This is a genomic window from Jejubacter calystegiae (assembly GCF_005671395.1).
Taxonomy (GTDB): Bacteria; Pseudomonadota; Gammaproteobacteria; order Enterobacterales; family Enterobacteriaceae; genus Jejubacter; species Jejubacter calystegiae.
In genome coordinates, this window is record NZ_CP040428.1 from 57,672 (window position 1) to 115,342 (window position 57,671).

Consider the following 57,671-nt stretch of genomic DNA (forward strand, 5'->3'; position numbering starts at 1 on the left):
TAGCCGCCAGGGTTTCGGTCAGAGAACCGATCTGGTTGAACTTGATCAGGATGGAGTTAGCGATGCCTTTATCGATACCTTCTTTCAGGATCTTAGTGTTGGTCACGAACAGGTCGTCGCCAACCAGCTGGATTTTGTCGCCCAGAACTTTGGTCTGGTAAGCGAAACCGTCCCAGTCAGACTCGTCCAGACCATCTTCGATGGAGACGATCGGGTACTGTTTGGTCAGTTCTTCCAGGAAGTGAGTGAACTCTTCAGAGGAGAACGCTTTGTTGCCTTCGCCAGCCAGAACGTATTTGCCGTCTTTGTAGAATTCAGACGCTGCGCAGTCCATCGCCAGGGTGATGTCTTTACCCAGCTCGTAGCCAGCAGCTTTAACCGCTTCAGCGATAACAGCCAGAGCTTCAGCGTTGGAGCCCAGGTTCGGCGCGTAGCCGCCTTCGTCGCCCACTGCGGTGTTCATACCTTTGCCTTTCAGTACTTTGGCCAGGTGATGGAACACTTCGGAACCCATACGGATAGCTTCTTTAACCGTTTTAGCGCCAACCGGCTGGATCATGAACTCCTGGATGTCGACGTTGTTGTCAGCGTGCTCACCGCCGTTGATGATGTTCATCATCGGTACCGGCATGGAGTATTTGCCCGGAGTGCCGTTCAGCTCAGCAATGTGCTCATACAGCGGCATGCCTTTAGAAGCAGCAGCGGCTTTAGCGTTAGCCAGAGAAACGGCCAGGATCGCGTTCGCACCGAACTGAGATTTGTTATCAGTGCCGTCCAGATCGATCATGATTTTGTCGATGCCAGCCTGGTCTTTAGCGTCTTTGCCAAGCACAGCCTGAGCGATCGGACCGTTAACTGCGGCAACGGCTTTGGTTACGCCTTTGCCCAGGAAACGGGATTTGTCGCCATCGCGCAGTTCCAGCGCTTCGCGGGAACCGGTAGAAGCACCCGACGGGGCAGCAGCCATACCAACGAAACCGCCTTCCAGATGAACTTCGGCTTCAACAGTCGGGTTACCGCGAGAGTCGATGATTTCGCGGCCGATGACTTTAACGATTTTGGACATTAGGTTTTCCTCAAGTCACTGGTTAAACTAAAAAAATCCGGACCAGCAGCGCGTATCCTCATCCTGCTCGGAATGCGATGGAGCCGCGCTGCCATTAATTATCGTTACTTCTCCTGGCGCTTCTGGTACTCGCCCGCGGCTTTCACAAAGCCGCTAAACAGCGGGTGCCCGTCACGCGGGGTGGAAGTAAATTCCGGGTGGAACTGACAGGCGACAAACCACGGATGGTCCGCAACCTCGACGATCTCGACTAACTGATCGTCCCCGGAACGGCCTGCCACACGCAGACCGGCTGCTTCAATCTGTTTCAACAGCATGTTGTTGACTTCGTAACGGTGACGATGACGCTCAACGATGGTTGACTCACCGTACAGCTGGCGAACCAGACTGTCGTCGGAGAGCTGGCACTGCTGTGCGCCAAGGCGCATGGTGCCACCCAGATCGCTCTTCTCGGAGCGGACTTCCACGTTACCGTTCTCATCACGCCACTCAGTGATCAGCGCCACGACCGGGTACTTACAGTCTGGCACAAATTCAGTGGAGTTGGCGTTTTCCATACCCGCCACGTTACGGGCGAAATCAATCAACGCTACCTGCATACCTAAGCAAATGCCGAGATACGGAATTTTGTTCTCACGCGCATAGCGGGCGGTGGCAATCTTGCCTTCCACGCCGCGGTAGCCGAAGCCGCCTGGAATCAGAATCGCGTCCAGACCCTTCAGGATCTCCACGCCGCGAGTCTCAACATCCTGCGAATCAATCAGCTTGATGTTCACCGTCAGACGATTCTTCAGGCCACCGTGCTTAAGCGCCTCGATAACCGACTTATAGGCATCAGGCAGCTCGATGTACTTACCCACCATCCCGATGGTGATTTCACCCGACGGATTGGCTTCTTCGTACAGAACCTGCTCCCATTCGGCAAGATCGGCTTCCGGGCACTCGATGCTGAATCGTTTACAAATATAATCGTCCAGGCCCTGGGATTTCAACATGCCAGGGATTTTATAAATGGAATCGACGTCTTTCAGAGAGATAACCGCCTTCTCCGGCACGTTACAGAACAGCGCGATTTTGGCGCGTTCGTTGGCAGGAATAGCGCGGTCGGAACGGCAGATCAGCATATCCGGCTGGATACCGATGGAGAGCAGCTCTTTAACCGAGTGCTGAGTCGGCTTGGTTTTCACCTCGCCTGCGGCGGCCATATAAGGCACCAGGGTCAGGTGCATATAGAGCGTGTGCTCGCGGCCCACTTCTACCGCCATCTGGCGAATCGCTTCCAGGAACGGCAGGGATTCGATATCACCCACGGTACCGCCGATCTCAACCAGCACCACATCGTGGCCTTCGCCGCCTTCGATAATGCGCTCTTTGATTGCGTTGGTGATATGGGGGATAACCTGAACGGTGGCGCCCAGATAGTCGCCGCGACGCTCTTTACGCAGAACGTCGGAATAGATTCGACCCGTGGTGAAGTTGTTGCGGCGGCTCATTCGGGTACGGATGAAGCGCTCATAGTGCCCCAGGTCCAGATCGGTTTCAGCGCCGTCTTCGGTTACGAACACTTCCCCGTGTTGAATCGGGCTCATGGTGCCTGGATCGATATTGATATAGGGATCCAGTTTCATGATGGTCACGTTAAGGCCACGGGCTTCGAGAATGGCTGCGAGGGAGGCTGCGGCAATGCCTTTACCCAGAGAGGATACGACCCCGCCGGTCACAAAAATATAGTTCGTTGTCATGCTGAACCTGAGAAGTTAGGTTTAAAGACGATGGAATAACCAGGACGGGAAAGCAGTATACCCGATTCATATGGGTCCCACAAACATTCCTTCTCCAGGCTCCAGCCATTCATCTGGCCGCCGCAGGGCATAGAAAATAGCGACCGGGCAGGAAATGTTTTTGATGCAAATCAATAGCTTGTTAATTAAAATTTTCGCCAGGCGGGCTCCTGGCGAAAAAAGTCGTTAAATATCATATTCCTGACGTTTAACTTGCTGCCAGGCCGCTTCCATTTGGGTAAGCGTCGCTTCGTGCATCTCCAGCCCCTGCGCCGCAATTATCTGCTCCACCTGGCGGAAGCGGCGTTCAAATTTGCGATTAGCCTGGGCCAGCGCCATCTCCGCTTTGGCGCCAAGATGGCGGGAAAGATTCACCGTCGCGAACAGCAGATCGCCGATCTCCTCTTCCAGCTTCGCCTGATCCACCACCGCCTGCTGCGCCTCGTGCATCACTTCGTCCAGCTCTTCATGCACCTTATCGACCACCGGGCCCAGGGTTTCCCAGTCAAAGCCCACGGCGGCGACCCGCTTCTGAATTTTATGGGCGCGCATCAGCGCTGGCAGGGTTTCCGGCACATCGTCCAGCGCCGAATGCTGCGCCTTCTGCGCCCGCTCTTCTCGCTTGGTCTGCTCCCAGTTGTGGGCGATGGCTGCGCTATCGTTCAGCGCTTTGTCGCCAAAGATATGGGGGTGACGGCGCTCCAGTTTGTCGCTGATGGCGGCGCAGATATCCTCAAAGTCGAAGAGCCCCTGCTCACTGGCCATTCGGGCATAGAACACCACCTGAAACAGCAGGTCCCCCAGTTCACCGCGCAGGGAATCAAAATCCTCGCGCTGGATGGCATCCAGTACCTCGTAAGTCTCCTCCAGGGTGTAGGGGGCAATGGTCGAGAAGGTCTGGACTTTGTCCCACGGGCAGCCGGTTTCCGGGTCGCGCAGGCGCTGCATAATGTTGAGTAGTCGGTCGATTTGCGTCATCGGGTGTCCTTGTAAGAAATATATCCCCTCACCCCGGCCCTCTCCCAAAGGGAGAGGGGGGAAAGAATACGGAGCCCCTTCCCCAGGAGAGGGGAGGTCTTATGTTATCCGCCGTGCAGGCGTCGGGCGTCGATGACGTCCGGTAGCTGGTTAAGCCGGGCCAGTACCCGTCCTAACACCTGCAGGTTATAGATTTCGATATTCATATCGATGGTCGCCAGCTGCTGTTTGGTATCGCTGCGGCTGGTCACTCCCAGCACGTTCACCTTCTCGTTAGCCAGAATGGTGGTGATATCGCGCAGTAGCCCGCTGCGATCGTTGGCGGTGACCCGAACCACCAGCGAATAGCCCGCAGAGTAGCTTTCGCCCCAGACCGCATCGACGATACGCTCCGGCGCGTGGGCGCGCAGCTCGGTCAACTGGTCGCAGTCAGCGCGGTGGATAGAAATACCGCGCCCCTGGGTAATAAAGCCGACGATCTCATCACCCGGAATCGGCTGGCAGCAGCGGGCAATGTGGTGCATCAGATTGCCGACCCCTTCCACCACTACCCGACCGTCATCCCGACGCCGGTTCTGGCCCTGAGGCGCATAACTCTTCTGCTGCAGCTGACGCAGAGCTTCGGCGTCCTGCTCCTCGGCGCTCGGCTGATTAAACTGCGCCTGCAGAAAGTTCACCATCTGGTTAAGCCGAATGTCGCCGCCGCCGATGGCCGCCAGCAGCTCGTCGGGCTCGTTAAAGTTGTAGCGCGGCAGCAGTAGTTTTTCCGCCTCGCGCAGCCCAATGCCCAAATGGGTCAGTTCGTCATCCAGTATCTGACGTCCGGCCAGGATATTCTTGTCGCGATCCTGCTTACGGAACCAGGCGTGGATTTTGGAACGACCGCGGCTGGTCGTCACATAACCCAGGTTCGGGTTCAGCCAGTCGCGGCTCGGGTTAGGCTGCTTCTGGGTGATAATCTCAACCTGATCGCCCATCTGCAGCTGGTAGGTAAAGGGAACGATACGCCCGCCAATTTTGGCACCAATGCAGCGGTGCCCCACATCGCTGTGAATGTGATAGGCGAAATCGAGCGGCGTAGAGCCTGCGGGCAGATCCACCACATCGCCTTTCGGGGTAAAAACGTAGACCCGATCGTCAAAGACCTGGCTGCGCACCTCATCCAGCATTTCGCCGGAATCGGACATCTCTTCCTGCCAGGCGATTAGCTTACGCAGCCACGCAATGCGATCCTCATGGCCGGAGCGCCCGGCGCTGGCGGCGCCCTCTTTATATTTCCAGTGGGCCGCCACCCCCAGCTCCGACTCTTCATGCATCTGTTTGGTGCGGATCTGGATCTCCACCGTTTTGCCTTCCGGCCCCAGCACCACGGTATGAATCGACTGATAGCCGTTCGGTTTCGGGTTGGCGACATAGTCGTCAAACTCGTCCGGCAGGTGGCGCCACAGGGTGTGGACGATGCCCAGCGCGGCATAGCAGTCCTGCAGACGATCGGCCACTATACGCACCGCCCGCACGTCGAACAGTTCGTCGAAGGAGAGCCGCTTTTTCTGCATCTTACGCCAGATGCTGTAGATATGTTTGGGGCGACCATATACCTCGGCCTTAACCCCCTCCTGCTTGATCGTTTCCCGCAGTCGGGCCACGAACTCATTGATATAGCGTTCGCGGTCGATGCGCCGCTCGTGCAGCAGCTTCGCGATGCTTTTGTACTCCGCCGGGTGCAGATAGCGGAAACAGTAATCCTCCAGTTCCCATTTAAGCTGGCCGATGCCCAGTCGGTTGGCCAACGGCGCATAGATGTTGGTGCACTCTTTGGCCGCCAGCACCCGTTCATCTTCCGGCGCATCCTTCACTTCCCGCAGGTGGGCGATACGCTCCGCCAGTTTGATAACCACGCAGCGGAAGTCATCCACCATCGCCAGCAGCATACGGCGCACGTTATCCACCTGTTCAGACGAAATAGCGTCGTCGGTGTGGGTGGCCTTAAGCTGGCGAATGGCGTCCATATCACGTACGCCGTGAATCAGATGCACCACCTGCTGGCCCATGCTCTCCAGCAGAACCTCTTCCGTGACCGCCCCGCTGTCGGCCAGCGGGAACAGCAGCGCCGCTCGCAGGGTGTCGATATCCATGCTCAGCATCGAGAGGATCTCGACCATCTCCACGCCGCGCCACAGCAGCAGCTCCGCCTGAGGGTGTCCCTGGGTCTGCTGTTCACAATAATGCCAGGTTTCGGCCAGGTGCTCACAAGACTGCGGGCTGATTCCCAGACTCGCTACCCATTGATCCGGGGCGAACTCGCCAGCTTTATTGAGATGTGCACTTCTTACCGCAACCATTATCCTCTCCTTTTGCGCCCGAAGGGCTGCCGCTATTACGCGGCCTTGCATAACGCAGACGCTTAACGTCGTTCAAATAGCGCCATTGACTCCAGGTGCCCCGTATGGGGAAACATATCCAGCATCGCCAGCCTGGTGAGACGGTAACCGGTCTCGCACAGCGCCGCGCTGTCGCGCATCAGGGTGCTGGGGTTACAGGAAACATAGACCACCCGCTCGGGGGCCAGGCGCCCGATCTGCGCAATAACGCCAGCCGCGCCCGCCCGCGCCGGATCGAGCAGAATTTTATCCACGCCGTCGGCAGCCCAGGGCTGCCGGGTAACATCCTGCTCCAGGTTTTCATGCCAGAATGTTACGTTGTTTAAACGATTATAAGCCGCGTTCTCCCGGCCCTTTTCCACCAGCGCCGGTACGCCTTCCACACCCACAACCTGACCGGCCCGCCGCGCCATTGGCAGGGTAAAGTTGCCCATACCGCAAAACAGATCGAGCGCCCGATCGTTGCCGGAAAGTGTGAGCCATTCGATGGCTCGCGCCACCATCTGCTGGTTTACGCCGTCGTTTACCTGGATAAAGTCGCGTGGACTGAACATTAAGCGTAGACCGTCCGACTGATACCAGGGAGCCTCACCGCACAGCTGTTCCAGGATATCATTCTGACCTGCCAGAAACAGCGCAAGATTTTCTGAATGCGAAAAGCATTCCAGATTTTTTCTGTCGGTTGCACTGAACGGCGCCAGATGGCGTAACACCAACAGAGGCCCGCTATCCGCCAGTACCAGTTCGGCATGGCCCAGCTTGTTCGCCCCCTGCAGTGCGGACAAGCAGGCGCGCAGCGGTTCGAGCAGCGCCTCAAGTTGGGGCGCCAGAACGGGGCAGTGCCGGATATCCACCAGTTTGTCCGAAGCGGCCTGACGAAAGCCCATCTGTAGCCCCTTCGCCGTGTATTTCAGGCTAAGACGCGCCCGACGACGGTAGCCCCAGGGGTCTCCGCTGATAATTTCATCGACGTCGCGCTTCATCATGCGCCCCAGGGCGCTGGCCTTACTGCGCTGCTGTAGTGCGATGCTGGCATGTTGTTGCTGGCAGCCGCCACAGGTGCCGAAATGCGGGCAGCGCGGCGCCGCCCGGTCGGGGCTCGAGTTCATTCGCCGTTTAACCAGGCCGTGGCTATAATTGCGCTTCTCCTCACGGAGCTCGGCCTCTACGCGCTCTCCCGGCAGGGCGCCGCTGATAAACAGCGTCTTCCCCTGGTGACGGGCCACGCCCTGGCCGAAAGAATCCAGATCGTTAACATCCACGGTTATGATCTTACGCGTCGTCACGCGTCGCTTTGCAGAGTAGAATTGCGCCATTACGAGTGTGTATTACCTGTTACTATTTTTCTTAATTGTCCCATATCGGAACCTCATGACCAACTACAGCCTGCGGGCACGTATGATGATACTGATTCTGGCGCCTACCGTGCTTATCGGGCTGCTGCTCAGTATCTTTTTCGTGGTTCACCGCTATAACGATCTGCAGCGCCAGCTGGAAGGTGCCGGCGCCAGTATTATCGAACCCCTTGCGGTTTCCAGCGAATATGGCATGAGCTTCCACAACCGGGAGTCCATCCGTCAGTTGGTTAGCGTACTGCATCGCCGCCATTCCGATATCGTGCGCGGTATTTCGGTCTACGATGAAAATAACCGGCTGTTCGTCACCTCTAATTATCAGCTCGACCACTCGCTGCTGAGGTTACCGGAAGGTGCTCCCCAGCCCAGACGGCTGACGGTCACCCGACACGGCGACGATATTATTCTGCGCACGCCCATTATTTCCGAACGCTATTCGCCAGACGAGTCGGAGATTACCGAAGCCAAACCGGCCAATAATACCCTGGGCTATGTAGCGCTGGAGCTGGACCTGCGTTCGGTACGGCTACAGCAATATAAGGAAATTCTAACATCAACCCTGCTGGTATTGCTCTGTATGGGCATCGCCATGATCTTCGCCTGGCGACTGATGCGCGACGTCACCGGCCCCATCCGTAATATGGTGAACACCGTTGACCGCATCCGCCGCGGCCAGCTCGACAGCCGGGTAGAAGGCTTTATGCTGGGCGAACTGGATATGCTGAAAAACGGTATCAATGCGATGGCGATGTCGCTCACCGCCTACCATGAAGAGATGCAGCATAACGTCGATCAGGCCACCTCCGATCTGCGGGAAACCCTGGAGCAGATGGAAATTCAGAACGTCGAACTGGATCTGGCGAAGAAGCGCGCCCAGGAAGCTGCCCGTATTAAGTCAGAGTTCCTGGCCAATATGTCCCACGAGCTGCGCACCCCGCTTAACGGCGTTATCGGCTTTACCCGCCTGACGCTGAAAACCGACCTGACCGGCACCCAGCGCGATCATCTGAATACGATTGAACGTTCGGCCAATAACCTGCTGAACATTATTAATGACGTGCTCGACTTTTCTAAACTGGAAGCCGGTAAGCTGATTCTTGAAAGTATCCCCTTCCTGTTACGTAGCGCGCTGGATGAAACCGTGACGCTGCTGGCGCATTCCGCCCACGATAAGGGGCTGGAGCTCACGCTGGATATTGAGAATAACGTCCCTGATAACGTGATTGGCGACCCGCTGCGCCTGCAGCAGATTCTGACTAATCTGGTGGGTAACGCCATTAAGTTCACCGAAAGCGGCAATATCGATCTGGTGGTGGAACAGCGCGCCATCGGGAATAACAAGCTGCAGATCGAAGTACAGATCCGCGATACCGGTATCGGTATTCCGGAAAAGGATCAGTCCCGACTGTTCCAGGCCTTCCGTCAGGCGGATGCCAGTATCTCCCGGCGCCATGGCGGTACCGGACTGGGGCTGGCCATTACCCAGAAGCTGGTGCGCGAAATGGGCGGTGATATTTCGTTCCACAGCCAGCCGGGACGCGGCTCGACCTTCTGGTGCCATATCAACCTGGATCTTAATCCCAATGCGATACCGGATAACAGCACGCTCAGCGTACTGGCAGGCAAACACCTCGCCTATATTGAGCCCAATACCGCCGCCGCCCAGGGGACTCTGGATATGCTGGCCAGCACGCCGCTGCAGGTGACCTGGGGCACCTCGCTCGAAGAGCTGACGGAACAGCAGTATGACTTTATGCTGATTGGCGTTCCGGTCACCGATCGTACGCCACTTTCGATGGAAGATTCGTGGCTTGCCAGCGCCGCCCGGATGTCGCCCTGCCTGATCCTCGCCCTGCCCTGTCACGCGCTGGTTAATGCCGAACAGCTAAAACAGGGCGGCGCTTCGGCCTGTATGATTAAACCCATCACCCAGACCCGGCTGATGCCGCTGCTGCTGGAGCATCACAGCGATTTGATTCCGCCCGCTACCGTCGCCCGCGACGATGTACGACTGCCAATGACGGTGATGGCCGTGGACGATAATCCGGCCAACCTTAAGCTTATCGGCGCCCTGCTGGAAGACCGGGTGCGCCATGTGGTGCTGTGTGAAAGCGGTACCGCTGCCATTGAACAGGCGCGTCTGATGGGCTTCGATCTGGTGCTGATGGATATCCAGATGCCGGAAATGGACGGTATCCGCGCCTGCGAGCTGATTCGCCAGATCCCTCAGCACAATAAAACGCCGGTGATTGCCGTCACCGCCCACGCCATGGCGGGGCAGAAAGAGAAGCTTCTGAGCGCCGGTATGAATGATTACCTGGCGAAGCCCATCGATGAAGAGAAGCTGTGCGCTCTGCTACAGCGCTACCAGCCCGGCACCCGACTGCCTCAAACGCCGCAGCACGATGAGGTTCCCCAAAGCGATCCCAATGCAACTCTGGACTGGTCGCTGGCGCTGCGTCAGGCCGCTAATAAGCCGGATTTGGCGCGTGAAATGCTGGGTATGCTGTTATCGTTCCTGCCGGAGGTGCGCAATACCGTGGAGGCCCAGTTGGCGGGGGAAGAGCCTGGCAGCCTGATCGACATCATCCATAAACTGCACGGTAGCTGTAGCTACAGCGGCGTACCGCGTCTGAAAAATCTCTGCTTTCTGCTGGAACAGCAGTTACGCAGCGGTACGCCGCCGGAACAGCTGGAACCCGAACTGCTGGAACTGCTGGATGAGATGGATAATGTGACCAAAGAGGCCTGTCAGCGGTTGAAGTAGGCCCTATTCCCCTCTCCTCGCAGGGAGAGGGAGAGTCACCCCAGCCGCCGCCCTAACGCCAGCACGGCAGCCACATTACGCGCCGTGGCACGCAGGTTCTCTGCGGCGTTATCCAGCGCTTCTTCCAGCGAACAGATGCGGTTAATCACGCTGAATACCGCATCAATACCGTGTTGATGCACCACGCTCACATCCGGGGCCAGGCTTCCGGCAATGGCGATGGTCGGTTTATTGTGGCGGCGGGCCACCTGCGCCACGCCAAACGGCACCTTGCCCTGAATCGACTGGCTGTCGATGCGCCCTTCTCCGGTAATCACCAGATCGGCATCGCGCACCTGCTGCTCCAGCTTCAACGCACCGGTGACAATTTCCACCCCGGGACGTAGCCTGGCGCCGCAGAAAGCGTGCAGCGCCGCCCCCATCCCACCGGCCGCACCGCCGCCGGGCAGGTTTTGAATCTCCGTGCCCAGCGCCTGACGTACCACCCGGGCAAAATTTTCCAGCGCAGCATCAAGCTGAGCCACCATCTCCGGCGTGGCGCCCTTCTGGGGACCAAACACCGCCGATGCCCCCTGCTCGCCAATCAGGGGATTGGTGACATCGCAGGCCACGTCGATATGACAATGCGCCAGTCCCGGCCGCAGGCCGCTGATATCGATGGCGCTTAGTTGAGCCAACGCCGCGCCGCCGCGCTCCAGCTCCCGCCCCTGCGCATCTCGCAGGCTGACGCCCAGCGCCTGTAGCATACCGGCCCCACCGTCATTGGTGGCGCTGCCACCAATGCCGATAATAATTTGCTGTACACCGGCCTCCAGCGCGTGGCAAATCAGTTCGCCGGTGCCCCAGGAGGTGGTGATTAACGGATTGCGCTGCGCCAAAGGCAACAGCTCCAGACCGCTGGCCGCCGCCATTTCGATAAAGGCGCAGCGCCCGTCGCCGGAAAGGCCGTAGAAGGCTGCGACCCTGTCGCCCAGCGGCCCGGTTACCTCAAGCGCGACCCGGCGACCGCCGGTGGCCGCAATCATCGCCTCAACGGTTCCTTCGCCGCCATCCGCCACCGGTAACCGGACATAATGCGCTTCAGGGAATATTTCCCGAAAGCCCTGCTCAATACAGTCAGCCACTTCCAGCGCGCTCAGACTCTCTTTCCAGGAGTCTGGCGCGATAACAATCTTCATCGGCGCTCCTTATGCTCCATATCCCACCCGGGGCCCGGCGCCCGAGCCATCGCAGCCCGGGCAACTCCAGCTTAACGCACCATGCAGGGGCGTTTATTATCAAAGCGCCAGTCAGGGATCAGATACTGCATAGCCGCCGCATCGTCGCGCGCCCCCAGCCCTTGTTTCTGATAAAGCTCATGGGCACGCATCACCTGATCCATATCCAGCTCCACCCCCAGCCCCGGCGTCTGAGGCACCTGCACCTTACCACCTTTAATTTCAAGCGGCTGGCGCGTCAGGCGCTGATTGCCTTCCTGCCAGATCCAGTGGGTGTCGATAGCGGTAATATCACCGGGCGCCGCAGCGGCCACATGGGTGAACATCGCCAGCGAAATATCGAAGTGGTTATTGGAGTGCGAGCCCCAGGTCAGACCAAATTCATGGCACATCTGAGCGACTCGTACCGATCCCTGCATGGTCCAGAAATGGGGATCCGCCAGCGGAATATCCACCGACTGGAGTGATAAAGTATGGCCCATCTGACGCCAGTCTGTGGCGATCATATTGGTGGCGGTGGGCAGGCCGGTCGCCCGGCGGAATTCCGCCATGACTTCGCGCCCGGAGTAGCCCTGCTCGGCACCACAGGGATCTTCGGCATAGGCCAACACGCCGCGCAGCTGCTTGCCAAGACGAATAGACTCATCCAGCGACCAGGCACCATTGGGATCGAGGGTCACCCGCGCCTTAGGGAATCGGGCATGCAGCGCGGTCACGGCTTCCGCCTCTTCGCTGCCCGCCAGCACGCCGCCCTTTAGTTTAAAGTCGTTAAAGCCGTACTTCTCATAAGCGGCTTCGGCCAGACGCACCACTGCTTCCGGGGTCATCGCCTCTTCATGACGCAGGCGATACCAGTCGCAGCGCTCATCGGTCTGGCTCTGATAGGGCAGATCTGTACGTTTGCGGTCCCCGACGTAGAATAGATAACCCAGCATTTCGACCTCATCGCGCTGCTGACCGTCGCCCAGCAGGGTGGCCACATTCACGCCCAGGTGCTGGCCCAGAAGATCGAGCATGGCGGCTTCAATACCGGTCACCACGTGAATGGTGGTGCGGAGATCGAAGGTTTGCAGACCGCGGCCACCGGCATCGCGATCGGCAAAGGTGCGGCGCACCGCGTTCAGTACGTTGCGATATTCGCCCAGAGTCTTCCCCTGCACCAGCGCGGCGGCATCCTCCAGGGTCTTGCGGATCTTCTCTCCGCCGGGGATTTCCCCTACTCCGGTATGTCCGGAATTATCTTTAATAATGACAATGTTGCGGGTAAAAAACGGTCCATGAGCGCCACTCAGGTTCATCAACATGCTGTCATGCCCGGCAACCGGAATCACCCGCATCTCCGTCACGACCGGCGTGGAATGATGTATCGTCATTGTTAGTTTTCCTTCTTCAGATTATCCGCGACCGAAAGCGGGACGCTTACGGTCAAATTTCCAGCCTGGCACCAGGTGCTGCATCGCCCCTGCGTCATTACGCGCGCCGTCGGGCAGCGAACAGTAGAGCTGATGCGCCTGCTCAATTCGCTGCCAGTCCGGTTCAATACCCAGCCCCGGCCCCTGCGGTACTGCAATCTTTCCACCGCGAATCTCCAGCGGCTCCCGGGTCAGACGCGCTTCACCCTCCTGCCAAATCCAGTGGGTGTCGATGGCGGTAGGCTCGCCCGGCGCCGCCGCCCCTACGTGGGTAAACATCGCCAGCGAGATATCAAAATGGTTGTTGGAGTGGCAGCCCCAGGTGAGCCCCCACTCATCGCACATCTGCGCCACCCGCACCGCGCCGCTCAGGGTCCAGAAATGCGGATCGGCCAGCGGGATATCCACCGCGTTAAGCATGATGGAGTGGCCCATCTCCCGCCAGTTGGTGGCGATCATATTGGTGGCGACCGGCAAACCGGTCGCCCGGCGGAATTCCGCCATCACTTCGCGCCCGGAGTAACCCTGTTCGGCGCCGCAGGGATCTTCGGCATAGGTCAGCACATCCTTCATATCGCGACACAGCTCGATGGCTTCATCCAGGTACCAGGCGCCGTTAGGATCGACCGTAATCCGCGCGTCGGGAAAGCGGCGCTTAAGGGCCTGAGCCGACTCCAGCTCCTGTTCGCCGGGCAGCACTCCGCCCTTCAGTTTGAAATCCTTAAAGCCGTAGCGATCCTGCGCCGCTTCCGCCAGTTCAACAATAGCCCGGGCATTTAACGCTTCCTGATGACGCAAATGATACCAGGAATGGCCGTTGCGGCTCCCTTCCTGGTAGGGCAGCGGCGTTTTCTGACGATCGCCAATGTAGAACAGATAGCCCAGCACCGTCACTTCATCACGCTGACGCCCCGGTCCCAGCAGTTCACAAACCGGCACGTTTAGGGCCTTACCGAGCAGGTCCAGCAGCGCCGCTTCCAGGGCCGCCACCGCATTGACCCGCAGTTCGAAGGTCCAGGCGCCCTGACCAAAGGCGTCGAAGTCAGCGGACTGGTTACCCTGGTGGACCTGTTGCACCAACCGGTTCATTCGCGCCACTGGCTGGCCCACCACCATCGGAATCGCCTGCTCCAGGGTACGGCGAATGGTTTCGCCCCCCGGCGCTTCGCCCAGCCCCACCTGACCCGCGCTGTCGGTCAGTACCACGATATTGCGGGTAAAAAACGGCGCGTGGGCGCCGCCGATGTTCAGCAGCATGCTGTCGTGTCCCGCCACCGGGATTACCCGCATCTCATTGATAATCGGGCTTGACGCTATGCTCATGGGCTCCCCCTGTGTTTTTCGGTTTCAGTTCAATACGTTTGATATCGCCGACGATAAACAGGAAGCTGAACACCGCGACCAGGGCGTGGATGCCTACATAAACCAGCGCGCCGTTAAACGACCCCGTAGCGCCCACGATGTAGCCGATAGCGATAGGCGTTACGATGCCGGAAAGGTTACCGCACATGTTGAACAGGCCGCCGCTCAGGCCGCTAATCTCTTTGGGCGCGGTATCGGCCATCACCGCCCAACCCAGAGCGCCGATCCCCTTGCCGAAGAAGGCCGCGGCCATAAATCCCACGACCATCCACTCCGCCTGCACGTAGTTACACAGCACCATCGAGGTAGAAAGCAGCATCCCGCAGACGATAGGCGTTTTACGCGCAATATTGAGCGACCCGGTACGGCGCATCAGCCAGTCGGAGATCACCCCGCCAAGCACCCCGCCGATAAAGCCGCACACCGCCGGTACCGAGGCGATAAAACCCGCCTGCAGAATCGACATTCCACGCGCCTGTACCAGATAAACCGGGAACCAGGTGATAAAGAAGTAGGTCATGGCGTTAATACAGTACTGGCCGAGATAAACCCCTACCATCATCCGCGAGGTGAACAGCTGGCCTATCTGGCCCATCTTTTCACGCATGCTGGTCTTCGTTTTACTGCCCGCCTGGTCCATATTGACCAGCGCGCCGCCTTCTTCGATGTAGGCCAGTTCCTGCTTGTTAACTTTTGGGTGTTCTGTTGGGTTATAGATAACCTTCAGCCAGACAAAGCTGATGATGATCCCTAAGCCGCCCATAAAGAAAAAGACGTGATTCCAGCCCACCGCATGGGTCAGCCAGCCCATAATCGGCGCGAAAATCACCGTGGCAAAATACTGGGCCGAGTTAAACACCGCCACCGCAGTGCCACGCTCCTGGGCCGGAAACCAGGCTGCGACAATACGGCTGTTGCCCGGGAACGAGGGGGCTTCCGCCAACCCGACCAGGAAACGCAGCATAAACAGCGCCATCACGATCCCGAAGCCGTTAAAGATATCGACGAATCCCTGCAGCAGGGTAAACAACGACCAGATAAAGATGGACCAAAAGTAAACGCGCTTGGATCCAAAGCGATCCAGCAGCCAGCCGCCAGGAATCTGGCCGATCACGTATGCCCAGGAGAAGGCGGAAAAGATATACCCCATGCCCACCGGATCCAACCCAATATCGCGGGCCATTTCCGAACCGGCAATCGACAGCGTAGCGCGATCCCCGTAATTAAACGAAGTGACGATAAACAACATCACCACTATCCAGTAGCGAGCATTAGTGCGCTTTCCAGCGACGCTCTCCGCCGTTTGATATGTACTCATTGTTGTACTCCTGAATAATAGCCGCCAGCAGCGCCCGTGCAGAGTTAAAGGGCGCGGCCTGACGTTGAGCTACTTTTCATTCTGAACAGCACAACCTGTAGGGTAATCAGAATGATTTATTAGTTGTGGCGCCGGGGCTTTTCCCTGTGGTTCGGCGCTTATTTTTGAGCAGATGCAGTCCTGCCTGAAAAAGTATAAAGAAAGGGGGAATGACCACTCACCGTGCAGCGCCACAAGATTCAGCACTCTGTGACGGTCTGTTTGGGGCATCCGCACAACTGACTGGGCGTTGCTTCACGGAATGGCGTGGAATCGCCTTAGGCGCGGGGAAAATAGCGGGTTCATTAGAACAGAAAGAAAAGATGGAGCGGCGCAGAGCGCGCCGCCTCAGAAAAGACCAGTTATGACAGTAATTTGCTCCAGCCTTCAACCCAGGGATTAGTGATAACTTCCGGCTCGGGATCTTCACTGGCGTCGATGGTCAACATTTCACCCACCCGGGTCGCGCCCTGCTCCTGGAGCAGTTCATCAAACTGACGACCGCCGCCGCAGAAGTTTTCGTAGGTGCTGTCGCCAAGCGCGATCAGTCCGTATTTCAACTCTGGCTGCCAGCCAATCTCTTTGATGGCCTCAAACAGCGGTACGATGCCGTCCGGCAGATCGCCCTGCCCGGTGGTCGAGGTCACCACCAACACATAGTGATTGCGATAATACTGCCAGGCTTCCAGCCCCGGATCTTCGAACACCTTAACCTGGTGCCCCTGCTCGCCAAGGATGGCCTGAGCCTCCTCTGCCACCAGCAACGCATTGCCGTACATCGTACCAACAAATATTCCCACTTCAGCCATGACCTGGCGCTCCTTCGTGTGTCGAACTCGCCTCATCCTGACCATAAGCTTCGGGAAACTCAACCCTTTCAATCTCGGGGAGAACGCCGCGCCAGCTAAAATGCTCCAGCGCCGTCATCCAGGCTCGATCCAGCCCGGCGACCAGCCGCAGCGGCTCACCGGTAACCGGGTGGTTAAGCGTCAATTCACTGGCGTGTAGCATCAGGCGGTTACAGCCAAAATGCTGCGCCGCAGCGCGGTTCTGGCGCAGATCGCCATGTCGGGTGTCGCCGATAATAGGATGACGCAGGTGCGCCATATGGCGGCGTAGCTGGTGCTTACGCCCGGTTTTGGGCAGCATCTCCACCAGGCTGTAGCGCGCGCAGGGATAGCGCCCGACCGCCACCGGCATTTCGCAGGTGACCAGCCCGCGGTAGTGGGTAACGGCGCTCTGAGGGACTCTGTCTGCCCGGGCATATTTATCCGCGACTTTATCCAGCTCTTCGCGCAGCGGATAGTCCAGCTCTGCCGATTCCGTCAGCCAGCCGCGAACGATGGCATGGTAGCGCTTCTGTATCTGGTGCGCTTCAAACTGCTGGGCCAGCAGACGGCCAACCTCGCTGGACAAGCCCATGAGCAGCACGCCGGAGGTCGGCCTGTCCAGACGGTGGGCAGTAAAGACGTGACGCCCGATCTGATCGCGTACCGTCTGCATCACCACCACACGTTCATCTCGATCCAGCCAGCTGCGGTGCACCAGCCAGCCGGACGGCTTGTTGACGGCCACCAGCCATTCATCCTGATACAGGATCTCCAGCATTACTGTTCTCCGGCAAACAGCAGATCCAGTGCCTGAAGCGCCGCTAACAGCTCATCACGCCCCGGATGACCTTCCACCAGCGCCACCTCATAGTAAGGCGCCACATTAAAGCTTTCCGGCAGGGGCTGTTCAGCGTCGATCAGTGCATGCATGCGGGGCAGAAGCACCCACTGCAACCATTCGTGGGGCGTTAGCGTATCCATACAGAAAGGCTGATCGCTGTTAAAGGCTTCAGCCGCTGGCGCCGTCTCCTGCCACTGCTGCCGATCGCGCAGCAGCTGTTCAAGATGCAAAAGTCGTTCACGCACGGCGCGATGCTGTTCCATGGGGTACCTCATGATGCTGAAAACGGAAAGGGGCAAAGGATAGCACGCGGCAGGATGCCAATGAATGAATCAGAATGATTGTTCTGGAAGAACTCTAAAACAGTGGCCAGATTTTGCTGCCCCCGAATATGAAAATGATTAAAAAAACGCATTACCTTATGGAAACGCTCCCCCCATTCACAGGAGTAAACATAGACTGCCCCTGACGCCAGCGGGGATCTGGAGCGTTTTCGGAAACCGGGTTTGATGGGCTGGAGGGGCACTCCAGGCCGGTTATAACCGACCCGTCGCTGATTAACACAATACCGTTCGCGTTCATCAAGATGGAAATATCTCGCCTGTTGGGCTTAATTTGGCTATGTGCATAACGTCCCTGGCTCTGAACCGGGCTATCGGTGAAAAAACCAGTGCCAATCGGTACATTCCTTTATACGTCAGATATTCAGTATCACTTTTAACATTAGAAAAAGGCTTCACATTTCTGTAAAACCTTTATGAAATTAAACTCTGCATATAAGTAATTTATCTGGTCTGATGTTTTTGTTTAAAATAAACCTCAACCTCCTCCAGGCTTTTTCCTTTTGTTTCGGGAACATAAAAACTAAAGACGCTAAAGGCAACGCATATAGCGGAAAACAGCCAGAAAGTCACCGAAGTACCCAATCCGTTAAGCATAGGCAAGGATAACAGCGCAATAACCAGGTTTGTTGCAAAAATTACAAAGATTGAAAGACTGGTCACCTTAGCTCTGGCCCTTAAAGGCGACAGTTCGGATATCATCAGGAATCCCAGCATTCCAGGGCTAATAGCATAAAGTACGATATAAGCCAGCAGAGCTCCCAGAGCCAGCCATCCACTCCCCTCAAAAGGAGGGACTGAGAACAGGACCGCCAGAATAATCAACATTACTGTCAGGCCTATTGCGCCGATTATGAGCAGAGGCCTGCGCCCGACACGGTCAACAATCAGCATTCCGATGATGGTAAATATTACATTTGTGACACCCAGGCCAACGGTACCGATCCATGAAGCTGAAGAGCTGAAGCCACTGGTCTGCAGGATTTTAGGAGCAAAATAAATCACCAGATTGATTCCGCAGGCATTAGAAAAAAAAGCAACCAGCACACCAATCAGGATCATTGGCCGTATGTGGCCACTGAACAAATCTCGCCATCTGATGTTGTCCTGCTCCAGTGCGTTCAACCGCTCAGTCTCCCTGATTTCTTCCTCCACATTATCAGTGCCGCGTAGTTTTACCAGAGTTGAGCGAGCGTCCTCATGTCGGTTGACGGCAATCAGCCAGCGTGGGGATTCCCTTACAAAAAATACGCCTGCCGCAAGGGCAACTCCGAATATGCTGGCAACTCCGACTGGAAACCGCCATTCCCCCTGGCTTTCTGCTACAGTATTAACGCCGTAGGCAATGACGATACCGACCGTTATCATAAGCTGGAATGACGTCACCAGAAGCCCGCGTATTTTTGCAGGGGCAAGTTCTGCGATATATACAGGGACCAGTACGGAAGATGCCCCAACGCCGATGCCCTGTAGGATTCGGGCCGCCGTCAGCAACTCGATGCTTTCGCTGACGCCTGAAATAACTGCGCCTGCGGCAAAACACACGCCAGAAATAAACAGGTTGCTCCTTCTCCCATATTTATCAGCCAGCGGCCCTACCGCCAGCGCACCAATCATCGCACCCAGCAGGGACATACTAACAATAATGCCCTGCAGATAATCATTTATCTGAAATTCTCTACCGATAAAGATAATAGCGCCACCAATGATACCAGTGTCATAGCCAAATATAATACCGCCAACCGATGATATTATAATGGACATGATAATAAAAAAGCTGAATTTACTGATTTTTGCTGGATGTTTTATTCCATCATTTAACTCGGAACTAACCATGATGTTACTCCGTCATTTATTATAATGGCGACTAACCTAATTCGGGGATCATCGTCGCACCAAGAGCTCCGGCCATATCCCCTAACTCTGAAGGTACGATACAGTTATTCCTGGCATAGGCGTCAGCACGATAGAGGGCTTCTTCCAGACCGGCTCTGAACAACGGGTAATAATGTGCGGCGCTTCCACTCAGAATGGTCAAGTCAGGTCCATACAGAGTGAGTAACGTCGCCAATCCTCTCCCCAGGTAATTACCGTACTGATGAAAGACATGGGCTACGTCATCTCTCTGAAGTGCCACCGATTTGTAGAAGTTAACGTCATATTTTTCAAAAGCGACGTCGGGGAGAAGTGACTCAAGATTCTGCTGCAGCCATGACCTTGACGCCAGCGTTTCCCAGCATCCCCGTAATCCGCAGTAACAGGTGGCCGGATTTCCGGAGATCGGAATATGCCCTGCTTCAGGATGCTGCCCGTCACCAGTCCGGAATGGTTTACCGTTTTCCAGAAGTGCGGCACCGATCCCCGTACCCAATGTGACCATCAGCAGTCGCTTACTTTCTTTACCTGCACCGAAGTAGTATTCACCGAGTACGGCCGCTACGGCGTCGTTATCGATCCCCACTCTGATGCCCAGTCGCGATTTCAGCTCATCAACCAGCGGGAAAAAGGAGAAGCACTCAAGCGTATCCCGGTTATTAATAATGCCGAGCGTAGTATCAACTGGTCCGCTTGCACCAATACCCAGGCTTTCCAGCATACGACCAGCGGGAACCAGAGAGAGTAGGTGGGACGCTAACGCGTCCACGCGGTCTTTTTTTTCAATAATGGCGAATTCCGCGGTGGCGATCGTGCGTGTCGCCAGTATTCCCGTTTCATCCCGCAGAATAAGACGGGTACCCGTTCCACCAATATCGATACCTGCTTTTATATTCCCGGTCATACTGCCACCGTGATTTTTTGACCGTAAAGGAACTGACCGGCAACAAAACCGTTTCGGCTGGCCAGTACCACTGTCAGGTGCTCAATGTAGATGAAGCCGCAGATGAGCTGCAGAAGTTCGCTGCCCTGAGGGACGGGAAGCAAAGCAGATCCGGCAAATGGTGCTTCGCCGATGGTGACGACAGTGGTGCCATTCGCCTGCATTTCGGCAGCCAGTTTTTCAAGCGTCGCATCGCCTGGTTTACCCAGCAGGACGGCCAGCATGCCAGCACCAGAAGTCTCAAGCGGGCCATGACGGAATTCACCACCGATAAAGCCTTCAGCACTGATCTTAGAGGCCTCTTTGGTGATGAGTGCGCCGGTAAGCGCGCTGGAAGCATATGATCCCGTAGCGATATAAGCGACCCGCTGTTGAGGTGCACGAAAAAGCGCATCAGCGAAAGGCTGTACGATGTCGCGTTCAGGCACCAGATTTTTAATAGTATCCAAACCGCTGACTACAGAAGCGCACACAGCTTTTTCACTCTGCCCCAGCAGCACCGCAAGGGTCCGGTAACAGGCAATGAGCGTGTTTAAATAACTCTTTGAGCTCACCGTGGCTTCATCACCACTTTTCAGTGTGATAAGAATATCCGCCTGCTTACCCAGCTCGCTATTTTCATCATTCGTTAACCCGATCAGTGTCTTTGGACGGTTTCCCTGCCTCAGAAGTGCGACAATTTCACCACTCATACCTGACTGAGAGGTTGCCCACATCAGGGTATTCCCCGTAACCAGATTAGGCATATCCAGCAAGCGGCCAGCATCTATACGCCATACAGGCAGGCCCGCCGCAATAAGCGCTCGCTCAACAGGAATAAGCGCGTAGTCAGAGGAGCCCATTCCGGTCAGCACAATCCGATCATAATCGGTCAATTTCAGATGGTGCAGGCTATCAGGCAGGGGATTGTTAATCTGAGCCAGAACAGCTTCAGGCTGCATAGCAATATCAAGTTCATAAGGATTGGACATAAGGGCCTCCAGGGTGAGAAAGATAGTAATCCGGTAATGCATTGAACAATGTTGCCACACTACATGCACGATATCGTGCATTCAAGTGCACGATATCATTCATGTGATAAGAGTTGTATTTTCTGGCCTTCGAGCTAAACCCCAACCAAAATATGTTATTGAGCTTCCAGGGCCAGCTTAAGGTGATAAAATCGTTTGCATGTAAGCGTGTAAGGAGAGCGAAATGGTCGTTAACGAACGACGTGAAAAGATACTGACCAGGCTGGCTTCAACTGGTTATCTTAGTGCCAGCCAGCTTTCTGAAGAATTTAACGTAGACAGTTCAACAATTCGGCGTGACCTTATCTATCTTGAAAAGTACGGCCATATCATAAGGACGCACGGCGGCGTATTGCCGGCGCTGTCTACTGAGGAGCAGGATACGCCCTACAGCATCCGTAAGAGCCGACACCATGCTGAGAAGGTTGCGATAGCAGATTATGCCGCGTCCCTTGTGAAAGATGGAGACTCGGTGATCCTTGATAATGGTTCTACGACTTATGAACTTGCTGTTCTTCTGGCGCTGAAAAAACATCTGACGGTGATCACCAACGATCTCAATATTTCCATGCTTCTCTGCCAGTATCCGGCCATTAATTTGAACGTAACAGGCGGTGCAGTGACGGGAAATTCATTTACGCTGGTCGGTCCGGATGCCACGCGCAAATTTAGCGAAGTTTATGCTGACTGGGCGTTTATGGGAGCGGAAGGTGTTCATCCTGAGGCAGGTATAACAAATGTCAATGCCATTGAAATCCCTACTAAACTTGCCATCTTAGGGGCAGCTAAAACCCGGGTTATTCTTGCTGACTCATCGAAGATAGGATACCGGGCAGTCTCACACGTTTGCCCTCTGAGCAGCATTGACATGATTATTACCGACAGAAAAAAAACAGATAAATTAATGGCAGATTTCGGTGACAAGTTACGATTTACCGACGGCTCGACAAACATCAGATCGTAAAATGTATTGTCGCAATTTGCTCTGATACATGGGCTTGAAAGGTTGGAGTTACCGATTTTGATATGGGCGTCGGATCCTTATACAAAACACGAGCCAGCTCCCATACTTCGTACTACCAATCCCATCATCAAACACAAAACTGGTCTGCTCAATCCGGCAGAGGAACTCAAAAACATGCTAAATCATGGGCATCTCGTATGACACATTTGACCGTTATCGCGAGCTGACCGATTTACAGCTCCATCGGATGTGCCCCTGGTTCTTTACATCTCCCCCCGGCAGGCTGGGGGGCATTTTTCTATACAAAAAAGGAGAGCATTGCTAAAAGCAATGCTCTCCGGTTCGTTTTGCAGCGATCCAGCTACCTTCAGTGCTCCCTGCTCTTCCTTGACAACTTTTCCCGTGGCCTTCCTGACCTGCGCTCCTTCGCGCCAGCATCTTGCTCATCATCCTGATATCAGCGACATCACCCTGACATACGCTTTGATCTTCATGATCCGCCTTCTATCCCGTCCGGCTCTCATTCTCCATCCTGGAGGTGTCCTTTATGCGCTCCTGCGCTATCCTTGCTTCATCCTGAAGCCTTTCCCTGTACCGACCTTCCTGGCCGTGTTCCTGTTCCAAAGGTCATCATCCTGATAAGCGCTTTGGTCTCTACCTCCGTGTCGATGGATATAGCTTCCTCTAAAACCCGCTTCTGAACAAGGGGCTTACAGCCAGGAATGGGACGAAATCTTCATTCGAAAGTCGTAAGCGCATCTTTAATTCATTGATAAGCAATATATTCACATAAACTACGCGGGATTATCTCCGATACTTCTGACTACGATCTCTTACATTGCTTGTAAGAGATCTCTCACAACAAGACGGGCAATAATCGCCTGGCTCAGCATTGGGGTTGGAGCTGCTGCAGAAATGCGCCAAGCGAAGGAGCCAGTACCTGATGCTGCGCGGTACCGAGCTTTTCAAGCACCACTTCGCCTGTCAGGTTGGTCAGTGAGATGACTTCCAGTTCGCTTTCCAGCGTGGCCAGAAACAGCGTCGGGGCCAGCTTCAGACGCTTCTGAGTGACCAGGTGGCCAATCAGGTTTTCCTGCACTCGCAGAAAGTCGTCTTCGCTCCAGGGCTGGAGCAGCATAAGTGTATGGGTCCCGAAGCGCGCCATCATATCACCGGCAAACTGCGTTGTGTAGAACGCCTGAGCGTCATCGCAAATTCGGATCTCCAGCGCTCGCTCTACGCCATCCAGATTTTGCGCCAGAGTAAAGGGGGCGGGCTGCCAGCGTACGCTCTCTTCTTCGGTCGCCACGATGCAGGGCGAAGGAATGCCGTACAGTTCATAGCTTTGCGGGTCACCGCCCTTCTGGTTACGCCATGCTTCACAATAGCGACGGGTAAAATCGGCCAGCGCCTGTTGTACTTCACTCACTTTTTCTCTCTCCCCCAGGTAGGCTACACTACGCGCTCTAGTGTACCTGCTTTATCTAAGGTGAAACATGTCTGATTATGACAACCATCAGGCGCTAAGCGGACTGACGCTGGGGAAGACGACCGAATACCGGGATACCCTGGACGCCGCGCTGCTTCAGGCAGTGCCGCGCAGCCTGAACCGCGACCCTCTTGGTCTGCGGGCGGAGTCGCTGCCGTTCCACGGCGCCGATATCTGGACGCTCTACGAGCTTTCCTGGCTAAACGAGCGAGGTCTGCCTCAGGTGGCGGTGGGCCACGTCTCGATTAATGCCGACAGCCCGAACCTGATCGAATCCAAAAGTTTTAAGCTCTACCTTAATAGCTTCAACCAGACCCGCTTTGCGGACTGGCAGCAGGTGCGCGATACCCTGGCCCGCGATCTCAGCGCCTGCGCGCAGGGCGAAGTCGAAGTCAGTCTCTATAAGCTGCACCAGCTGGAAGGCGAAGCTATTGCCCGCTTTGACGGCGAATGTATCGACGATCTGCCCATCACTATCAACGACTACGATTTTAATGCCGACTGGCTGGATCAGGCGGCCAGCGGCGACATTGTTGAAGAGACCCTGGTCAGCCATCTGCTGAAATCCAACTGTCTGATCACCCATCAGCCGGACTGGGGCTCGGTGCAAATCCGCTACCGCGGACCGCGTATCGATCGTGAAAAGCTGCTGCGCTATCTGGTGTCATTCCGCCGTCACAACGAATTTCATGAACAGTGCGTGGAGCGCATCTTTAGCGATATTCAGCGTTACTGCCAGCCGGAACAGCTGAGCGTTTACGCCCGCTATACCCGACGCGGCGGTCTGGACATTAATCCCTGGCGCAGTAACGTGCCTTTCCAGCCCGCTACCGGACGCCTGGTGCGCCAGTAGTGCGGCTGCGGGTTGTTAACTACCGCAACGGCGGGCTATTGTAAGCAGCAGGGAGCGGCGATTTTCGCCCCATAAGGAGTTCACTTGATTACACATATCAGTCCCCTCGGTTCCATGGACATGCTGTCGCAGCTGGAAGTCGATATGCTCAAGCGTACCGCCAGTAGCGATCTCTATCAGTTGTTCCGTAACTGTTCGCTGGCGGTGCTTAACTCCGGCAGCCAGACCGATAGCAGCAAAGAGCTGCTGTCGCGCTATGAGAATTTCGATATCAACGTGCTGCGCCGCGAACGCGGCGTCAAACTGGAACTCATTAACCCGCCGGAAGAGGCCTTCGTCGACGGTCGCATCATCCGCTCGCTGCAGGCTAACCTGTTCGCCGTGCTGCGCGATATTCTGTTCGTCAGTGGCCAGATCGATCTGGCGGGACGCTTCCAGCGCCTGAATCTGGAAGACCCCGCCCATATCACCAACCTGGTGTTCTCCATTCTGCGCAACGCCCGGGCGCTACACGTGGGAGAAGCCCCCAATATGGTGGTCTGCTGGGGCGGTCACTCCATTAATGAGGACGAATACCTCTATGCGCGCAAGGTCGGTAACGAGCTGGGGCTGCGCGAGCTGAATATCTGTACCGGCTGCGGTCCGGGCGCGATGGAGGCGCCGATGAAAGGTGCCGCGGTAGGCCACGCCCAGCAGCGCTATAAAGAGGGACGCTTTATCGGCATGACCGAACCTTCTATCATCGCCGCCGAGCCGCCGAATCCGCTGGTCAACGAGCTGATCATCATGCCGGACATTGAAAAACGTCTGGAAGCCTTTGTTCGCATCGCCCATGGCATCATTATCTTCCCGGGCGGGGTAGGCACCGCCGAAGAGCTGCTCTACCTGCTGGGCATTCTGATGAATCCCCACAACCACGACCAGATCCTGCCGCTGATCCTCACTGGCCCCAAAGAGAGCGCCGACTACTTCCGGGTGCTGGACGAATTTATCGTTAACACCCTGGGTGAAAAAGCGCGCCGCCACTATGAGGTCATCATCGACGATCCGGCCCGGGTCGCGCGCCAGATGAAGAAAGCGATGCCGCAGGTAAAAGAGAACCGCCGCGAAACCGGCGACTCTTACGGCTTTAACTGGTCGATGCGTATTGCGCCGGATCTGCAGGTGCCGTTCGAACCGACCCACGAAAATATGGCCAACCTGAACCTTTATCCGGATAGCCCGACCGAGCAGTTGGCCGCGGACTTGCGCCGCGCATTCTCCGGCATTGTGGCGGGTAACGTTAAAGAGGTGGGAATTCGCGCCATCGAGCAGTTCGGCCCTTACCGCATTCACGGCGATCCACGCATGATGCAGCATATGGATACCCTGCTACAGGGCTTTATCGCCCAGCACCGCATGAAGCTGCCGGGCAGCACCTATATTCCCTGCTACGAAATCTGCCGTTAATTATCCACAAGGGCGTCACCGGCGCCCTTTTCCTTCCCTCTCCTCCGCCACGTTAACGTTTTCGTTAAATCGCATATCGACAATTATCATGCGTTTAGCGCATTATTCATGTAAAAATCCTGTTTATCACACTTTTCTCAGTAAAACCCAAGCTCCCACCTGACTTAATATTTTCTGCATCTTTTATTGATGGTAGCCTCATTAGCCATATGTGTTACAAATTTGTTCTTACACAGTACAAACAACCAACAAATGGCAGACTAAAAGTGTATTTATGGCATTTGAGATCGCGATCACTGATACATATTGTAGGTAGATGTATCTTTCCGCCCGACAATCACAGCAGGCAAAAATCACAACAATTCCGCCTGAAATAGGATTTCATTTTACGGTATTACATTTTTTCAATGTGATTAACCAACACCTGGCCATTTTTGTTCCCCTGGAGACCTTCTATGGAAACCACCCAAACCAGCACTATCGCTTCCGTTGATACGGCAAGCAGCAGTACCTGGAGCAAGACCGACACCATGTGGATGCTGGGCCTGTATGGCACGGCTATCGGCGCAGGCGTTTTGTTCCTGCCGATCAACGCCGGGGTCGGTGGCATGATACCGCTGATTATCATGGCCATTCTGGCTTTCCCCATGACCTTCTTCGCCCACCGGGGCATGACGCGCTTTGTGCTGTCAGGTAAGAATCCGGGCGAAGATATCACTGAAGTGGTGGAAGAGCATTTTGGCGTGGGCGCCGGTAAGCTGATTACCCTGCTCTACTTCTTCGCCATTTACCCGATTCTGCTGGTTTACAGCGTGGCGATTACCAACACCGTGGACAGCTTTATCACCCACCAGTTGGGAATGACCTCGCCGCCGCGCGCTATTCTGTCCCTGATTCTGATCGTCGGGATGATGACCATCGTCCGCTTCGGTCGTCAGATGATCGTTAAGGCGATGAGTATTCTGGTCTTCCCGTTTGTGGCGGTCCTGATGCTGCTGGCCTTCTACCTGATTCCGCAGTGGAGCGGAGCCGCGCTGGAAACGCTGTCATTCAGCAACAGCGCCAACACTGGCAGCGGCCTGCTGATGACCCTGTGGCTGGCGATTCCTGTGATGGTGTTCTCCTTTAACCATTCGCCGATCATCTCTTCCTTTGCCGTTGCCAAGCGTGAAGAGTACGGCGACAACGCCGAGAAGAAGTGCTCCCGTATCCTGGCTTATGCACACATCATGATGGTGCTGACGGTCATGTTCTTCGTGTTCAGCTGTGTACTGAGCCTGACGCCGGCGGATCTCGCCGCAGCAAAAGCGCAGAACATCTCGATTCTCTCTTACCTGGCGAACCACTTTAACGCGCCGGTTATCGCCTGGATGGCGCCGATCATCGCTATCGTGGCGATTACCAAATCCTTCCTGGGCCACTATCTGGGCGCCAGCGAAGGCTTCAACGGGATGGTGATTAAGTCCCTGCGCGGTCGCGGTAAGAGCATTGAAGAAGGTCGTCTGAACCGTATCACCGCACTGTTCATGCTGGTCACCACCTGGATTGTGGCGACCATGAACCCGAGCATTCTGGGGATGATTGAAACCCTGGGCGGCCCGATTATCGCGATGATTCTGTTCCTGATGCCGATGTACGCTATCCATAAAGTACCGGCGATGCGCAAGTACAGCGGCCACATCAGCAACGTGTTCGTTGTCATCATGGGCCTGATCGCTATCTCGGCTATCTTCTACTCGCTGTTCAGTTAATCTTCCGGGGCGCCGCCATACGGCGCCCTCTCCCCCTGATATGCTCATTGCTACCGGTGACCATCATGATTAGTGTTTTTGATATCTTTAAAATCGGTATCGGCCCCTCAAGTTCACATACCGTTGGGCCGATGAAGGCGGGTAAACAGTTTACTGACGACCTGATTGCGCAGGGGATCCTGCACGATGTCACCCGCGTGGTGGTGGACGTTTACGGCTCGCTCTCCCTGACTGGCAAAGGCCACCACACCGATATCGCCATTATTATGGGCCTGGCGGGCAACCTTCCTGACACGGTGGATATCGACGCCATTCCCGGTTTTATTCAGGACGTGAATACCTTTGGTCGTCTGATGCTGGCAAAGGGCCAGCATGAAGTGGAATTCCCGGTCGATCGCTGCATGAATTTCCATGCTGATAATCTGTCGCTGCACGAAAACGGCATGCGCATTACCGCGCAGGCCGGCGACCAGGTGCTGTACAGCCAGACTTACTACTCCATCGGCGGCGGCTTTATCGTTGATGAGGCGCATTTCGGCCAGGTCGATGAGGCGCCGGTAGCGGTGCCTTATCCCTATTCCAGCGCCGAAGACCTGCAGCGCCACTGTCAGGAAACCGGTCTCTCCCTCTCCGGGCTGATGCTGAGAAATGAGCTGGCGTTGCACAGCCAGCAGGAGCTGGACCAGCACTTTGCGCAGGTGTGGGAGGTAATGCGCAGCGGCATTGAGCGCGGTATTCATACCGAAGGGGTGCTGCCGGGCAAAATGCGGGTACCGCGTCGCGCCGCCGCACTGCGCCGGATGCTGGTCAGTCAGGACAAAATCAGCACTGACCCCATGGCCGTCGTGGACTGGATCAATATGTTCGCTCTGGCGGTCAACGAAGAGAACGCCGCGGGCGGTCGCGTGGTCACCGCGCCAACCAATGGCGCCTGCGGGATCGTGCCTGCGGTACTGGCCTACTACGATAAGTTTATCCGCGAGGTAAACCCCGGTTCCCTGTCGCGCTACCTGCTGACTGCCAGCGCTATTGGCTCGCTGTATAAGATGAACGCGTCGATCTCCGGCGCCGAAGTGGGCTGCCAGGGCGAAGTCGGCGTGGCCTGCTCCATGGCCGCTGCGGGCCTGGCGGAACTGCTGGGCGGCAGTCCGGCTCAGGTGTGTATCGCCGCGGAAATCGGTATGGAGCACAACCTGGGGCTGACCTGCGACCCGGTAGCGGGCCAGGTGCAGGTGCCCTGCATCGAGCGTAACGCCATTGCTTCAGTCAAAGCGGTCAACTCAGCGCGGATGGCGCTGCGCCGTACCAGCGCGCCGCGGGTCTGTCTGGACAAGGTTATCGAAACCATGTACGAGACCGGCAAAGATATGAATGCCAAATACCGCGAAACCTCGCGCGGCGGTCTGGCGATGAAAGTGCTGGCCTGCGATTAGTCGCCTTACGACTGGCAGCGCTTCGGCGCTGTCAGCCGCTCCTCTCTTCCCCACCGCCCCCCGATTTATGTTAGGGTAAGCCCTTCTTCAGACAGGGGAAAAACGATGGCGGCTCACCTTCTTATCGTCGACGCACTTAATCTGATTCGTCGTATTCATGCGGTACAGGGCTCTCCCTGTGAGGAGCGCTGCGTACACGCGCTGCAACAGCTGATTGTCCACTGCCAGCCCACCCACGCGGTAGCGGTTTTCGATGACGAAGCACGGCGCGAAGGATGGCGCCATCAGATTCTGCCGGACTATAAGGCTGGCCGCTCCCCCATGCCTGAAGATCTGCATCAGGAGATGCCCCGGCTGCGCGCAGCCTTCCTGGCCCAGGGCGTCGCCAGCCAGGAGCTGGAAGGCCAGGAAGCCGACGATCTGGCGGCCACCCTGGCAGTAAAGGTCGCGCGTGCCGGACAGCAGGTGACCATCGTCTCGACAGACAAAGGCTACTGCCAGCTGCTGTCGCCCGCCATTCGGGTACGGGATTACTTCCAGAAGCGCTGGTTGGATGCCCCATTTGTGGATGGCGAATTCGGCGTGCAGCCAGCCCAACTCCCGGATTTCTGGGGGCTGGCGGGCATCAGCAGCAGTAAGATTCCAGGCGTGGCGGGCATTGGTCCCAAAAGCGCGGCTCAGCTTATCGGCCAGTACCAAACCCTGGAGGGTGTCTACGAAAACCTGGAGGCCGTCGACAACAAATGGCGTAAACGCCTGATCGAAGGTCGCGACCAGGCGTTTATCAGCCGGAAGGTGGCTCAGCTACAAACCGATCTTAAGCTCAACGGCAATCTGCAGCAGCTGCGTCTGACGCGCTGAAGCTGACTCAGCGCTCGTCGCGCCGCCCCCCGACCGCTGCCCACAGCCGCTGGACGTGTACGGTCACTTCTTCCCTGTCGTGATAGAGCTGGCGCGCCTGAATTCGGGCGTTGATCCCGGCCTCGTTAAGCTGGCTCTGTAGATGCTCCAGGTTGCGGGAAACTTCCTCGTAGCGCTTTTTCATCGGCAGCTTCAGGTTGAAGATGGTTTCACGACACCAGCCGTTCACCAGCCACTGGCCCATCAGCGCCGCCACTTTGGCGGGCTTTTCCACCATATCGCACACCATCCAGGAGATATTGGTGCGGGTGGGGCGATACCTGAAGCCATCTTCCCGTAGCCAGGTTACCTGGCCGGTATCCATCAGGCTCTGGGCCATGGGACCGTTATCCACGCTGTAGACCCACATATTGCGTTTCACCAGCTGCCAGGTCCAGCCGCCCGGGCAGGCCCCGAGATCCACAGCATACATGCCGTTAGCCAGCCGTTCGTCCCATTCGTCGTGAGGAATAAAGACGTGGAACGCCTCTTCAAGTTTAAGAGTGGAGCGGCTGGGAGCGTCTGCCGGGAAGCGCAGACGTGGAATTCCCATATAGAAAGGGGAGTTGTTAAAACTGTATGAGTAGCCGATATAGCAATAACCCGGCGCAATAAAAAAGACGTGCACCACCGGGCGCTGCGCGGAGTCCTGACGCCCCAGCACGCCCGCGTTACGCAGTGCGGAACGCAGCGGCACCGTGAATTTGCGGCAGAACTTCATCAACTCTTTGCTTTCGTTGGTATCCGCAACTTCAACCCTGAGGTCACCGCCGCGCTCCACCACGCCGCTCAGGGCGGCAGTAATCGGCGTAATGCGATCCTCCGGGGATAAATCTTCCAGCAGCTCGCCTGCCACAAACATCTGACGGGCGAAGATAAGCCCACTGAACGGCAGCTCGCGCCCCAGCTTGTCGGCATCGCCCTGCTGGTAGCACTCGAAGCTCACATAACCGCTGTTATCCTTAACCCTGGCGAAGCCGTATACTTCCAGGCGACCGGCCTTGTCGGTTATCTCCGCCGCGCACTCTTTCTCAAATCCCTGACGGCAGTAAAGAATCACCTTATTCATGGGTCACGCCCTTACGCTTCAGGCGAATGGCGCCAATCAGCATCAGCACCCAGCCAATCAGGAAGCTTACGCCGCCTACCGGGGTAACAAAGGCCCACAGACGCAGGTGCGAAAGCGCCAGACAGTACAGGCTGCCGCTGAACAGCACCGTTCCCAGCGCCAGGAAGACGCTGCTCCAGTAGAACCAGATGCTGATGCGGCGCTGCATTGCTACCGACAGTCCCAGAATCGCCAGAGTATGGAAGGCCTGATACTGAAGTCCGGTCTGGATCCAGCTCATTTCGGCCACGCCTAAGGATTTACTTAACACATGGGCGCCAAACGCGCCCAGTGCCACATACACAAAGCCGCTCACCGCGGCGAAAATCAGCATAAAACGGCTGGTCATAATCAAACCCTAAATAAGCGCTACCTGAGTGCGCGTCGTTTTCTATTGTTCGTAACGAAAGCGGAACTTTTCCTGTTCACTGGCCGCCTTTGCCAGAATCCACTGCCGAAAGGCGGCTATTTTACCCAGTTCCGCCTGACTGTCATGGCATACCAGATAAAAAGCGTTCTTACTGACCAGAACATCGTTGAAGGGGCAAACCAGACGCCCCGCCTCAATCTCCGACTGGGCCATCACATTATTGGCCAGCGCAACCCCCTGGCCGTGGATCGCCGCCTGGAGCACCATGGCGCTGTGGCTGAAAATCGGCCCCTGCTGCACATTGATATGCGACAGCCCCATCTGACGCATCCAGGTCTGCCAGTCGCGACGCGATGCATCGTGCAACAGCGTATAGCGGGACAGGTCCTCCGGCGTTTTTAGCGGGTTGTCGCCGGTCAGCAACAGCGGCGAACAGACCGGCAGCAGGTATTCTGCATACAGCTTTTCCACCCTAAGCCCCGGCCAGTTGCCACGGCCATAAAAGATAGCCACGTCCACATCATCGGTCAGTTTTTCCTCTTCGCGATCCACCGCCTGGATACGCACATCAATGCCCGGCCATTCGGCGTTAAAGCTGGAAAGCCGCGGCACCAGCCAGTGAATGGCGAAGCTGGGCAGCATGCTGACCGTCAGCGCCCCTTTGGCGCTACGGGCCTGAAGTTTACGCGTGGCTTCCGTCAGTTGGGAGAAAATCTCTTTGATGTCCTGATAGTAGCTCTGTCCCTCCTCCGTCAGCAACAGCGAACGGTTACGGCGCCGGAACAGTTTCAGGCCAAGGAAATCTTCCAGCGACTTGATCTGGTGGCTAACCGCCGCCTGAGTCACAAAGAGTTCTTCGGCCGCTTTAGTAAAACTAAGGTGGCGGGCAGCGGCGTCGAAAACACGCAGCGCGTTAAGAGGTGGCAATCGCTTGGACATGGCTTTGTATACCAATTGTTAATGCGAATACACAAATAGGCTACAACTTTCACCTATTAGTTTTTTTTATCTGAGACATTATAAATTGTCCGTTGAGCATCTACCAGCAAATACCTATAGTGGCGCCACTTCCTGAGCCGGAACGAAAAGCTTACGGACTTGTTTCGGGGGCTTTTGGCTTACGGTTGTGATGTTGTGTTGTTGTGTTTGCAATTGGTCTGCGATTCAGACCACGGTAGCAGGGCTACCTGATTTCACTTTCTGTACATTTACCCTGTCTGTCCATAGTGATTTAATGTAGCACCGCCAGATGCGGTGCTTTTTTTTGTCCGCCATTCCCCGGGACAGCGCAAAGACAAAAAAGGCAGGCGTCTGACCGCCTGCCCATAAGGTAACGGCTGTGACGCTACCTAGTCCAGCGCCACCATTTCACGAATATCGGTACGGTTGATCTGCTGCTTGTTGCCATCGGCATCGACGTAGCTAATCATACCGGTTTCACTGTCGGTGACCGGTTTACCTTCAGAGATAATGGTACGGCCATCACTGGTGTGCATCATGTAGTTTGGGCCTGAGCAGGCGGTTAAAGTTACCGCCATGGCGCAGGCCGAAAAGAATAGTGCGACTTTCTTGTTCATCGTTTTCTCCTTAAATTCTGTAGCCCACGATGGGCAACGGCCAGAAACAGTTATCCGTCATTACTAAGCTTAATCCAATACCGAATAAATGGAGCAGAAAGCAGAGTAATCCAATAGTTGTTCCCGACGCCGAAATGCGTCACGATCCACGTATCAGTATGAGGATCGCCATGAATGCATTTAATCCTGCCCGCTTTCGCGCGCAGTTCCCGGCGCTGAACGACGCGGGGGTCTACCTGGACAGCGCCGCCACCGCCCTGAAACCCCAGCCGGTTATCGATGCCAGCCAGCAGATTTACAGCCTGAGCGCCGGTAACGTACACCGCAGCCAGTATCAAGCGGCGCAACAGCTTACCAGCCGCTATGAAGCGGCGCGCAGCGCAGTAGCAAGGCTGATTCACGCCGCCAGTGACCGGGAAATTGTCTGGACCCGGGGCGCCACCGAGTCCATTAATCTGGTGGCGCAGTGCTACGCCCGCCCTCGCCTGCAACCCGGCGATGAGATTCTGGTCAGTGAAGCGGAACACCACGCCAATATGGTCCCCTGGCTGATGGTGGCCCAACAGACCGGCGCCCGTGTGGTTAAACTTCCCGTTACCGCTGTCGGCCTGCCGGATATCGACCAGCTATCGGCGCTGTTAACGCCACGTACCCGCATCCTGGCGCTGGGGCAGATGTCTAATGTTACCGGCGGCCGTCCGGACCTGGCGCGCGCCATCGGTTATGCGCACGCGGCTGGCGCAGTAGTCGTGGTGGACGGCGCCCAGGGCATTGTTCACTGTCCGCCGGACGTACACGAGCTCAACATCGACTTCTACGCCTTTTCTGGTCATAAGCTCTACGGACCGACCGGCATCGGCGTACTGTACGGGCGTGAGGAGTTACTGGAAGCCATGCCCCCCTGGCTCGGCGGCGGCAAAATGGTGGAGAAAGTGAGCTTCGACGGTTTCACGCCCCAACCGATCCCGCACCGCTTCGAGGCGGGTACCCCAAATATCGCGGGCGTCACGGGGCTCAGCGCCGCCCTGGCGTGGCTGAGTGAAACGGATATGGCGGAAGCCGAGCGCTACTGTCAGGGGCTGGCGACCCTGGCCGAGGAAGCGCTGGCCCGACGCCCTGGCTTTCGCAGCTTCCGACTCCAGGACTCCAGCCTGCTGGCCTTCGACTTCGCGGGCATTCACCATGCCGATATGGTCACGCTGCTGGCGCAGTCGGGCATCGCGTTGCGGGCCGGTCAGCACTGCGCCCAACCGCTGCTGGCGGCGCTGGGCGTCAACGGCACCCTGCGGGCCTCCTTTGCCCCCTATAACACCCGGGAAGATGTCGATAAGCTTATCGACGCCGTCGACCGGGCTCTGGAAATACTGGGAGACTGAAACGATGACAAGCCCGGAATTAGTCGTCCACCCTTTTGGCACCGTGATCACCGCAGACAGTCTGCGCCAGACCTTCGGGCCGCTGCGCCAGTGGGAAGAGAAGTACCGCCAGTTGATCCTGCTGGGCAAACAGCTTCCCGCCCTGCCGGAAACGCTGAAGAGCCCGGAGATTGAGATCGCCGGTTGCGAAAACCGCGTATGGCTTGGCCACCGCCGGCTGGCGGATGGCCGGTTGCACTTTTATGGCGATAGCGAAGGGCGGATCGTTCGCGGCCTGCTGGCGGTGATGCTCACTGCCATTGAGGGGAAAACGGCCGCAGCGCTGCGTCAGGAGGATCCCCTGGCGCTATTCGATGAGCTGGGGCTCAGCGCCCAGTTGAGCGCCTCGCGCAGTCAGGGGCTGGCGGCGCTGGCGCTGGCCGTGCAGCAGGCCGCCCGGGAAGATCGCTCCTGAAGCCTTATCAGCACACATTTCAATGAGACTTGTTAACTGGTCACGTACAGCGTAGATTTAAGACTGGTTAAACAGTCTCGAAAAGGTGGCCTATGCCTAATATCATTCTGAGCGACACAAGCGCCAGCGTCAGCGAACTCAAAAAAAATCCAATGGCAACAGTGAGTGCCGGAGAGGGTTTACCGGTCGCAATCCTGAACCGTAACCAGCCTGCATTTTACTGTGTACCGGCAGAGCTGTATGAGAAGATGCTCGATGCGCTTGATGACCAGGAACTGGTAAAACTGGTAGAAAAACGTAGCAACCAGCAACTACTCGATGTGGATCTGGATAGCTACTTATGACTTACAGGGTCAAATTCAGAGAAGACGCACTGAAAGAATGGCAAAAACTGGATAAAACCCTTCAACAGCAGTTTGCTAAAAAATTGAAGAAGTGCTGTGAAAATCCACATATACCATCTGCAAAACTGCATGGGATTAAAGATTGCTACAAAATAAAACTTCACGCTTCTGGTTTTCGTCTGGTTTATCAGGTGATGGACAATAAATTAATTATTGTTGTTGTCGCAGTAGGTAAACGTGAACGTAGTGGTGTTTACAACCTTGCGAGCGAACGCATGGGGTAATCAATACCTGTAGCTCCTGCGTGAATTCACGGGGCAAGAGCTGCCCTCCATGGCGCTCCTGCCCTGGAGAGGCCAGAGGCTTCCTATCCAAAGCCTTGCGCTGACCGTCGATATATAAAATCAGAATCAGCCGCGCTGGCGCGCCGCCTTCGCCATCATCTTCTTAAGCGCATGGGACACCGCCACAAAGCCAAAGCTGGCGGTGACCATGGTCGCCGCACCGAAGCCGGAAGCGCAATCCATTCGCTTCGGCCCCTCAGCAGAGCTTTTCGCGGCGCACACCGAGCCGTCGGGCTGGGGATAGACCAGCGCTTCAGTGGAAAAAACGCAATCCACCCCCAGCTTGCCTTTACTGTTCTTCACCACGCCGAAATCATGCTTCAGACGTTCCCGCAGCTTAGCCGCCAGCGGATCCTGAATGGTCTTTGCCAGGTCGGCCACCTGAATCTGCGTGGGATCGATCTGCCCGCCCGCACCGCCGGTAGTGACCAGCGGCACCTTATTACGTCGACACCAGGCAATTAATGCCGCCTTCGGCCTGATGCTGTCGATTGCGTCAATCACATAGCTGAATCCCTGATCCAGCAGCTGTACCACATTATCTGGCGTCACGAAATCATCCACCACCGTGACCCGGCATTCGGGATTAATGGCGCGAATGCGCTCCGCCATCACCTCGCCTTTCGCCTGCCCCACGGTGTCGAGCAGCGCGTGAATCTGGCGATTGGTGTTGGTCACGCAGACATCATCCATATCGATAAGCGTAATGGCGCCAATGCCGGTACGCGCCAGCGCTTCCGCCGCCCAGCTTCCAACGCCGCCAATCCCCACCACGCAGACGTGCGCGTTAGCGAAAAGCGTCAGGGCATCGCGCCCGTACAGACGCGCCGTGCCGCCAAAGCGCTGTTGCCAGGCGTCGGTAACTACTGTTGTCATGATATTGAAACCTCAGAAATAGAAGAGGGTGAGAAGCGGGATTTGCCCCTCACCCTGCCCCCTCCCCAAAGGGGAGAGGGAACTCACTGAATAAACTAGCCGTTAAACAGGGTGTGCCCGGCACCCGGCGCCGATTTCAGTACCCAGACGCGACCATAGTGATTATACCATCCCGCACGGTGTCCGGCGTCCGGGCCAATGCCCTGATAGATATCGAAGTGCTGGCCTTTAATGGCACCGCCCACATCCAGCGCCACCATCACGCGCATCTCATACTGGCCGGTAAACTTGCCGTTATCGTCAAGCAGCGGCACTTCCATCAGCAGGGTGGTGCCGGTAGGCACAATGCTGCGATCCGAAGCCACAGAGGCGCGGCCAATGAGCGGCACCGCGGCAGCGCCTTTCACTGGGGCAAAGGTTTCGGGCTTAAAGAAGACGAACGAAGGATTCTGCTCCAGCAGCTCGCGCACTTCCGCCTCACTGTGGGTTTCGGCCCAGTGGCGGATGGCCTGCATCGACATATCTTCACGCTTCACTTCACCGCGATCGATCAGCACCTTGCCGATACTGCGATAGGCATGGCCGTTTTTACCGGCATAGCCAAAGAAGGTCAGCGGACTGCCATCGCCAAAGTCGATATAGCCGCTACCCTGGACATCCATAATAAAGTTATCGATCAGCGAATTGCTCCACGCCAGAACATAGCTGTCGCTCAGCGCGCCGCTGTAGATCGCCGCACGGGAAGGCAGGCGGCCATTTTTCGGCGGCATCCGGTAGATAGGATATTTGAACTCACCCTGACGGGTGCGGCGAGCCTCAACGACCGGCGTGTAGTACCCGGTAAACTGCACGTTGCCGTAGCTGTCCGCCCCCTGCATCTGCCAGGCGTCGATACCGTACTGGCTCAGGGTGCGGGTATCGCCACCGGCACGCAGCCACTGCTCAACGGCGCCGTAAACATCGCTCTGGCTGCCAAACAGGCGCGGCGATGCATTGCGGATCTCCCCTATCTGACGGGCAAAATCGCCAGCGTTAATCGGTACGCCGATGGCATCCGGCTGATTCACCAGCGAGAACGGCTGGGTAAATTTACCATCGCTATATTGCTGACCGCGATCGGTCGGTTTAGAGGAACAGGCGGCCAGCAACACCAGCATAGCCCCCGTCAAAATCTTATTGGCCCAACGTCCTTTCATTCATCTTCTCTTCTATATCAGTTATGCCGCATGCCCGCAGAGCAAGATACCAAAGGCTCCGGGCTATTGAAACGCGCCAGGGGCCTCAAAATGTAAAATGATTAAAAAACGCGCTTATCGGGGGTTATTTCAACGGTCACCGGCTAATTCCACGATTTATTTAAAAAAGGGTTGCATCAAAATCTCAGGGGAGTATATTGCGCACCCATCGGACGCGGGGTGGAGCAGCCTGGTAGCTCGTCGGGCTCATAACCCGAAGGTCGTCGGTTCAAATCCGGCCCCCGCAACCAATTCAAGTCGCCAGTGGCGCAACAGTGTAAGTAGTAAAGACGGACGCGGGGTGGAGCAGCCTGGTAGCTCGTCGGGCTCATAACCCGAAGGTCGTCGGTTCAAATCCGGCCCCCGCAACCAATCATTAAGGCACCCTTTCGGGTGTTTTTTTGTTTCTGCCGCTAGAAAACCGTAAATTCCCTTATTCCAGCATCAGAAACAAAAAAACCGGCACCCGGCCGGTTTCTTCATCTGATTTTCTCTCAGCCACGCCGCGCCATACGCGCATCATCGGCAAAGTAGGCTTTAATCCCCGCCAGGATCGACTCCGCCACCTTCTGTTGGAATGCAGCAGTTCGCAGCTTACGCTCTTCCTGAACGTTACTAATAAAAGCCGTTTCCACCAGAATAGACGGAATATCCGGCGCTTTCAGTACCGCAAAGCCCGCCTGCTCAACCCGCCCTTTATGCAAACGGTTAACGTTGCCCAGTCGGGTTAATACTTCCTTACCAAATTTCAGGCTATCGGTGATGGTCAGCGACTGCACCATATCGAACATAGTGTGATCCAGATAGCGGTCACCGCTCTTACTCACCCCGCCCACCAGATCGGCGGCGTTCTGAGTCTGAGCCAGATATTTAGCGGCAGTGCTGGTGGCGCCTTTGGTCGAAAGCGCATAGACCGATGAACCGTGGGCTGAGCGATCGTTAAAAGCATCGGCGTGGATGGAAACGAACAAATCGGCTCGCTGTTTTCGGGCCTTAGCCACACGAACCCGTAGCGGAATAAAGACATCCTCGTTACGGGTCATATAGGCTTTCATATTCGGCTCTTTGGCAATCAGCTTATTCAACCGACGCCCAATCTGGAGCACCACATCCTTTTCATGAGTACGATGCTTACCGGTCGCTCCGGGATCCTCCCCGCCGTGGCCAGGATCGATCATAATCACTATCGGGCGATCGTGCCCCGCCCTGCCAGGTGAAGGCCCCTGATCCGGCGCCGCTTTGTCCAGGTCGCCCTTGTTGTAGTCTTCGAGCAGCGCCAGAAGCGGATCCTGTTCGGTATCGCCCTTCGCCGGATAGAGGTCCATCACGAGACGCTCTTTAAACTCCGCCACCGGCGCCAGCGCAAACATATGCGGCGCCACGTCCTGCTTAAGCTCAAACACCAGCCGCACGGTTTGCGGGTCGAACTGCCCTACCCGCGCCGACTTAATATAGGGATCGTCCGGGCGAACCAGGTTACCCAGTTTTTTCAGTACCGAGTTAAGGTGAACGCCTTCGATATCCACCACCACGCGCTCAGGATTACTTAGCGCGAACTGGCGGTATTTTAACTCGCGGTTGGACTCAATGGTGACGCGGGTATAAGTAGACGCTGGCCATACGCGAACCGCGATGACCTGACTGGTCGCTGCAAAACCCAGCGGACTCACGCTGAGCAACCACATCGCCCCTGCCCCCTGAAGTAACCGGCGACGACTGATTGGACTCTCTCCCGACATGATTCTCCCAGGCCAAAACAATGAACAGAAATCTGGTGCGATAGTACAAAAATCCGAACCCGAAACTCTAGCGAAACCGTCACCGGGTGTCATCTATAAAAGGGTAAACATACGGTAACAATCAAGAAAATCCGTACCGCCGTTGGGCAAAAAGCGCTAAATTTCCCCTTGCGCCCACCTCAATAAAAGAATAAAAATACACTTATTACGAATAATAATTCACTGAGGATCGTGCCGTGGTAAAGGAGCGCAAGACAGAACTGGTTCAGGGTTTTCGGCATTCCGTCCCCTGGATCAACGCCCATCGCGGGAAAACGTTTGTCATTATGCTGGGTGGAGAAGCCATCGAGCACGAGAATTTTTCCAGTATTGTTAATGACATAGGTCTGTTACATAGCCTGGGAATTCGCCTGGTGGTGGTCTATGGCGCCCGCCCGCAGATAGACGCCAACCTGGCCGCCCACCACTGTGAGCCGGTCTACCACAAGCACACCCGGGTGACGGACGCCAAAGCGCTGGAACTGGTTAAACAGGCGGCGGGCCTGCTGCAACTGGAGATCACCGCCCGGCTGTCGATGAGCCTTAACAATACGCCGCTCCAGGGCGCGCATATTAACGTGGTCAGCGGTAACTTTATTACCGCACAGCCGCTGGGCGTAGACGACGGCGTGGATTATTGCCACAGCGGGCGCATTCGTCGTATCGACGCCGAGAGCATCCACCGTCAGCTCGATAGCGGCGCCATCGTGGTGATGGGGCCGGTCGCCGTCTCCGTCACTGGCGAAAGCTTTAACCTGACCTCAGAAGAGATCGCCACCCAGGTAGCGGTAAAGCTGAAGGCCGAAAAAATGATCGGTTTCTGCTCTTCCCAGGGAGTCAACAACGGTGAAGGCGGCATTCTGTCGGAGCTGTTTCCGGCCGAGGCCCAACAGCGGGTCGAAGAGATGGAAGCCAAAGGCGATTATCACTCCGGCACCGTCCGTTTTCTGCGCGGCGCCCTGAAGGCCTGCCGTAGCGGGGTACGGCGCTGTCACCTGATGAGCTATCGCGAAGACGGGGCGCTGTTGCAGGAGCTATTCTCACGGGATGGTATCGGCACCCAGATTGTGATGGAAAGCGCCGAGCAGGTAAGGCGCGCCACTATTAACGATATCGGCGGTATTCTGGAGCTGATTCGCCCGCTGGAGCAGCAGGGCATCCTGGTGCGCCGCTCCCGTGAACAGCTGGAGATGGAGATCGACAAATTCACCATCGTCCAGCGCGATAACCTGACCATCGCCTGCGCCGCCCTCTATCCGTTCCCGGAAGAGCAGATTGGCGAAATGGCCTGCGTGGCGGTTCACCCGGACTACCGTAGCTCATCACGGGGCGAAGAGCTGCTCAAGCGCATCGCCACCCAGGCGCGTCAGATGGGGCTGAACCGGCTGTTCGTGCTGACCACCCACAGCATCCACTGGTTCCAGGAGCGCGGCTTTATTCCGGTGGATGTCGAACTACTGCCGGAAAGCAAAAAGCAGATGTACAACTACCAGCGCCGCTCCAAAGTGTTAATGGTGGAGCTTAATCAGTAAAGAGCGCGGGCAGGCCGCTACGCCGTTCAGTACCGGTGATAATGGCCTGCTCCAGCACGCTATCTCGTCCCCAGATAGTCAACCGCCGCTTCGCCCGGGTAATGGCGGTGTAGACCAGTTCCCGGGTCACCAGCGCCACAAAGCGCGATGGCAGCACCAGCGCCGCGTGATCGAACTCCGAACCCTGGGATTTATGTACCGTCATTGCCCATGCGGTTTCATGGGCCGGTAGACGGCTGGGCTGCACCGATTTCACGCTGCCGTCCGGCATGGGAAACCAGACCCGAATCCCCTCGTCGCCCTCAAGGGCAATACCGATATCGCCGTTAAACAGCTCCAGTGCGCTGTCGTTGCGGGAAATCATCACCGGTCGCCCGTGATACCAGCGGGAGCCACTCTGCGGGCGCGCCAGCGCACCGCGCCGCATCAGAACCTGCTCCAGCCGTTCGTTCAGACCGCGCACGCCAAACGGCCCTTCGCGCAGGGCGCACAATAGCCGGTATTCGCTAAACGCCCCAATCAGCGCTTCCGGCGCAGCGTCGGCATTGCGTAACAGCGACAGATAACGGGCATAGCCCTCCCGGGCGCCCGCCAGCATCCGGGCATATTCATCCAGGTTGCCTAGCGGCCAGAACCTGACATCCTCAAAGCCTTCGCCCAGTACGCCACGCGCCGCCGCTTTGTCGCTACGGTTAACCGCAGCGGCCAGACGTCCAATACCGGAATCATGGCCGAAGCGGTAACTTTTACGCAGCAGGCACAGACTGTCGCGCAACGCCTCAGCACCCGATTTCTCGCTACCCGGTACCGGACAGCCGGTCAGTTGCGTCAGCTCCCGGGCCCGCTCGGCGCTATAGCCATCGCCGATAAAATGGCAGATATCGCCCAGCACAGCCCCGGCTTCCACCGAAGCCAGCTGGTCGCGATCGCCCAGGAAGATGACCCGGGCATGATGCGGCAGAGCCGCCACCAGCCGCGCCATCATCGGCAGATCCACCATTGATGCTTCATCCACTACCAGCACGTCCAGATGCAGCGGGTTATCGGCATGGTAGCGTAACCGCTGACTGCCAGGCTGAGCGCCCAGCAGCCGGTGCAGAGTACCTGCCTCTTCAGGCAACAGCGCCTGCTGCTCTGGTGTTAGCGCCAACTGACGCAGGGCATTGCCCAGCGATTCGGTCAGACGCGCCGCCGCTTTACCGGTTGGCGCCGCCAGCCGGATACGCGGCCTTTTAGCCTCTTCCAGCCGTATCAGCGCCGCCAGCAGTTTTGCCACCGTGGTGGTCTTACCGGTGCCAGGACCGCCGGAAATCACCGAAACCCGGCGGGTGAGCGCCACTGCCGCGGCCACTTTCTGCCAGTCGGTCTCCTGAGTAGCGCTGCCAAACAGGGAGTCCAGCACCGCGCGCAACTGTGACGCATCCTGGGAGACCACCCGGTTTCCGTCATGAAAAAAGCGCGCCACCGACTGCTCGTCCTGCCACATTCGGTTCAGATAGAGGCGATCGCCTACCAGTTTCAGGGGCGTTGCCGCATCGTCTTCACTGACTGCGGCAGAGGCCAGCAGCGCCTGACGCCAGTCGTCAGGATGACCTGCCGCAGTAAACAGCGCCTGCGCCAGTGACTCATGGCGCGCCTCAAAGCTGAGCTCTGGCCGCAGCCGGGAAAGCGGCAAACAGACATGCCCTTCCCCTGCGTCGCGGCTCAGCAGCGCCGCCGCCAGCGTTGCCGCCGCGTCATCCCCCACCAGAGTCAGTGCGAAACGGGCATCCAGCGGGCGCAGTAGCTTCAGCTCCACCGCCTGCCCGAACAGTTCCTGCAACGTCATGATGCCTCCTGCCCGGAAAAGAGCGCATCCAGCCCCGCCACCAGCGCCGGATCAGGCCGGGTAGTGAAGATGCCCTGCTGTGAATTGCCCGGCTCAACGCCGCGCAGAAACAGATAGATGACGCCGCCAAAATGACGTTCATAATCATAATCCGCCAGCCGATGGCGCAGATAACGGTGCAACGCCAGGCTGTAGAGCTGATATTGCAGATCGTAGCGGTGTTCGCACATTGCCTTTTCCATCGCCTCGCGGGTATAAGCTTCGCTGCCTTCCCCCAGCCAGTTCGATTTATAGTCCAGCAGGTAATAGCGCCCACGCCAGCGGAATACCAGGTCGATAAACCCCTTCAGCATGCCGCGAATCTGCTGGAACTGCAGTTCCGGGCAGCGCGCCGACAGCGGATCGTAGCGGTGGGCCAGCGCATCCAGCTTATCAGGCGTCAGAGCCGCGCTAATCGGCAGGTAAAATTCCAGCTCCACCTGACGCTCACGGGCAGAAAGCTGATTCAGACTGACGCCGTCATCACCGAGCGGCACGGCCAGAATCTGTTCCAGCCACGGAGCCAGTACCGGCTGCCACGCTTCGTCGTAGCCGCCGAGCTGTAACTGCTCACCAAGCCAGTCCGGATCCACCGGTTGGGTAAAATCCAGCTGTTCGAACAGGCCATGCAGGAAGGTTCCCGGCGAAGCGCCTCGCGGGAAGTGATGGGGAGTAAGTAATGGCTCACTGCTCTGTTCCGCGCTGCCTGAAGCATCCACATCCAGGCGCGGCATCAGATCCTGAGCGATGCCGCCGCCGTGGCGGGTCAGCCCGGAATAGCTGGTCACCCGCCAGGGTTCACGCCTGGCACGAGTGGCCTCTCTTGCCGCCAGTTCGCGCGCAGCGGGGGCGTTCGGCTGCCATGGCCGTTCATCGTCCATCGCCAGCTCCCGAAGCTGAATATCGTCGCTGCACAGATTTTCCAGCGCCTGGCGCAGCCCCGCTGCGTCGCAGGGAGTAGCGCGCTGAATCAACCAGCCGATAGCGCTAAGGTGCAGGTCGGAATCGCCTTTCTTCGTTCTGCCCCGCAGATAGAGCGGCGCGATACCGATGCTACAGTGCCAGATGGCGCGGGTCAGGGCCACATAGAGCAGGCGCAGATCCTCCGCCAGCCGCTCCTCTTCCGCCAGTTCCAGCCCCTGTTTATCGTCGCTCAGATCCAGCAGCGTCTGGAAGCTGTCGCGATCGTGCCACAGCGCCTGTTTCTGGGGGCGGAACGAGGCGATAAAGGGCAGCCAGACCAGGGAATATTCCAGCCCTTTCGATTTGTGGATGGTGACAATCTGCACCAGATGGCGATCGCTCTCCAGCCGGAGCTGCTGGCTGGCGGCATTGTTATCCGGGGCTTCGATATGCTGCGCCAGCCAGCGCACCAGGGCATGTTCGCTGTCGAGGCGGGCTGAGGCTTCCTGCAACAGTTCACTCAGGTGCAGCAGATCGGTCAGGCGCCGCTCGCCGCCGGGGGAAGCCAGCAGGTTTTCCGCCAGCCCGCGCTTAGCCATCATGGCGCGAATCATCGGCATCACCCCGCGTCGTAACCAGAGCTGGCGATATTCATCAAACTCTTCCACCAGCCGGTCCCAGGCCCGTTCGTCCTGGTTCATGGCATCGATGGCGGCGGCATCCAGCCCCAGGATACTGGTCGCCATGGCGCTGCGCAGTGCGCTCTCCTGGCCCGGTGCCAGCACCGCCTGCAACAGCCAGTGTAGTTCGCGCGCTTCGGGGGTGACGAACACGCTGTCGCGGTTTGAAAGATAGACCGAAGGAATATTCAGCGCCGCCAGCGCCTCCCGGACAATAGCCGCCTCGTTGCGGCTACGTACCAGCACGGTAATATCCTGGGCTTCAACCGGGCGCGAGCGCTCCCCGCGCCACAGCAGCGCGTCACCATTTTGCCCTGCCGTTAGCCAGTCGCGAATCTGGATCGCACACTGGCGGGCCATTGTCTGTTGGTAATCACTTACTCCACAGCCATCGCCAGGCTGGAGCCAGACCGACATGGCCGGGCTCACCTCGCCATTCAGGGTAAAGCGCATTTGCCCATTGGGCGGCGCCGCATTGACCGGCTGAAACGGAATCTGACGAAACAGAAAGGCGTTTTCCTGGTGGGCGAACAGGCGGTTGACGCTTTCGACCATTCCCGGCGACGAGCGCCAGTTGGTGTCCAGCGTATAGTGGGCGCTCACCTCGGAGCGGGCGCGCATATAGGTAAAAATATCCGCGCCGCGAAAGGCATAGATAGCCTGCTTGGGATCGCCTATCAGCAGCAGTCCGGTTTCCTGCTGCCCAAGCCAGATGCGGCGGAAGATACGATACTGCTGGGGGTCGGTATCCTGAAATTCATCGATCATCGCCACCGGAAAGCGGCGACGGATGGCTTCCGCCAGCGCATCTCCCCCCGGCTGGCTCAGGGCGGCATCCAGCCGACTCAACATATCGTCAAAGCCCAGCTCGCCCCGCCGCTGCTTTTCACGCGCCACGGTCTGGCGAATCTCCGCCAGCGCCCGGGCAATCACCAGATCGCGCAGACCCGGCGGCTCATCCAGTAGCGCCTCGATGGCGCTAAACAGCGGATGACGCGGCGGCTCGCCCTTTTTGGTCTTTTCATCAAGAAAGCGCTGGCTGAATTTTTCCAGCGCTTCCGGCAATTGATAGCCGTGGGTTGGCTCGTCGGCCCACTCCCCCACCCCCTCAAGCCAGCGCGGCAGGTTACGGCTGCTGAAACTGCGCTTATCCACGCCGGAATCGCCAATAAGCGCCGCCAGCCCGGGGGCCGCTTCCCGCCACTGCGCTTTTACCGCGTCGATACGCGCCAGATTGCGCTGATGACGCTGTTCCAGGGTCTCATCCTCCTGGGGCGGACGTTTCAACTGCGGCGCCTCGCCCTGCAGCCAGCTGTCGATATCGTGCAACAGCGCCAGCGGGCCGGACCACTGCACGCTAATCGCCTGGGCCACAGGCCTGGATAGCGGATAGCAGTGGCGGCGCCAGAAATCGGCGCACGCCTGCTGACGCAGCACGCTCTCATCTTCCAGTAGCTGTTGTTCAAACAGCATACCGGACTCGAAAGCATTCAGGCTAAGCATGCGCTGGCAGAAACCGTGGATGGTAAAAACCGAGGCTTCATCCATCTGACGCTCAGCAAAGCGCAAAATATCGGCGGCCCGGGCAGGTTCGGGGATCTCCGCCAGCAGACGGCTTAGCAGGGGATCGTCGCTTTCCCCACGCACGCAGGCGATACGCAGGTCGTGAATACGGGCGCGAATACGGCCCCGCAGTTCGGCGGTGGCCGCTTCGGTGAAGGTCACTACCAGCAGCTCTTCCACGCCGAGCGGCCTGGGAAAGGCAGCTTCCCCTCCCAGGCCGAGCAACAGGCGCAGATAGAGCGCCGCAATGGTGTAGGTTTTACCGGTGCCCGCCGAAGCCTCGATCAGCCGCTCACCCGTGAGCGGCAACCGTAGGGGATCAAGGGGCTGCGCGGCGATATCGGTCATGGTTTATCACTTACCAACGGAAAGGTTTTTTGCAACTTGTGGATATCCGATTCACGCTCCCAGCCTTCAGGACTGGCGTAGTCCGCTTTGCCCTGCGAACCGGCAATCTGCGACAGCAGTGCTACGCCGCTGTGCTCCATCACCGCCTGGCGGTAAAAGTCGGCCAGCTGTTGTGGCGTGAGCTTACGGATTTCGTCCACCACTTTGCGGCGCGAGTCGAAATTCATATTGCCGCGGTCAAAGTCCTTGCTCAGGCGTGTCGCCTCTTCATTCAGCGTCTGGGGCGCCTGCATAAACTGGTTGATCACGCCCTGCTTAATCTGTGCGAACTCGGCGGGCGGCATCTTACGCAGTCGCTGCTCCACCCCCTGGAAGAAAGCGCCGTAACGCTGCCACAGGGCCGCAGGCTGGCGATCGCTGCTTTGCAGCAGGAAGCCGATGCCCCACTGACGCCCCACCGACATCGGGAAGGCAAACACCGCATAGCCCAGTTGCTCATTGGTACGCAACTGATTATAGAACCAGGGCTGGATAATCTGCGCCAGCATGCTGCTCATGGCGCCGCTGGTCTCTTCACTGTAGCCCGTCGGCACAAACAGGGCCGCCAGCGCCGAGTCAGTGCTGCTGCCCGCCTTCTCAATCAGTATGCGGCGGGCTTTATCCACTAGCACGTCCCGGGAGCGACACCATTCGCTGCCCTGAGTGCCCAATTGCTCGCGCAGCTGCTTCCCAAGCTCAGCAGCCTTCTGAGGCGCCATATTGCCCAGCACCAGCAGCTCTGGTAACGCGTTGCGCCGCAGGTTGTCGCGATAGCTTAATACATCCTTCAGGGTAATCTCCGGCAGTTGTGCCCGACGGTCGGCACGCTGAAAATAAGGTACCTGCGACAGCATCTGAACTGGCATAATCGCCTGTTCATAGGCTTTGCCCTTCTCGGCGGAATCCAGCATCCGGGTGTACCAGGACTTAGCCTGCTCCAGTTGCTCCTGAGTCGGGATATAGCTGAAGTAGCCCTTCATCAATTCGCTCAGTAGCTGAGGCAAACGCTGGGTATAACCGTTGGCGTTGACCATCAGCCCGCTGTTGGCGTTGGTCGAAAAAGAGATACCGCCCACTGCCGCCTGGCCTGCCAGTTCGTCGAGCGCCAGCCCTGCCAGATAATCATTCAGAGCAAACAGCACCTGATTTTTGGCGCTGTCCATTGCCTGCGGGTTACGCAGCACCAGCGTCAGATCGGCCCGGGGTTCATCAGCGAAATTCGCGCTGGGCATATAGAGCACCCGCAATCCCGGATCCTGCACCAGCAGTTCAGGGTGTGGGTACTTTTTCTCTGGCTTAATCAGCGTGAAGTCATCCGGAATGTAGGGATTGAGCGCGGGCAGATTCAGACTGATTTTCTGCCCCTCGTCGCGCCATGTATTCAGGGTCTGCGGCGTGATCTTATCGACCTGGTAAGGCGCATTCACGAAGTAGGCCGTCTTGTTGTGCGGTTCATCAGGGCTGATATACCAGACCCGGGCGTTTTGCGGCGTCATCATCGCCAGACGGGCTTTAATAGCCTTAGGGTCGTAGCGGTCGGCGATATTAGAGGCATCCAGCACGTGCGCCATCGGTACCCGCAGCATGGTATCCGCCAGCCACTCTACGTAGTCCATATCCCGGGTCAGCGTGGGATAGCGGAAGTCGAGATCCAGCACGTGGGCCAGTTCGTCGAAGTAGCGTTTATCCACCCCCTTTTCCCGCAGTAGCTTAAGATAGCTAAAGATAGCCGCTACGACTTTGTCACGCTGAGCCAGACCTTTATCCGTCAGCGATACCGAGATGGCGAATACCCCGCCGTTGCCGCTCACCATAGGATCGGAGCTGGCATTCACCCCTTCGGCCAGCCCCTGCTTCTGCAGCCAGTCAGAGAGCGTGTCGGCGCTACGGTTACCAATCAGATAACCGATCAGCTCATCGCTTTTGCTGCGGAACTGCGCGCTGTTGTTATCGATACGGAATTCGACGCGCAGCAGTTTACGCGGTAGCGCAGGCACATAGTGAATAATCAACCCTTTCTGGGCATCGGTAACGACGGGAACATCAATTTCCGGCTTCTGAACGTGGCGATTTTCCACTCGCCCATAAGTCTCGGCGGCAATCGAGGCCAGTTCCGGCAGCGGCTTATTGCCGTAAATGACCGCCTTCATCAGATTGGCGGAGTACCAGCGATCCCGGAAGGACACCAGCGCATCCTGGAGCTTACTGCCGGGTTTATCGCTCAGCGTTTCCAGGTTACCGCCGGAAAAGCGGGAGCCCGGGTGTGCCGGGTTAATGGTTTCGGCACTGACCTGCGCCATACGCATTCCGTCACGGGAGCGGGCCAGGGTCAGCTCGGCATTGACGGCATTACGTTCACGCTGGGCATATTCCGGTGAAAGCAGCGGTTCGGCAATGGCGTCCGCCAGCCTGTCCACCGCTGGCGCCAGCGCATCGTTTTCCACCTCCAGGTAGAAAGCGGTGCGATAAGGCGCGGTACTGGCATTATGGCTGCCGCCGTGCATTTTCAGGAATTCGGAAAGACCGTCCGGGCTGGGGTACTTTTTCGACCCCATCAGGATCATATGTTCCAGATAGTGAGCCAGCCCCTGATGCTCATCAGGATCCTGAAGCGACCCTACCGGCACTACCAGCGCTGACAGCGACTTCACCGCTTTGGGATCGGACACCAGCAGCACTTCCATACCATTATTAAGGCGAACGGCCTGGTACTGACGGGGGTCTTTCTCGCTTTTACGGACAGTCTCCTTTAGAGGTTGCCAGCCCGTGTCTGCCTGACTCAGTGGTGCCCACAGGGCAATGAAAACAAACAAGAAATAGGTGGTAAACCAGGTGCTGCATTTAGGCATTCACGAACCTCACTATCTAACCTCCTGATATATCATCACGAACGGCTTCCGGCTTTGATGATTGTTATACCCTTACGGCGAGCGCATCATAAAGCAACTCGCCATGGTGAGCAATTTTTATACAATCACGCATCGCGATGATAGCGAAATAGCGGTAGCAGCCAGCGCTGCGCTTCACCGATTATCGCATCATAGTACGCATTATCCAGCGTGCGCCACAGCCGCTGTAGCCAGATATCCTGACCTTCTCCCTGCACAACCTGGTTCCCTTCCCAGGCCTGCTGCAGTTTGGTGCGCGCCTTGCGCTGCGTTTCTTCATCCCACAGAATAATATCCTGATGCGAATCGTAACAGGCTTTCAGCCAGGCACCGCCGCTGGCAGGCAGCAGAATAAGCGGCTGCGACAGCCCCTGCTGATAACCCGCCACCAGTTCACGCAATAGCTCGCGGGCCTGTTCTGGCTCCAGCGCCGGGAAGCGCCACTGGCTATCATTACGACCGTACAGACGACTTTCCCCGCAGCCAGAGCTGGAGCACCACACCAGATGCTCCAGCCAGAGCTGCATACCGTGCCCTACCTGAAGCTGGGAAGGCCGCCAGCGCAGCAGGCCGTCCGGCTGAGTGTCCGGCAGCCAGCCGGTCAGATGCACGTCGCCAAGCATCAAATCAATCTCCTGGCTCTCTCCCGGCTGACGCTCTTCCACCACCCGCTGTGCCAGCGGTTGCATCTCCTCCAACTGGTTTTCCCACCATATATCGCCAAAGGCGCCGTAAGGTAGCTCACCCGCGGCCCGATAACGGCGGTAGAGGCGCTGGGGATCTTCCTGACGCACAAGGGTATTCAGCAATTGCTGATTAACCCGAAAACGCTCCAGGGCATCCAGGGTAAAGGGTTCAGCATCTGGCAGCTCGGTCTCCTCGACGGCGAAACTGACTCTCAGACGCATCTGAAAGAAAGCCCGTACCGGATGGCGCCAGAAACGCTGGAGCTGTTCGAAGGAAAGTGCGGTCAGCGGCTGTTCGGCAATCGGCTGGATAAAATCGGCGTGCGCTTCACCCCGCTCGCTGGCCGCAGGCAACCATTCCCGGGCATAACTCTGACGTTCATCCCCCGGCAGATAGCTTTGGGCATCAAAGGGCGTGCGCGGATGTTGCCAGCAGATATGCGCTTTCACCCGACGAGCGCTTTCGTCACTGTTACAGATTTCATCCCCCGGCAGATAGTGACTGTGAGAAATGTAGTTCACCAGCTCATCCACCAGCACCGAAGGGAAACGCTCGCTGTTATCCTGCACCGAGCGGCCAATGTAGCTGATATAAAGCTGCTGCTGGGCAGAGAGTAGCGCTTCCAGAAACAAATAACGGTCGTCGTCACGGCGGCTGCGATCGCCACGCACTGGTTTTTCGCTCATCAGATCGAAACCCAGGGGTGAAAGCGTGCGGGGATAAACGCCATCGTTCATACCCAGCAAGCAGACAACTTTAAAAGGGATGGAGCGCATTGGCATCAGGGTACAGAAGTTAACCGGTCCTGCCAGGAAGCGCTGACTGATACGCTCCTGATCGAGCCGCCGCGCCAGTTCGTCGCGCAACAGCGTCAGGGGCACGCTATCCTGGTAGTCGGCCTCTATCCCCTGGCTAATCACCCCCTGCCACTGCTGTTCGATCAGCGCCAGCGCCGCTTCCGTCTCGGCATCCGCCTGGAAAAAAGCGTTCAGCATTTCCCGGCAGACCGGTAGCCATTCGTTCAACGCCCGGGGTTGTGCCAGCTGATTGCGCCATTCGCTTAGTTGAGCCAGCAGATCCGCCAGGTGCCCGACCAGACCGGCAATCAGCCCGCTGGATTCATCATAGGGCAGCAGCGACTGCCACTCACCGGCGCTACTCGACATGGCATAGCCCAGCAGCATGCGCGTGAGTCCGAAACGCCAGGTGTGCTGTCCGGTGGCCGGCAGCTCAAATTCCCGGACGTTATCGTCGTCCATCCCCCAGCGCACGCCGGATTCGCTGACCCACTGGCGCAGGTAGCGCAACCCCTCTTCATCAATAGCAAAGCGGGCAGCCAGCGCGGGCACCTCCAGCAGTGAGAGCACATCCTCAGAGGTAAAGCGACTATCCGGCAGAGCCAGTAATGCCAGGAAGGCCTGAATAGCCGGGTGTGCCTCTCTGGCCCGTCGGTCAGAGATGGCGAAAGGCAGCCGTCGTTCTTCGCTGGCACTGCCAAATACCGCCTGGATAAAGGGACTGTAGCTGTCGATATCCGCCACCATCACGATAATGTCGCGGGGCGTCAGGGCAGGATCGGCTTCCATCATGGCCAGCAGGCGATCGTGCAGCACCTCGACTTCCCGCTGGGCGCTATGGCAAAGATGGACCGTAACGCTGCGATCCTGAGAATCGAGCAGCCGTTTATTATCGCTGCGCGCGTATTCCTGTTCATTCAGCCCCACGACCTCGTGATTTTCCAGAGTCAGCATATCGGCCTGTAGCCGGTGCAGCAGCGTATCTGGCGGCACGTCGGCAAAGGCGTCTATCTCCGCCGTCTGTTCCAGATCCGATAACAGGAAGCTGTAGTCACGCCCCAGCTTGCCCCAGGAGGCGAGCAGCGGGTTAGGCAGCATCTGTTCGCCATCCTCGTTAAACAGCCCTGCCGCCTGGTCCGTGTCGCGAAACAGCGGCAGACTCTGCTGGCTGCCGTGAACCCGGCGGCGACGGCTCAACTGTCGGGCCAGGAAGGCGGGATCTTTAATATCGCCCCAGTAATAGCGACAGGGGTTAGTAAACAGCAGATGGACGTCGATATGGCGCCCCAGCGCCTGTAGCGCCTGGAGGTAAACCGGCGGCAGCGCCGAGATGCCACAGATGAAGATACGCGACGGCAACCCCGGCGGGCAGTTGTCACTCTCTTCAAGGGTGCGGATAAAGCGGCGATAGAGATTAGCGCGATGCCAGGGCGCCTGACCCAGTTTCGCGGTCAGTTCTACCAGCCCGCGCCACAGCGGCGCCTGCCACCCCTGAACGGCGCTCAGTCCTTCCACCTGTTCGCCGCGCTCCCAGGTCAGCAACCACTCCGGGCGATAGACCAGATACTGGTCAAACAGATCCGCCACCCGGCTTGCCAACTGGAACAGCTTACGGCGGTCATTATCCTCAGCCAGATAGTGGCGCAGAGCTTCAAATTCCGGCTGCTCAAGCAGTGATGGCAGCAGGCTCATCAGCTTCCAGCTCATGGCGCTTTTACTGAAGGCGCTCTCCTCAGGAATGCCGGGCAGCACCTGCACAAACATCTGCCAGATAAAGCTGGAAGGCAGCGGAAAGTTGATATTGGCGGCAATACCAAAGCGTTCGGCAAGAGTCATTTGCAGCCACTGGGCCATACCGACGCTCTGCACCAGTACCACCTCGGACTCAAAGGGATCCGCCAGCGGCTGGCGCTCCACAATAAACTCCATGATCTCTTCCAGCACATCCAGCCGGTTAGAGTGGTAGACCCGTAGCATAAAGACTCCTGCACAACTTCAAAATGTCCCTCACCCCTCTCCCCTAAGGGGAGAGGGGGAATTCAGGGCAGAACCGGTATTAAAACCCGGGCAGTGAAGGCGTGAAAGCCGCGTATTGCCGCCCGTAGCGCCGCTAATCATAACCCAGATGCTGACACATCCCTCTTTTATTGTCTCGCCTCTTATAACGCCAGGAACGGTGGATGCTGGCGCCTGAACCTCGAGCAGGCGTTCAGCTTCGCGCCAGCGTAGCAGCATCTGGTGCTGCTCGCGCAGACCCAGCATCAGCGAGCGCTGCCAGCCCAGCAGACCACTTAACGCCAGGCTAAACAGCACCAGCGCCACCAGCGTTTCCACCAGACTAAAGCCGGAATTTCTTCGCGTCATGGCAGCTCACACCCCCCATCTGCCAGCGGACAGAAGTCGCTCCAGCCCCGGGGCTGCGCCCGTATCCGCTCCGCCGTTATCGTGCCCCACTGCCAGTAGCGCATCGTTTCTGTACTATCCAGGCCCATCAGAACGACTTCATCGCTGGCAGTGGTACGCAGGCAAGCCCTCCCCTGGTCCGGTGCCTCCCGGCACTGCCACGTGGGGGTCGGCGCCCAGGTTTGCCGCATTCCCCATGCCAGCGCCGAATGCGCCCTGCTGCTCATCTGAATGCGCTGAATTTCCAGCGCCAGAATGGGCTGGCGCAGCCGATGATGTAACCCCAGCCCCCGCAGCAGCAACGTGCCTAACGCCAGGGTCATCAGCACCATAAGCAGCGCCGAACCACGCTGGCGCCGCCTCCGGTTCACAGGTTAAACCCGCTGACGGCATAGCGGGCGACAAACGGCTCCCCTGGACCGGCAGCCTGGCCGGTAATTTCCACCACCCACAGCGGCGCCAGCTCAGAGCGCACCACCCGGCGTACCTGAAAATCTACAATCTTCAGTCGGCCGGGTTCCGTCATTTTTTCCCAGTGACTTCCGGCGCAGTCGGCAGCGCCACTCAAGGTTTCCAGGGAATCATTCCGCAGGCGGAATCCCTGAACGTCGCTACCCTGCCACTGTACCCGCAGACAACGCCCCTGCTCTGCCAGCCATAACCCAGGCCCCGAGCACTGACGCTGACAGTATCCCGCCCGCTGGATAGCCTTGCCCAGGGTAAACGCCAGCCGCCAGAGATCCTCCTGCTGCCACTGGCGCTGCACTTCATTCAGCGTCGCCAGGTAGAGCCCGGGCAACACCCGGGCCACGCCCAACCCAATCAGGCTGGCCAGCGCCATGGCGATCAGAAGCTCCGGTAAGGTAAAACCTCGTGGCATCACCGACATTTATCCTCCTCTGGCCTGCACAGCCTGATGCGCCCCCATACCGATACCACCACCTGCCAGCTCCCCGCTCCATTTTCCAGGGTCAGGTGCCCCGGCCGGGCGGTATTACGCAGGCCAAAAAAACCCGGTTCACCGGTTATCGAGGTCAGCCGGACATCCTCCCAGGGTACCGAAAAGCTAAACCGCCCTCCCCCGCAATGCAGCGTCGGTTCGCTGACCAGACACCAGCGCTCGCCGTTACGCAGCACCTGTAGCTTTCGCTCACGGTTAAAGGCACCGGCATCGTCACGCACCAGTTGTAGCCAGGCCCTCAGCAACTGAGCGCTATGCCACAGACGCTGACGCTGCTGCCAGCTATACCCGCTATACGTAGCCATACCGCTCAGCACCAGGGTCAGCGCAATGACCACCAACAGTTCAGGCAGCGTAAATCCCATTGACTTTCTGTTCATAGCGCCAGTCTGCCAACGGCGGAGAAAAGCGCCAGTGCGGGAATGTGACGCTGCGAGACAGCCCGGAACAAAGATGCGCAGATACACCAGCTTGCAGCCATCTACGAAGCTGACTCGCAAAATGTGCCCATAAAAAAACGCCAGCCGGGGGAATCACCGGCTGGCGTTATTGCGACTGGCTTTCTATCCGAAAATCAGATGGCGACAGGCGCCTTAATGGCAGGATGGGGATCGTAACCTTCGATCTCGAAGTCCTCGAAACGGTAGTCAAACAGCGAATCAGGCTTACGTTTGATGACCAGTTTCGGCAGCGGCCGCGGTTCGCGGGTCAGCTGCAGGCGGGTCTGCTCCAGATGATTGCTGTACAGATGGGTGTCGCCGCCGGTCCAGACGAAGTCGCCCACTTCCAGGTCGCACTGCTGCGCCATCATATGCACCAGCAGCGCATAGCTGGCGATATTAAACGGCAGTCCCAGGAAAATATCGCAGGAGCGCTGGTAGAGCTGGCAGGAGAGACGCCCGTCCGCCACATAGAACTGGAAGAAGGCGTGACACGGCGCCAGCGCCATCTGGTCCAGCTCCCCCACGTTCCAGGCGGAAACGATGATACGCCGAGAATCAGGATCGCTTTTCAGCTGTTCCATAACCCGGGAGATCTGGTCGATGGTCTGGCCGTTCGGCGCTCCCCAGGCGCGCCACTGCTTGCCGTATACCGGCCCCAGGTCGCCGTTTTCATCGGCCCATTCGTCCCAGATAGTGACCTTGTTGTCACGCAGATAGCCAACGTTGGTGTCGCCATTCAGGAACCAGAGCAGTTCGTGGATGATAGAGCGCAGGTGACAGCGCTTGGTGGTCACCAGCGGAAACCCTTGCTGGAGATCAAAGCGCATCTGGTGACCAAAGATAGAGAGCGTTCCCGTACCGGTTCGATCGTCCTTCGGCGTGCCCTCTTCCAGCACTTTTTTCATTAAATCAAGATACTGTTTCATACATCCTCACGAAATCTGCTTCTGCGGGCGGCGATACGCCCAGACCATCATCGCAATACCGGCCACGATCATCGGGATAGAGAGAATCTGCCCCATGCTGATGTACTGCACCCAGGCGCCGGTGAACTGCGCGTCCGGCTGGCGGAAAAATTCCACAATAATGCGGAACGCACCGTAGCCGATCAGGAACAGCCCGGAAACGGAGCCGGTGGGGCGCGGTTTGCGAATAAACAGGTTCAGGATGATGAACAGCACAATCCCTTCCAGCGCCATTTCGTAGAGCTGGGAAGCGTGGCGCGGCAGTACGCCATAGGTATTAAACAGCTGCTGCCATTCCGGATGGCTCGCCAGCAGGCCGATATCTTCTGAACGCGAGCCGGGAAACAGCATGGCGAAGCGGAAGTTGGGATCGACGCGGCCCCAGAGTTCACCGTTAATGAAGTTACCAAGGCGACCGGCGCCCAGACCGAAGGGGATCAGCGGCGCAATAAAATCAGAGACCTGGAAAAAGGTGCGTTTGGTGCGATGGGCGAAGATAAGCATCACGCAGATGACGCCAATCAGGCCACCGTGGAACGACATCCCGCCATCCCATACCCGGAACAGATAGAGCGGATCCTCAAGGAACAGCGGCAGGTTATAAAACAACACATAGCCGATGCGGCCGCCGAGGAACACGCCGACAAAGCCGGCATACAGCAGGTTTTCAACCTCGTTCTGGGTCCAACCGCTGTTCGGACGTTTGGCGCGGCGAACCGCAAGCCACATAGCGAAAACAAAACCCACCAGGTACATCAGACCATACCAGTGGAGCGAAACCGGTCCCACGGAGAAAATTACCGGATCGAAGTCGGGGAAACGCAGATAGCCACTATTCATCGGTCACCACAAAGCATTGTTGTCCCGCCGGTGTGGAAGGGGCGGGAAAATTAGCCGCGCGCCGTTCAGGCGCGCTCCCAAAGCCGCGAATCATACCACAAAGGCCGCGGGCGGTGCGGTCATGAAGATGTAAAAGAAACGTAATGGAATCAGCGTCCGCCGCGAATCAGACCGCCCAGACCGCGTCGCTCCATAAAAGACGCCACCTGATGGCGCACCTCTGTCGTTAACTGGGCCTCCAGACTGCGCTGCACCAGATTCTGCGCCTCTTCCAGATCGATACGTTTCAGCAGGTATTTCACCCTGGCGACGGAACGCCCATTCATCGACAGCGAGCGGTAACCCATGCCGACCAGCAGCGCCACACACATCGGATCGCCTGCCATTTCTCCACACACCCCGGGCTCGATACCAACCGCTAGCGCTTCCCGGGCTATCTGGGCCATGGCGCGCAACATTGCCGGATGCAGGCTGTCATACAGCGAAGCCACCCGGGTGTTGTTCCTGTCCACCGCCAGCAGATACTGGGTCAGATCGTTAGTCCCGACCGAGATAAAATCGACGCGCCCCACCAGCTGCGGCAGCAGATAGAGCATTGAGGGGACCTCGATCATCACTCCAATACGCAGCGCCGGCAGTGCATAGCCCAGCGTCTCTTCCACCTCCCGACCAGCGCGATCGATAAGCCTGCGCGCCTCGTCGATCTCGTCCAGGCTGGAGACCATCGGCAGCAGGATGCTGAGGTTGGCGGTGGCGGCATTGGCACGTAGCATGGCACGCACCTGGATCAGGAAGATCTCTGGCTGATCCAGGGTAATACGAATACCGCGCCATCCCAGGCAAGGGTTCTCTTCGCTGATGGGCATATAGGGCAGCTGTTTATCCGCCCCGACATCCAGGGTTCGCAGCGTCACCGGCTTATCGTGGAACATCTGCAA

General features: G+C 57.4%; 47 protein-coding genes, 2 tRNA genes and 1 pseudogene (2 of these 50 cut by a window edge). 16 read left to right on the forward strand and 34 right to left on the reverse strand.

Going from position 1 to position 57,671, the window contains the following annotated elements; translation table 11 throughout:
* From eno to rlmD, 5 genes are all read right to left on the reverse strand, one after another.
* On the reverse strand, positions 1-1,066 hold the 5' portion of the coding sequence (gene eno, locus FEM41_RS00250; RefSeq protein WP_138093101.1) for a phosphopyruvate hydratase. The gene continues 233 nt to the left of window position 1, outside the view; the window shows 1,066 of its 1,299 coding nt (coding positions 1-1,066); the start codon lies at positions 1,064-1,066; its stop codon lies off the left edge, out of view.
* A gap of 104 nt (positions 1,067-1,170) precedes the next feature.
* A complete protein-coding gene (gene pyrG, locus FEM41_RS00255) occupies positions 1,171-2,808 on the reverse strand; it encodes a glutamine hydrolyzing CTP synthase (RefSeq protein WP_138093104.1) in 1,638 nt (545 codons plus the stop codon).
* 225 nt (positions 2,809-3,033) lie between these two features.
* Positions 3,034-3,825 carry a nucleoside triphosphate pyrophosphohydrolase gene (gene mazG / locus FEM41_RS00260; RefSeq protein ID WP_138093107.1) on the reverse strand — a complete coding sequence of 264 codons (792 nt, stop codon included), beginning with the start codon at positions 3,823-3,825 and terminating at the stop codon, positions 3,034-3,036.
* 104 nt (positions 3,826-3,929) lie between these two features.
* On the reverse strand, positions 3,930-6,167 hold the full coding sequence (gene relA, locus FEM41_RS00265; RefSeq protein ID WP_138093110.1) for a GTP diphosphokinase: 2,238 nt from the start codon (positions 6,165-6,167) through the stop codon (positions 3,930-3,932).
* Between the two features lie 62 nt (positions 6,168-6,229).
* On the reverse strand, positions 6,230-7,522 hold the full coding sequence (rlmD, locus tag FEM41_RS00270; protein WP_138093113.1) for a 23S rRNA (uracil(1939)-C(5))-methyltransferase RlmD: 1,293 nt from the start codon (positions 7,520-7,522) through the stop codon (positions 6,230-6,232).
* Between the two features lie 55 nt (positions 7,523-7,577).
* On the opposite strand from rlmD, the gene barA reads away from it, so the two are divergent.
* A complete protein-coding gene (gene barA, locus FEM41_RS00275; protein ID WP_138093116.1) occupies positions 7,578-10,328 on the forward strand; it encodes a two-component sensor histidine kinase BarA in 2,751 nt (916 codons plus the stop codon).
* A gap of 35 nt (positions 10,329-10,363) precedes the next feature.
* Here the strand turns inward: barA and FEM41_RS00280 are convergent, their stop codons facing one another.
* From FEM41_RS00280 to FEM41_RS00325, 10 genes are all read right to left on the reverse strand, one after another.
* On the reverse strand, positions 10,364-11,506 hold the full coding sequence (locus FEM41_RS00280) for a glycerate kinase (protein WP_138093119.1): 1,143 nt from the start codon (positions 11,504-11,506) through the stop codon (positions 10,364-10,366).
* 71 nt (positions 11,507-11,577) lie between these two features.
* Positions 11,578-12,918: a glucarate dehydratase gene (gudD, locus tag FEM41_RS00285; RefSeq protein ID WP_138093122.1), complete on the reverse strand. Its 1,341-nt coding sequence runs from the start codon at positions 12,916-12,918 to the stop codon at positions 11,578-11,580.
* Positions 12,919-12,939: 21 nt separating this feature from the next.
* On the reverse strand, positions 12,940-14,280 hold the full coding sequence (locus tag FEM41_RS00290) for an enolase C-terminal domain-like protein (protein WP_138093124.1): 1,341 nt from the start codon (positions 14,278-14,280) through the stop codon (positions 12,940-12,942).
* Positions 14,249-15,637 (reverse strand): MFS transporter, encoded by a 1,389-nt coding sequence (locus tag FEM41_RS00295; RefSeq protein ID WP_138093126.1) that lies wholly within the window; start codon positions 15,635-15,637, stop codon positions 14,249-14,251. Before FEM41_RS00295 ends, FEM41_RS00290 begins: the two co-directional genes overlap by 32 nt.
* 401 nt (positions 15,638-16,038) lie before the next feature.
* Positions 16,039-16,485: a flavodoxin gene (locus FEM41_RS00300; protein ID WP_138093129.1), complete on the reverse strand. Its 447-nt coding sequence runs from the start codon at positions 16,483-16,485 to the stop codon at positions 16,039-16,041.
* Positions 16,478-17,284, reverse strand: coding sequence for a tRNA pseudouridine(65) synthase TruC (gene truC / locus FEM41_RS00305; RefSeq protein ID WP_138093132.1), 807 nt, complete (start codon positions 17,282-17,284; stop codon positions 16,478-16,480). Before truC ends, FEM41_RS00300 begins: the two co-directional genes overlap by 8 nt.
* Positions 17,284-17,610, reverse strand: coding sequence for a YqcC family protein (locus tag FEM41_RS00310; RefSeq protein WP_138093135.1), 327 nt, complete (start codon positions 17,608-17,610; stop codon positions 17,284-17,286). The genes truC and FEM41_RS00310 overlap by 1 nt, the downstream gene beginning before the upstream one ends.
* Positions 17,611-18,132: 522 nt before the next feature.
* Positions 18,133-19,524, reverse strand: coding sequence for a sugar porter family MFS transporter (locus tag FEM41_RS00315; protein WP_138093138.1), 1,392 nt, complete (start codon positions 19,522-19,524; stop codon positions 18,133-18,135).
* A 31-nt stretch (positions 19,525-19,555) separates the two neighbouring features.
* Positions 19,556-20,467: an ROK family protein gene (locus FEM41_RS00320; RefSeq protein ID WP_138093141.1), complete on the reverse strand. Its 912-nt coding sequence runs from the start codon at positions 20,465-20,467 to the stop codon at positions 19,556-19,558.
* The gene (locus FEM41_RS00325) at positions 20,464-21,477 is read right to left on the reverse strand and encodes an SIS domain-containing protein (RefSeq protein ID WP_138093144.1); all 1,014 of its coding nucleotides are present in this window, start codon (positions 21,475-21,477) and stop codon (positions 20,464-20,466) included. Before FEM41_RS00325 ends, FEM41_RS00320 begins: the two co-directional genes overlap by 4 nt.
* 223 nt (positions 21,478-21,700) lie before the next feature.
* Between FEM41_RS00325 and FEM41_RS00330 the strand changes: the two genes are divergently transcribed.
* The 3 genes and pseudogenes from FEM41_RS00330 to FEM41_RS24445 all read left to right on the forward strand — a co-directional run bounded on the left by FEM41_RS00330 (position 21,701) and on the right by FEM41_RS24445 (position 23,119).
* Positions 21,701-22,480 carry a DeoR/GlpR family DNA-binding transcription regulator gene (locus FEM41_RS00330; RefSeq protein WP_138093147.1) on the forward strand — a complete coding sequence of 260 codons (780 nt, stop codon included), beginning with the start codon at positions 21,701-21,703 and terminating at the stop codon, positions 22,478-22,480.
* Between the two features lie 102 nt (positions 22,481-22,582).
* A pseudogene (locus tag FEM41_RS25110) lies at positions 22,583-22,712 on the forward strand (IS481 family transposase); the annotation flags it as partial.
* A gap of 86 nt (positions 22,713-22,798) precedes the next feature.
* Positions 22,799-23,119 (forward strand): hypothetical protein, encoded by a 321-nt coding sequence (locus tag FEM41_RS24445; RefSeq protein ID WP_168198744.1) that lies wholly within the window; start codon positions 22,799-22,801, stop codon positions 23,117-23,119.
* A 247-nt stretch (positions 23,120-23,366) separates the two neighbouring features.
* Here the strand turns inward: FEM41_RS24445 and syd are convergent, their stop codons facing one another.
* Entirely contained in the window at positions 23,367-23,909 is a 543-nt protein-coding gene (gene syd, locus FEM41_RS00335; protein WP_138093150.1) for a SecY-interacting protein, read from the reverse strand.
* A gap of 67 nt (positions 23,910-23,976) precedes the next feature.
* Here syd and queF point away from each other — a divergent pair, with 67 nt between their 5' ends.
* The 5 genes from queF (at position 23,977) to xni (ending at position 30,316) form a co-directional block, all read left to right on the forward strand.
* Positions 23,977-24,822: an NADPH-dependent 7-cyano-7-deazaguanine reductase QueF gene (gene queF / locus FEM41_RS00340; protein ID WP_138093153.1), complete on the forward strand. Its 846-nt coding sequence runs from the start codon at positions 23,977-23,979 to the stop codon at positions 24,820-24,822.
* An 84-nt stretch (positions 24,823-24,906) separates the two neighbouring features.
* A complete protein-coding gene (ppnN, locus tag FEM41_RS00345) occupies positions 24,907-26,271 on the forward strand; it encodes a nucleotide 5'-monophosphate nucleosidase PpnN (protein ID WP_138093156.1) in 1,365 nt (454 codons plus the stop codon).
* Between the two features lie 455 nt (positions 26,272-26,726).
* Complete coding sequence (locus FEM41_RS00350) at positions 26,727-28,022, forward strand: HAAAP family serine/threonine permease (protein WP_138093159.1); 1,296 nt, start codon at positions 26,727-26,729, stop codon at positions 28,020-28,022.
* Positions 28,023-28,087: 65 nt separating this feature from the next.
* Positions 28,088-29,455, forward strand: a complete 1,368-nt coding sequence (locus FEM41_RS00355; RefSeq protein WP_138093162.1) for an L-serine ammonia-lyase — start codon at positions 28,088-28,090, stop codon at positions 29,453-29,455.
* Positions 29,456-29,560: 105 nt separating this feature from the next.
* A complete protein-coding gene (gene xni / locus FEM41_RS00360) occupies positions 29,561-30,316 on the forward strand; it encodes a flap endonuclease Xni (RefSeq protein ID WP_138093165.1) in 756 nt (251 codons plus the stop codon).
* A gap of 7 nt (positions 30,317-30,323) precedes the next feature.
* Here the strand turns inward: xni and rlmM are convergent, their stop codons facing one another.
* The 4 genes from rlmM to FEM41_RS00380 form a co-directional block, all read right to left on the reverse strand.
* A complete protein-coding gene (rlmM, locus tag FEM41_RS00365; RefSeq protein ID WP_138093168.1) occupies positions 30,324-31,424 on the reverse strand; it encodes a 23S rRNA (cytidine(2498)-2'-O)-methyltransferase RlmM in 1,101 nt (366 codons plus the stop codon).
* Positions 31,417-31,812 carry a DUF423 domain-containing protein gene (locus tag FEM41_RS00370; protein ID WP_138093171.1) on the reverse strand — a complete coding sequence of 132 codons (396 nt, stop codon included), beginning with the start codon at positions 31,810-31,812 and terminating at the stop codon, positions 31,417-31,419. The genes rlmM and FEM41_RS00370 overlap by 8 nt, the downstream gene beginning before the upstream one ends.
* 42 nt (positions 31,813-31,854) lie before the next feature.
* On the reverse strand, positions 31,855-32,772 hold the full coding sequence (locus tag FEM41_RS00375; RefSeq protein ID WP_138093174.1) for a transcriptional regulator GcvA: 918 nt from the start codon (positions 32,770-32,772) through the stop codon (positions 31,855-31,857).
* Between the two features lie 410 nt (positions 32,773-33,182).
* Entirely contained in the window at positions 33,183-33,410 is a 228-nt protein-coding gene (locus FEM41_RS00380) for a YgdI/YgdR family lipoprotein (RefSeq protein WP_138093177.1), read from the reverse strand.
* A 170-nt stretch (positions 33,411-33,580) separates the two neighbouring features.
* Here FEM41_RS00380 and csdA point away from each other — a divergent pair, with 170 nt between their 5' ends.
* The 4 genes from csdA (at position 33,581) to FEM41_RS00400 (ending at position 35,868) form a co-directional block, all read left to right on the forward strand.
* Positions 33,581-34,786: a cysteine desulfurase CsdA gene (gene csdA, locus FEM41_RS00385; RefSeq protein ID WP_138093180.1), complete on the forward strand. Its 1,206-nt coding sequence runs from the start codon at positions 33,581-33,583 to the stop codon at positions 34,784-34,786.
* 4 nt (positions 34,787-34,790) lie between these two features.
* Positions 34,791-35,240, forward strand: coding sequence for a cysteine desulfurase sulfur acceptor subunit CsdE (csdE, locus tag FEM41_RS00390; RefSeq protein WP_138093183.1), 450 nt, complete (start codon positions 34,791-34,793; stop codon positions 35,238-35,240).
* Between the two features lie 92 nt (positions 35,241-35,332).
* Entirely contained in the window at positions 35,333-35,584 is a 252-nt protein-coding gene (locus FEM41_RS00395) for a type II toxin-antitoxin system Phd/YefM family antitoxin (protein ID WP_138093186.1), read from the forward strand.
* The gene (locus FEM41_RS00400; protein ID WP_138093189.1) at positions 35,581-35,868 is read left to right on the forward strand and encodes a type II toxin-antitoxin system RelE family toxin; all 288 of its coding nucleotides are present in this window, start codon (positions 35,581-35,583) and stop codon (positions 35,866-35,868) included. Before FEM41_RS00395 ends, FEM41_RS00400 begins: the two co-directional genes overlap by 4 nt.
* 126 nt (positions 35,869-35,994) lie before the next feature.
* Here the strand turns inward: FEM41_RS00400 and tcdA are convergent, their stop codons facing one another.
* A complete protein-coding gene (gene tcdA, locus FEM41_RS00405; RefSeq protein WP_138093192.1) occupies positions 35,995-36,804 on the reverse strand; it encodes a tRNA cyclic N6-threonylcarbamoyladenosine(37) synthase TcdA in 810 nt (269 codons plus the stop codon).
* Positions 36,805-36,899: 95 nt separating this feature from the next.
* A complete protein-coding gene (gene mltA, locus FEM41_RS00410) occupies positions 36,900-38,000 on the reverse strand; it encodes a murein transglycosylase A (protein ID WP_138093195.1) in 1,101 nt (366 codons plus the stop codon).
* A gap of 213 nt (positions 38,001-38,213) precedes the next feature.
* Between mltA and FEM41_RS00415 the strand changes: the two genes are divergently transcribed.
* Positions 38,214-38,290 (forward strand) — tRNA-Met (locus FEM41_RS00415).
* Between the two features lie 44 nt (positions 38,291-38,334).
* Positions 38,335-38,411: transfer RNA gene (locus FEM41_RS00420), tRNA-Met, on the forward strand.
* A gap of 122 nt (positions 38,412-38,533) precedes the next feature.
* On the opposite strand, the gene amiC is transcribed toward FEM41_RS00420, so the two are convergent.
* Positions 38,534-39,778 carry an N-acetylmuramoyl-L-alanine amidase AmiC gene (amiC, locus tag FEM41_RS00425; RefSeq protein WP_138093198.1) on the reverse strand — a complete coding sequence of 415 codons (1,245 nt, stop codon included), beginning with the start codon at positions 39,776-39,778 and terminating at the stop codon, positions 38,534-38,536.
* 236 nt (positions 39,779-40,014) lie between these two features.
* Here amiC and argA point away from each other — a divergent pair, with 236 nt between their 5' ends.
* Positions 40,015-41,349 (forward strand): amino-acid N-acetyltransferase, encoded by a 1,335-nt coding sequence (gene argA / locus FEM41_RS00430; RefSeq protein WP_138093201.1) that lies wholly within the window; start codon positions 40,015-40,017, stop codon positions 41,347-41,349.
* Here argA and recD read toward each other — a convergent pair.
* The 11 genes from recD to ptsP form a co-directional block, all read right to left on the reverse strand.
* Positions 41,339-43,177: an exodeoxyribonuclease V subunit alpha gene (recD, locus tag FEM41_RS00435; protein WP_138093204.1), complete on the reverse strand. Its 1,839-nt coding sequence runs from the start codon at positions 43,175-43,177 to the stop codon at positions 41,339-41,341. The genes argA and recD overlap by 11 nt on opposite strands.
* Positions 43,174-46,710 carry an exodeoxyribonuclease V subunit beta gene (recB, locus tag FEM41_RS00440; RefSeq protein WP_138093207.1) on the reverse strand — a complete coding sequence of 1,179 codons (3,537 nt, stop codon included), beginning with the start codon at positions 46,708-46,710 and terminating at the stop codon, positions 43,174-43,176. The genes recD and recB overlap by 4 nt, the downstream gene beginning before the upstream one ends.
* A complete protein-coding gene (ptrA, locus tag FEM41_RS00445) occupies positions 46,707-49,598 on the reverse strand; it encodes a pitrilysin (RefSeq protein ID WP_138093210.1) in 2,892 nt (963 codons plus the stop codon). Before ptrA ends, recB begins: the two co-directional genes overlap by 4 nt.
* 125 nt (positions 49,599-49,723) lie before the next feature.
* On the reverse strand, positions 49,724-53,098 hold the full coding sequence (recC, locus tag FEM41_RS00450; RefSeq protein ID WP_138093213.1) for an exodeoxyribonuclease V subunit gamma: 3,375 nt from the start codon (positions 53,096-53,098) through the stop codon (positions 49,724-49,726).
* A 30-nt stretch (positions 53,099-53,128) separates the two neighbouring features.
* On the reverse strand, positions 53,129-53,485 hold the full coding sequence (locus FEM41_RS00455; protein ID WP_138093216.1) for a prepilin-type N-terminal cleavage/methylation domain-containing protein: 357 nt from the start codon (positions 53,483-53,485) through the stop codon (positions 53,129-53,131).
* On the reverse strand, positions 53,482-53,895 hold the full coding sequence (locus FEM41_RS00460) for a DUF2509 family protein (RefSeq protein ID WP_138093219.1): 414 nt from the start codon (positions 53,893-53,895) through the stop codon (positions 53,482-53,484). The genes FEM41_RS00455 and FEM41_RS00460 overlap by 4 nt, the downstream gene beginning before the upstream one ends.
* A complete protein-coding gene (locus tag FEM41_RS00465) occupies positions 53,892-54,413 on the reverse strand; it encodes a prepilin peptidase-dependent protein (protein WP_138093223.1) in 522 nt (173 codons plus the stop codon). The genes FEM41_RS00460 and FEM41_RS00465 overlap by 4 nt, the downstream gene beginning before the upstream one ends.
* Entirely contained in the window at positions 54,404-54,865 is a 462-nt protein-coding gene (locus FEM41_RS00470; RefSeq protein WP_138093226.1) for a prepilin-type N-terminal cleavage/methylation domain-containing protein, read from the reverse strand. Before FEM41_RS00470 ends, FEM41_RS00465 begins: the two co-directional genes overlap by 10 nt.
* Positions 54,866-55,059: 194 nt before the next feature.
* A complete protein-coding gene (thyA, locus tag FEM41_RS00475; protein WP_138093229.1) occupies positions 55,060-55,854 on the reverse strand; it encodes a thymidylate synthase in 795 nt (264 codons plus the stop codon).
* 6 nt (positions 55,855-55,860) lie between these two features.
* Positions 55,861-56,733, reverse strand: coding sequence for a prolipoprotein diacylglyceryl transferase (gene lgt / locus FEM41_RS00480; protein WP_138093232.1), 873 nt, complete (start codon positions 56,731-56,733; stop codon positions 55,861-55,863).
* A 149-nt stretch (positions 56,734-56,882) separates the two neighbouring features.
* A protein-coding gene (ptsP, locus tag FEM41_RS00485) for a phosphoenolpyruvate--protein phosphotransferase (RefSeq protein ID WP_138093235.1) crosses the window boundary here: on the reverse strand, positions 56,883-57,671 show its 3' end. 1,458 nt of this gene lie beyond the right edge of the window; 789 of the gene's 2,247 nt are visible here — the last part of the coding sequence; its start codon lies beyond the right edge, outside the window; the stop codon is at positions 56,883-56,885.

Coding starts and splice junctions, on each gene's coding strand:
- pyrG (WP_138093104.1), bottom strand. CDS start 2,808: ATGACAACGAACTATATTTTTGTGACCGGCGGGGTCGTATCCTCTCTG.
- mazG (WP_138093107.1), bottom strand. CDS start 3,825: ATGACGCAAATCGACCGACTACTCAACATTATGCAGCGCCTGCGCGAC.
- relA (WP_138093110.1), bottom strand. CDS start 6,167: ATGGTTGCGGTAAGAAGTGCACATCTCAATAAAGCTGGCGAGTTCGCC.
- rlmD (WP_138093113.1), bottom strand. CDS start 7,522: ATGGCGCAATTCTACTCTGCAAAGCGACGCGTGACGACGCGTAAGATC.
- barA (WP_138093116.1), top strand. CDS start 7,578: ATGACCAACTACAGCCTGCGGGCACGTATGATGATACTGATTCTGGCG.
- FEM41_RS00280 (WP_138093119.1), bottom strand. CDS start 11,506: ATGAAGATTGTTATCGCGCCAGACTCCTGGAAAGAGAGTCTGAGCGCG.
- gudD (WP_138093122.1), bottom strand. CDS start 12,918: ATGACGATACATCATTCCACGCCGGTCGTGACGGAGATGCGGGTGATT.
- FEM41_RS00290 (WP_138093124.1), bottom strand. CDS start 14,280: ATGAGCATAGCGTCAAGCCCGATTATCAATGAGATGCGGGTAATCCCG.
- FEM41_RS00295 (WP_138093126.1), bottom strand. CDS start 15,637: ATGAGTACATATCAAACGGCGGAGAGCGTCGCTGGAAAGCGCACTAAT.
- FEM41_RS00300 (WP_138093129.1), bottom strand. CDS start 16,485: ATGGCTGAAGTGGGAATATTTGTTGGTACGATGTACGGCAATGCGTTG.
- truC (WP_138093132.1), bottom strand. CDS start 17,284: ATGCTGGAGATCCTGTATCAGGATGAATGGCTGGTGGCCGTCAACAAG.
- FEM41_RS00310 (WP_138093135.1), bottom strand. CDS start 17,610: ATGGAACAGCATCGCGCCGTGCGTGAACGACTTTTGCATCTTGAACAG.
- FEM41_RS00315 (WP_138093138.1), bottom strand. CDS start 19,524: ATGGTTAGTTCCGAGTTAAATGATGGAATAAAACATCCAGCAAAAATC.
- FEM41_RS00320 (WP_138093141.1), bottom strand. CDS start 20,467: ATGACCGGGAATATAAAAGCAGGTATCGATATTGGTGGAACGGGTACC.
- FEM41_RS00325 (WP_138093144.1), bottom strand. CDS start 21,477: ATGTCCAATCCTTATGAACTTGATATTGCTATGCAGCCTGAAGCTGTT.
- FEM41_RS00330 (WP_138093147.1), top strand. CDS start 21,701: ATGGTCGTTAACGAACGACGTGAAAAGATACTGACCAGGCTGGCTTCA.
- queF (WP_138093153.1), top strand. CDS start 23,977: ATGTCTGATTATGACAACCATCAGGCGCTAAGCGGACTGACGCTGGGG.
- FEM41_RS00350 (WP_138093159.1), top strand. CDS start 26,727: ATGGAAACCACCCAAACCAGCACTATCGCTTCCGTTGATACGGCAAGC.
- FEM41_RS00355 (WP_138093162.1), top strand. CDS start 28,088: ATGATTAGTGTTTTTGATATCTTTAAAATCGGTATCGGCCCCTCAAGT.
- xni (WP_138093165.1), top strand. CDS start 29,561: ATGGCGGCTCACCTTCTTATCGTCGACGCACTTAATCTGATTCGTCGT.
- rlmM (WP_138093168.1), bottom strand. CDS start 31,424: ATGAATAAGGTGATTCTTTACTGCCGTCAGGGATTTGAGAAAGAGTGC.
- FEM41_RS00370 (WP_138093171.1), bottom strand. CDS start 31,812: ATGACCAGCCGTTTTATGCTGATTTTCGCCGCGGTGAGCGGCTTTGTG.
- FEM41_RS00375 (WP_138093174.1), bottom strand. CDS start 32,772: ATGTCCAAGCGATTGCCACCTCTTAACGCGCTGCGTGTTTTCGACGCC.
- FEM41_RS00380 (WP_138093177.1), bottom strand. CDS start 33,410: ATGAACAAGAAAGTCGCACTATTCTTTTCGGCCTGCGCCATGGCGGTA.
- csdA (WP_138093180.1), top strand. CDS start 33,581: ATGAATGCATTTAATCCTGCCCGCTTTCGCGCGCAGTTCCCGGCGCTG.
- csdE (WP_138093183.1), top strand. CDS start 34,791: ATGACAAGCCCGGAATTAGTCGTCCACCCTTTTGGCACCGTGATCACC.
- FEM41_RS00395 (WP_138093186.1), top strand. CDS start 35,333: ATGCCTAATATCATTCTGAGCGACACAAGCGCCAGCGTCAGCGAACTC.
- FEM41_RS00400 (WP_138093189.1), top strand. CDS start 35,581: ATGACTTACAGGGTCAAATTCAGAGAAGACGCACTGAAAGAATGGCAA.
- tcdA (WP_138093192.1), bottom strand. CDS start 36,804: ATGACAACAGTAGTTACCGACGCCTGGCAACAGCGCTTTGGCGGCACG.
- mltA (WP_138093195.1), bottom strand. CDS start 38,000: ATGAAAGGACGTTGGGCCAATAAGATTTTGACGGGGGCTATGCTGGTG.
- amiC (WP_138093198.1), bottom strand. CDS start 39,778: ATGTCGGGAGAGAGTCCAATCAGTCGTCGCCGGTTACTTCAGGGGGCA.
- recD (WP_138093204.1), bottom strand. CDS start 43,177: ATGACGTTGCAGGAACTGTTCGGGCAGGCGGTGGAGCTGAAGCTACTG.
- recB (WP_138093207.1), bottom strand. CDS start 46,710: ATGACCGATATCGCCGCGCAGCCCCTTGATCCCCTACGGTTGCCGCTC.
- ptrA (WP_138093210.1), bottom strand. CDS start 49,598: ATGCCTAAATGCAGCACCTGGTTTACCACCTATTTCTTGTTTGTTTTC.
- recC (WP_138093213.1), bottom strand. CDS start 53,098: ATGCTACGGGTCTACCACTCTAACCGGCTGGATGTGCTGGAAGAGATC.
- FEM41_RS00455 (WP_138093216.1), bottom strand. CDS start 53,485: ATGACGCGAAGAAATTCCGGCTTTAGTCTGGTGGAAACGCTGGTGGCG.
- FEM41_RS00465 (WP_138093223.1), bottom strand. CDS start 54,413: ATGTCGGTGATGCCACGAGGTTTTACCTTACCGGAGCTTCTGATCGCC.
- FEM41_RS00470 (WP_138093226.1), bottom strand. CDS start 54,865: ATGAACAGAAAGTCAATGGGATTTACGCTGCCTGAACTGTTGGTGGTC.
- thyA (WP_138093229.1), bottom strand. CDS start 55,854: ATGAAACAGTATCTTGATTTAATGAAAAAAGTGCTGGAAGAGGGCACG.
- lgt (WP_138093232.1), bottom strand. CDS start 56,733: ATGAATAGTGGCTATCTGCGTTTCCCCGACTTCGATCCGGTAATTTTC.